Genomic DNA, 57671 nt, shown 5'->3' with positions numbered 1-57671 from the left:
TAATCCGTGGCCGCTTTGTCGCAGCCTGTGCAATTCAGTGCTCTTACGCCATTTGAATGATGCGCCGGCCGGAGCCTCCGCTAAAAATCCGTTAAACCAAGAGAGCCGCGCGGGAGCGAAATCTGATTTCGTGGCGGCGATAAGGCGTGAGGGGCATCACGTGTCGATCGATCAGCACCGGGCTAGGACGGAGCGACACTCCTGTTCTGGTTGCGCCACCTCCTGGGTGTTCGGAAGACCCTCCGAATATTGGGCGGTTGACATGCACACCGCGGCGACCGGCGCGCAATCCGGTTAAAGCGGCGCACGCACGCAGCGTCTTCACCAAAAACCATTGGATTGCTGGCTTTCTGGGGGAATGCCGGAATGAGACCCTTTCTGGTCTGGGCTGCCCTTCTGCTCGGCCTGTGCCCGGCCCTGGCCGGACCTGAGAAGGCCTGCCTGCTCACGCCGAAGACAACCGTCGAGCTCGGCGCCGCCAGCGACGGTCTCCTCGACGCGATGCTGGTCGAGCGGGGAGAGATCATCAAGGCTGGCCAGACCGTCGCGCGGATCCGATCCTGGCTTGAGGAAGCCGCCCTCGTCTCCGCCGAGGCGCGCGCCGGCTTCGACGGCACGGTTGAGAAGCGCCGCGCCGAACTCGACGCATTGCAAGATAAGCTCGATCGCAAGAAGGGGCTCGCCGAGAAAGGCGTGATGGCTGCCGAGGCCTACGCGGATCTGCTGGTGCAGACCCGTGTGGCGGAGCAGGCCCTGCGGGAGGCTCGCTTCGACCGCACCTTCGCCGCGCTGGAGGCCCGGCGCGCCGGCGAGGCCGTACGCAACAAGCTCGTCGTCAGTCCAGTCGACGGGGTCGTCCTGCAGAAGCTGCGCTCGGCCGGCGAGTTCATCTCGGCGCAAGCTCCCGCCGTGCTGCGGGTCGCTCAGCTCGATCCCCTCCACGTCGAGGTGGCCATGCCCCTTGAGGCGTTCGGAACGATCGCCCTCGGCACGCCCGTCCTTGTCCGCGTCGAGGCGCTCCCGCTCGAACACCTCTCGGCGAAGGTCGTCATCATCGACCCTGCGATCGACGCGGCGAGCAAGACGTTCGGGGTGCGGCTCGAGCTGCCCAATCCCGGCAACCGCATCCCGTCGGGCCTACGCTGTCAGATCGACTGGCAGCCGAACTCCTAGCCGCGCCCGCTCTCCCCAACGAACAGCGCATCCGGGCTGCCGAGGGCAGCACCAGGGAACCACCTCATGCGGTCTGCTCTCGACGCCCTCCTGTCCCAGACCTCGTCGACCGCTCTGCTCAAGCGACTGACGAGCCGGGTCTCGCAGCGGAGCGCGCGGGCGCGCACCGCCGATCTCCCCGACCAGGAGGAGATCGAGATCGAGGCCATTGAGCCGCGCATCCTCCTCTCCGCCGACAGTCTCACCGGGAGCGAGTCTGCGGCTCTCCTGACAGGCCTGGCCGCGTTCCGGGATCTCAGCGCCCGGCTCGACCAGTCGAGCGCCCTGACCCATCAACTACCGATCGCCGGTCAGTCGCTCGCACAGCTCTCGCCGTTCCAAAACATCGTCGCCGACGACCTGCTCCGACCCGCATCCACCTACCTCAACGACACGAGCCTGACCCACTCGCTCGGCGGGCTCGCGCAAGCCCTGCAGGCGAGCCCGGACGTCGCCGGCTCCGTGACCACAAGCTCCAGCCCGGGCGAGGACCTCGTCACGCTCTCCCTGCAGCGCGCAACCACCGCGCAGACCCAGCTGTCGCTCGGACCAGCCGGCGCGAGCCTCGCCTTGAGTCTCGCCGGAACCCTGCCGCTCAGCGCGAGCGCGACCCTGTCGCTCACCTTCGGCCTCAACACCCAGACCGGCGAGTTCTTCATCCGGCCGGCGAGTCTCTCTGCGGAGGCTCACGTCGATGCGCATGATCTCAACGTCGGCGGCAGCTTCGGATTCGTCGACGTCACGGCCGCGGGCGCGGCGGCGAGCCTCGACGCGGCAGTGCACCTGCAGATCGGCGATGCCGGAAGCACGGGCGAGATCAAGCCGGCGAGCTTCACGGATCTCGCGCAGGGGGCGGCCGCGGCCGCGACCCTCTCGGGCGCTGCCAACCTGCACCTGCCGCTCACGAGCTCACTTCTGAGCGCGTCGCAGACGCTCGACCTGCATTGGGCCGGCGTCACGGGCGTCGAGCAGCCGACCGACAATCTGGCGGCCCTGCCGACCTATCAGGCCCTCAGCCAACTCAAGGCCTCCGACGTCGCGAGGTTTTTGGGCGAGACCGCGCAGTGGCTCGGCTCCCTGAACACCGGCAACCTCCTCGGCGGTGACCTGCCGATCTTCGGGAGCAGCCTCGGTAGCCTGACGGATGTGGGCGGAACTTTGCGCAAGCTGTTCGTCGAGCAGGTCGGATCCTACAACACGGTCGAGGGGCTCGTTTCCGCACTCGGCCAGGTTCCCGGACTCTCGAACGTCGGCGCAACGCTCTCGCCCTCCGCCAAGCCGGGCGTGCAGGAGCTCACGCTCACGGCCGATTACGCGGTGCAGAGAACCGGTGCGACCGCCCTGCACTGGGCCGACACCGATCTGCTCAATCTCGGTCTCGACGTCAGCACCGCCGAGACCAACCTGACGGCCGGGGGCGGATCCGCATCGGGGTGGTGCTCGATCCGGCGGGGCTCAGCTTCTTCATTCCGATCTCGAATTCGGACCCGGTGATCACCGCATCGGCCCTGGTGTCCGAGATCGATGCGGCGGCGCATATCGGGGTTCTCGACGCCGCGGTGTCGCACGGATCGGCCCAGGCCACCGCCTCGCTTACCCTGGCGAGCCCGGATGGGAGTGGCCGGATCACCGAGGCCCAACTCCTCGGCGCGATCACCAAGCCCGGTGATTACGCGCGGCTGAGCGGCTCCGCGAGCGTGACGCTGCCCTTGAGTTCGACCACGCTGAACGCGTCGCGGGTGCTGACGGCGAGCTGGTCGGATCTGGCGCAGCCGCAAGCGGTCTCGCTCAACCTGCCCGAGCTCGGCGATTTCGCGAAGTTCGGCTCGCTGTCGATGGAGGGCCTGCTCAAGGCTCTCCAGGCACTGCCGCAAGCTCTGCAGGGCCTGTTCGGTGCGGATGGGCTCGGCACGAGCCTGCCGCTCTTCGGCCGGGCCCTGCCGGATCTGGCGGGCTTGAGGGATCAGCTGAGCGCGGCCTTCTCGGGCCTTACCGACGGTCTCGCCACGCTGCCCGATGTCCTGGGTGCCCTCGCCAAGGTCGGCGTTCTCGGACCAGTCCAGGTCAGCGGCAACGACGTGCGCTTTGACCTGACGCTCAATCACGCGATCGACCAAGACCAAGCCTTCGCGCTCGACGAAGCGCTCGGCCCACTCTCACTCACCGCCGGCGGCACAGTGCGGGTGACCGGACGGGTGAGCACGAACCTCCACCTCGGCCTCTCGCTCGACCCTACCAAGGCCGATGATCAGCGCCTCTACCTCATCGCGGACGGCTCGAGCCTGATCGACGTCGCGCTCCAGGCAGCGACCAGCGCTCCCCTGGTGGCGACGGCCACGCTCGGCGTCGTGCGCGTCGGCGTTCAGGGAGGCACCTTGAGCCTCGGGGGACGCATCAATTCGGGTAACGGAACGAGTGTTGATCCAAACCAGCCGGCCCAGGTGCGGCTCACGTTGAAGTCGCCCAACAACAGCGGCCGGGTCACCCTGTGGGATCTTGTGCAGACGCCGAGCGCGGTCTTCACCCTCGCGACGAGCGGCGCGGCCAACGTGAATTTGCCCCTGCAGGGCTTCGGCAGCGGCGCGTCCCCGACTCCGGTGTCGTTGACCTGGTCCCTCGACGATCTGACGCAGGCGCCAGGGACGCAGTTCGACAGCGCCGCTCTCGCCAAGCTTGTGCCCGATCTCTCGAGCCTCGTCAGCACGAGCACGCTGTCGGCCGCCGCGCAGAAGGGATTGGAGGCCCTGCAGACGCAGTGGTTCTCGAGCCTTTGGGCCACGCTCCAGGCGAACCCGGTCCTGCACAGCGAGCTGCCACTGATCCACCAGTCGCTGGCCGATCTCCTCAATCTGAGCGACCCGCAGAGCGGCACCTTCCAGGAGCTGAGTGCGGCGATCTTCACCGCCATCCGCAATCCGGCCAACTCTCAGGACTCGTTCCTCGATCGCCTCCAGACCAACCTCGACGGGGTGCAGGGCCTCCGCGCGGTCGTCGACGCGGCCAAGACCTTCAGCGGCTTGGTCTCGGGCCAGGATCGGGCAGCGCAGAGCCAGCTCGGGCTCAATGCCACGAGCGACGTCGACATCTACAACCTGTCGATCGACGTCTCAAAAACGCTGGCGCAAGTCGGGCTGTCGCTGACAGAAGCCGACAGCCCCCTCGCGGCCACCCTCCAGCTCGCCGCCAGCGCCACGGCCGGGCTGAAGCTCGACCTGACGCTCGGGTTCAACCACGACCCCAGCCTGTCCTTCGAGCAGGCGACGCTTCTTCGCGTGAACGATCTCGCGGTCTCATTCCACCTCGGTCAGGTGCAGACCGCGAAGGCGACCGTGTCGGGCCCGCTTCCCGTCGACGGTCACCTCGCCGATGATCTCCGGTTCGCCGTGACGGCGAATGGCGCGCCGAGCTTCACCGTCGAAGTGAGGGCCTCGAGTTCGACGCAGAACACCTCCGCCCTCGATCTCGTCGGCGAAGTGAACGCGGCGCTTCAACCCCTCAATGCCAGCCTGAACAAAGCTGTTCCGGGCTCCGGCACCATCCTGGCCTCTCTCGACGCCAGTGGCCAGATGGTGCTGCAGATCATCGGCGCGCAGCCCACCCTGGTCGTGACGAGCGAGGCGCAGAGTTACGCGCGCGCAACGCTCGGGTTCGCGCCGAGCGCGACCGCGCAAGCGGTCAACCTGACGGCCAATATCGGCCTCCTCGACGCGGCAGCGACCGTGCAGAAGGCCGCCTACGACTTGAGCCTTGACGTGGCGGTCGGATCGGGCGGCCTGCAGAGCCTCGATCAGCTCCTCGGCACGAACTCGGGCCGCTTGATCACGGTCTCCGTGACGGACTCGCACCTCGATCTCGCGCTCAGCCTGCATGGGCAGATTCAGGGGCTCGATCAGGGCGAGGCCACGCTGTCGGTCACGGGCGATCCGCTGAGCCCGTCCTCGCTCGCCGTGGCGCTGACCGGCGAGCGCGCCCTCGACTTTGAGCGCTTCGCCGATCTGTCCGCCAATCAGCTCGTCGGCGCCCTGAGCCAGCTCGCGCAGTGGCTCGTCAAGGTGAGCGGCTCGGACGCCCTGAGCCAGAAGCTGCCGCTGACCTCGCTCACGGTCGGTCAGGTTCTGCAATTCGGAAGCAAGTTCGGTCAGGACATCAGCGGACACCTCCTCGAAGGGCAGACAGGGGGCGCCACCTTCGCGTCGTTGTCAGCCCTCAAACAGGCGCTGATCGCTCTGGCGAACAACCCGGGCGATCAAAATCCAGTCACGCTGAGCTATGATCAGGCCCGCGATCGGCTCGTGATCGGCTTGAGCCTTCACCAGGATCTCGGTGCCGTTCAGGCCGGGTTCGAGTACGCGGGCGCGATCGGGGGATTGTCGAGCCTCGGCGCCTCGGCGACCGGCAGTCTCTCGGTCAGCGCGTCGGACACGCTCAGCCTGACGCTCGGTGTCGACCTCGCGACCGTCGGCGCCTCGCTCGTCGGCAACCGGGCGGCGCCGAGCGATGGCCAGCTGAAGAGCGGGCGGGACGCGGCGTTCACGCTCATCGTCAACGGCAAGCAGGTGCCGGTGCGCCTGCCGGTTGCGGCCACGAGCTCCAACACCAGCACGGCCGATCTCGCGGCCGATCTCGGTGTGGCGGTCGCGAATGCCCTGCGGGCTGCCGGGCTCGACCCGTCCCTGCTCGTCGTCTCGGCGAGCTACACCGCGGTCGGGCCGGTCCTGCGGATCGATCAGGCGGCCGGCTCGCACGTGCCGCTGAGCCTGCTCACGGATTCCCTCGACCCGACCGTGACCGATCTGGGATTTGCTGCGGCGACCGGACGGGAGTTGATCTCGCTCACCCCCTCCGCGCAACCCCTGCCGGAGACGGGGCGCCTCGCAGGCGACCTCGTCTTCAACCTGTCGGCCAACGGCCTGTCGCCCCACACGATCCGGATCGCGCAGGCCGAAACGGCCGCCAATGGCTCCGCCTCTGATCTCGTTAAACAGGTGAACGCCGCCCTCGAGAGCCTGAACGTCGATCTCGACAAGGCGGGTTCGAGCCGCGTCCTCGCAAGCCTCGATTCGAGCGGCCGCCTGGTGCTCCGCGTCAGTGGCGTCCGCCCGGTCCTCACGCTCACGACGGACGCACAAGGCTACGCCCACACCGCCCTCGCCTTCTCCATGAGCGCCGAAAAGCGCGGCGGCACCGCTCTGCAAGAGGGGACCACGCCGGCTCTGAGTCGCATCTCGATCGAGGAGCTGAGCGTCGCCGCGCAGGTCGCGATCAGCGGCGCGCTTAACGGATCGGCGCAGTTCCAGCTCGTTCAGCTCGGAATCGCGAACGGGCAAGCCCAGGCGGACGCCACCCTCCACATCGGGCTCAGCCCGGGCAGCCATTCGCTCGGCGACCTCCTGAAACAGGGCACGAGCCTCGGCTCGGTGCTGACGCCCCTGCAACTCGACGGCGACGCGCACCTGTCGCTTCCGGTCAGCGTCTCGGGCCCGCTCGCCGGCGCGCTGAACCTGCCGGCGAACGCGACGATCACGGCCGAGGCGGCGTTCGCGCTCGCGGCGCAAGGCCCTCTCAGCATCGCCTGGACGCCAGATTTCTCGCGAGCCGGCAATCTCCTCGATTTCAGCAGCCTCAGCGCGGACGCGATCAAGAATGGTCTGATCGGCCTCGCGCAGCAGATCGAAGCTCTCTTCAGCGGGGGCGCGTTCACGCACAGCCTTCCGGGCGTCAACCTGAGCTTGGAGAGCCTGACGCATCTCGGGAGCAGCCTCGCAGCCTCGATCAAGGCGCTCGGACAGACGATCGGGGACGGCCTGAACACCCTGAAGACGTCGCTCACCGAGTTTGAGGCCCAGCTCGCCAAGCAGGTGCAGGCGATCCTCCAGAAGGGCCTGTCGGCGAGCGGCGAAATTGCACCGAACGTGACCGTTACGGCGACGCTCGATCAAGGCGGCACCAACCTGCAATTTGCCGTCGAGATCACGCCGAGCTTCGCCGCGACCCAGTTGCCCCTCAACCTGGACCTGACGGCGCTGAGTCTCGCGAACGCGATCCCGGGCGTGGGCAACCTCCTGGATTTGTCGGGCCAGGGCGACCTCACGTTCACGCCGACCGCGAAGCTCCACCTCGGCTTCGGCTTCAACCTCGCGGATGATCGCGCCTACCTCGACGGATCCACGAAGTTCGAACTCGGCGCGCGGATCGACAGCGGGGCGGGCCTCAACGTCACGCTGGCGCTCGGGCCGATCGCCTTCGCCGTCAAGAACGGTTCGGCGACCCTCACCAATCAGGCGGGGACGGACGCTGCAGCCATCAGCGTCACGATGCTCGACGCAGGGAGGAAGTATTACCTCTCCGATCTCGCCGCACTGTCGAACGCTTTCCAAATCAACATCGACGGCGTCGCGAAAGTCGTTCTACCCGTCTACTACAACGACGCTCTCCAAGACACGCTCACCGTCAGCGCCGACATCGCGAAGCTGTTCTCAGGCTTGGCGAATGCGGCGAGCATAACGCAGAGCGACCCAAACTTCAGCTTCGGCTCGATCTTCGATTCGGGCGATATCCTGAGCAGTCTCACGACGAACCTCGATGGCCTGCTCGCCGCGCTGCAGAGGACGCTCTCGGGCCGCTTGGCCGATGTTCGCCTGCCCATCATCGGGACGAACCTCGCGGGCGTGGCCGATTTCATCGGCAAGCTGCGCGTCATCAAGGACGCCCTCACGGCCGAAACCCTTCTGTCCACGCTCGCGGCGCTGCCGGGTGCGGCGACCGACGCTCAGGGGGAGCCGAAGGTCACCCTCCGCTACGCGGTCGAGGGTGACACAGCCGAGGGTGACACAGCGCTGCGGACCTTCGATCCCAACAACGCCGAGGGCAAGACCTTCGCCCAGACGATCGCCGGTCAGAAACTCGCCAACATCAAAATCGACCTTCATCTCGGCAATACGGAGCACTATACATCCGGCGTCGGCTTCGATCTTGGCCTGCCGGGTCTTCAGCTCGGGATCACCGACGGCAGCAGCCTCGACACGGCCGTGGCCTGGGCCCTCAACCTCTCCTTCGGCGCCGACCGGTCGGGCTTCTACGTCGACACCAGCACGGCCGATGAACTCGCCCTCTCGGTCTCGGTCGCGCCCTCCGCCGACTTCCAGGCGTTCGGCGAGATCGGCATCCTTCAGGCGCTCATCACCAATCATATCGATCAACAGGATCCCACGCGGCGCACAGCCCTGACCGGAGCCCTCGCGATCGATCTCGTGGGCTCTCAGGCCGACAGCATCGGGACCGTTCTCGGCAATCTCTCGCAGGCGTCCCTCAGGGCGGACCTGCAAGTCGCGGCGGACCTCGACCTCAACCTCGGCGTCAATTTCAAGAAGGATGCCGCCGGTCACTATACGGGCACCAGCGATTTCCCCTCGCTGCACGGCGAACTCGTCCTCGACCCGTGGCACGTCCTGCAGGTCGGTTCCCTACCGAGCGCCGCCGAAGCGGCCCCGAACGTCGCGCTGCGCGATTTCACGTTCGAGTTCGGGGATTTCGTCACCAATATCCTGAAGCCCGCGGTCGACAAGCTCGATGCGGTCATCGAACCGATCATGCCCGTGATCGATGTTCTGACGACGCGCGTTCCCGGCATCTCGGACGTGCTCGGGCACGATGTCACGGTCCTCGACCTCGCGGCGCAACTGGGTGCCGTCAGCCCGGGCGCGGCGCAGTTCATCGACAACATCGCCACCCTCGGCCATCTGATCCACGCGATCGACTCGATGGGCGGACTGGGGATCAAGATCGGCGATCTCAACTTCGGCAGTCTGGATCTACGCAACGCGGGCGCGCAAACCTCAACGGCCCTCGACTGGGGCATTCAGGGACCCACCACATCGATCGATGACCAGATCAGCGAAGGTGCCTCGGACCTCGAGCACGCATCCGAGGCTTCGGGCTTCTCCTTCCCGGTTCTGCAGAATCCCGCGAGCCTGTTCGGATTGCTGTTCGGGAAGGACGTCGATCTTATCAAGTATCAGAGTCCGGTTCTCTCGGCAAATCTTGACTACTCGATGACCTTCGGCCCGTTCGTGGTGGTGGTGGTGCCGGTCTTCTTCGAGCTGGGTGCGTATCTCAACGCGAGCGCGCAGATCGATCTCGGCTTCGACACGCACGGGATGATCCCTGACGCTGGCGGCCACTATAATATCCTCAACGGCCTCTACATCGACAATACTGTTCCGCAACTCCAGTTCTCGGGTGGCGTCTACGGCAAGGGCTATGCCGGTTTCGACATCACGCCCTTCGGTGCGCTGGCGGGTGGCCTGCAGGTCGGCCTCGATTTCACCGCCAACATGACGTTGGCCGATCCGACGCCCGAAGACCACAAGGTCCGTGGCTCGGATCTCGAGTACGCGATCACGAACGGCGGCGATTTCGGTCCGTTCAACACGAGCGGCATCGTCGAGGCCTATCTCGACGTGTTCTACAAGGCAGGCTTCTACCTGCCGCACTACTCGTTCCCGGCCTCAGTCAGCTGGAGCTTTGTCGGGATCAACGAGCGGCACCGCGTCCTGACGGAGGTGCTCGCGGACCTCTCGCAGAACCACAGCACGCCGCAACTCGCCACGCTCGGCGAGGACGGCGTTCTGCGGCTCAACATCGGTTCGCGGGCGGACCACCGCGGGGGGTCGGACGCGATCGCGCAGGCGGTCGACGAGGACTACACTATCCGCTCCCTCGGCGACGGCGTTGTGCAGGTCAGCGCGTTCGGACTGACGCAGAGATACGGAGGTCCCAAGAAGGATGGCAGCGCCCCCATCTACGTCAATTCGATCTGGGGGGACGCGGGGCCGGCAACGACCGCATCGTGGTCGAGGGAGCGCTCAGGCGCCACGACGGCGGTGACATGGAGGTCGAGCTCTACGGCGGCTCGGGGAACGACGTTCTGCAGGGCGGCAGCGGCAAGAGCACCCTCGTCGGCGGCAGCGGCAACGATCTTCTGACCGGCGGCAGCGGCGCGAACATCATCTACGGCAACGGCGCCGACACGGCCGCGGATTTCGCGCAGAAGACCCTCACCCTGGGCAACGGCGAGGAGACCGACCAGATCCAGGGCGGAGCGGGCCCGGACCTCATCTACGGGTCTGCCGGCGGCGGCCGAATCGTGGGCGGCGACGGGAACGACGTCATCTATGCGGGCCCGGGCGACAAGGCGGTTTACGGCGGAGCCGGCGACGACATTATCCACGGTGGTGCCGGCAAACAGATCCTCTACGGCGAGGCGGGCGATGACCGCCTCTACGCGGGCGGCGGCAACAACCTCCTGGTCGGGGGCGCCGGCTCGGACGTCGTCGTGGCTGGCGGGGATGCGGTGCGCAGCCTGTCCGCCGATCTGATCGAGACCTACGATGCGGTCGCAACACAGCTCTACGGCACCCCCGCCAGCCGGTCGGGGATCACGGCGGGCACCAACTTCATCTTCGGGGCCGACCTCAACGGCAGCCTCGTCAAGGTGAACGACCTCACGGTCGCGTTCCAGAGCGCGATTGCCGGGACGAAGGATGCGGCCGACGCCCTGCTCGGTGCGGGCACCGCGCCGGCCAATAGCAGCGACCACGACTTGATCTTCGGCGGCAGCGGGCGCGACTACGTCCTCCTCGAGGCCGGGCACAATCTCGCTCATGGCGGCGGCGGTGCCGACACGCTCGTCGCGGGGAGCGACGGCGATCAGCTCTGGGGCGAGGCGGGCGATGACATCATCCTCGGGGGCCTGGGCGACGACGTCATCTTCGGCGGTGACGGCAGTGACGTCATCCAGGGCGGGGCCGGGAACGACACCCTCGCGGGTGAGGCGGGGGCAGACACGATCAACGGTGGCGAGGGCATCGACACGATCGACGGCGGCGAGGGCGACGACGTCCTTCACGGCGGAGCCGGCGCCGACCTGATGCGGGGCGGGACCGGTGCCGACACCGTCTCGGGCGATGCGGGCGACGACACCCTCTACGGCGGCGACGGAGACGACGTCGTCAGCGGCGGTGTCGGCGACGACACGCTCTACGGCGACGCCGGCGACGACCGTCTCTACGGCGGTGCGGGTCGGGACAGGATCGACACCGGGTCGGGTGACGACGCTGCCTACGGACAGGAGGACAACGATGTCCTCTACGCGGGCTCGGGCCGCGTCACCCTCGCGGGGGGGGCAGGCGACGACGTCCTCTACGGCGGGTCCGGGATCGACCTCCTCGTCGGCGATTCAGGGCGTGACACGATTCATGGCGGTGGGGCCGGCTCGACGCTCGACGGCGGCGACGATAGCGACATCCTGCTCGGCGGTTCGGCGCAGGGCGAGACCTTCTACGGCGGCGCCGGCGATGATCTGATCGTCGGCACGGGCGGCGACGACATCATCGAAGGTGGCGCCGGCAATGACACCGTATTCTCGGGCGACGGCGACGACGTCGTCCGGGGCGGCGCGGGCGACGACACCATCCATATCGGCTCGGGGACCAGCACCGTGTTCGGCGGGGCGGGGCGCGATACGATCTACGCAGGCTCCGGCCATGACCTCATCTACGGGTCGGCACCGGACACGCTCGCCACCGACACCGCGCCCGACATCGTCTACGGCGGCGCGGGCAGCCACACCATCTTCGGCTCAGCGGGCGACGATCACCTCGAGGGCGGAGCCGGAACGAGCGAGATCCACGGTGGCGGCGGCAACGACCTCATCCTCGGCAACGGCGTCGGCGATCAGCTGTTCGGTGAGGAGGGCGATGACCTGCTCATCGCCTCGAACCGCGGCAGCAGCGTGCTCGCGGGTGGCGCCGGCAACGACCGCCTGATCAGCCAGGACGGCGCCGATCAGCTCTCGGGCGAGGCGGGCAACGACGTCATCGTGGGTGGGGCGGGCGCCGACACCCTCGCGGGCGGGGCCGGCAGCGACACGCTGGTCGGCGGGCTGGGGGCGGACACGATCTACGCCAACACGGCGTCCGATCGCGGCAGCGCGGGCGATTCCGATCTCATCTACGGCGATCTCGGCACCGGCGGCAGCACCGGCGCAGCGGACACGATCGTGGGCGGCGCGGGCGCCGACCGCATCTACGGCGAGGCGGGCGCCAACAGCATCGACCCCGGGACCTCACCCTACACACTCGTCGCCGCCGGGGGCAGCGCCGGCGCCGTGGAAGGCGCCGGGGGCGTGGGCCTGCCGCAGGTGCGCGCCGTCGATCCGGCTTCCGTCGCGAGCCTGCCCCAGGACGTCAGCCCGACCGGCCTCTGGGCGGCTTGGGCGGGGGCCGGCCAGCAGCTCGGCTCGATCCCGAGCACGCCGGTGCTCGCCGCGGACGCGGCCGGGACCCTCTACGCGGCCTGGATCGACAGCGGCAGCGGCTCGGACCGCGTCTACGCCGCCAAGTTCCAGAGCGGCCGCTGGAGCGAGCTCGGCGCCAGCGCGCACGGGGCCGGCCTGTCCGGCGTCACGGGCTCGGCCGCGGGGGTGTCCCTCGTCCTCGGCACGGACGGACAGCCGATCGTGGCCTGGATCCAGGCAAGCGCCGGATCGAAGAGCGTGCAGGCGGCCGCCTTCGACGGCGCGGGCAGCTGGCACGCCCTCGGCACGTCCCTGACCGCCGCGGGGATCAGCGGCACCGGCGCGATCGACGCCCTGACGCTCGTCGCGACGAGTTCCGGGCCGCTCGCGGTCTGGCGCGGCGAGAGTGGCGGGATTGAGCACCTCTACGCGCGCCGGTTTACGGGCACGAGCTGGGTCGAGCTGGTCGCGGGCTCGGCGACCGGGACCGGGCTGACCGGCACCGATTCGGTCGCCGACTTCGCGGTGACCGCCTCAGGCGCACAGGTGGCGCTCGCCTACGTGGCGCAGGGCGCGCCCGCCGCGATCAGAACGCTCCTCGTCGGATCCGGCGTCCAGACCCTGGCCTCCGTGACGAGCGCGCACGCGGTGCACGCCCCCACCCTGGCCTACGCGGGCGGGACGCTGCTCCTGGCCTACAGTGCCGATCTCAACCCGGAGGGCGACGGGCGCGGTCTGCGGGCCGCGGCCTACGCGAACGGGGCCTGGAGCGATCTCGGCACGCTGGAGTCGAGCCTCACCGTGGCAGCCCCGCAGCTCGCCGCGCAGGGCGGCAGCGCCGTTCTCACCTGGCAGGCCGAGGGCGGCCAAGATCAGTCGATCCTCCTCCAGACCGCGATCTGGAACGGGACCGGCTTCGTGCGGGGCACGCTCCCCGCCGCGACCGCTCCGGCCCTGCTCGACGGCTTATCCGCGACGGTTGGGGCCGATGGGCGCGTGTATCTCGGCTGGTCGGATGTCTCGGCCGGCCCGAGCCTGCACATCATCGGTAACGACCTTGCCGCACGCCCGACCTATCAGGTCGCGAGCGCGGGCGAACTCCAGGCCCTTCTGTCGGGCGGCAGCCTGACGGCGGGCAGCGTGATCTACGTGGCGCCCGGCTCGTACGCGGCCCCGATCACCGTCGCGGCCGCCGCGTCGGGCGTGACCATCATCGGCAGTCCCGGGGCGGTGTTCACCGGCGCCTGGACCATCGGCGCGGTCAGCGGTCTCACCCTGCAGAACCTGAACCTCGCTGCGGTGACGATCAGCGGTGCCGATCATCTCAGCCTGCGCGACAGCGCGGTCGGGGGCGGGCTGACGATCGCTGAGGCGTCCGCCCTGCTGCTCACCGGCAACACGATCACGAACGCTTCGGGCACGGCGATGCAGATCGTCTCGGCCTCGGACGGCACGATCAGCCACAACCGGATCTCGGGGCTGTCGGCCTCGACATCGCGGCAGCGTTCTCGGGGGCGATCCGCGCGAACACGCTCACCGGCTCGGGCCTCGGCCTGCGCTACGGCGCGGCCGCGAGCGTCGGCGACAACGAGATCTTCGGGAACACGACCGGGGTGCGGGTCATGGTCAGCGACCCGGCCGCCGCCCTCGGGGCTCAGGCCGGGACGCAGCCGAACCGCATCCACGACAACGCCCTCGGCGTGGATCTGCACGGCCTCATGCTGAACCAGAGCGTCACCGACAACGGGGTCGGCGTCTCGGGCGCCGGGACGCTCGGGGGCGTGAGCCTCGGGCAAGCGAACGAGATCCTGCGCAACGGCGTCGGTGTCCAGGCCTTCACGGGCGCGATCCAGTACAACCGCATCGGCTACAACGGCACCGGTGTCGCGGCGACGGCCGATCAGCCCGTCATCGGCAATTTGATCTACAAGAACACGCAGGTCGGCCTCGAGATCTCCGGTGTGTCGGGCGTGCGCGCGGCCGCCAACACGATCTACGCGCCCGAGGGTGACGCCGTGCGCGTCGAGAGCGGCGCCCGCGACGCCGAGATCCTGTCGAGCCTTCTCTGGGTGGGCACAGGCTACGACCTCTACGTCGCCGACGACAGCCAGATTGGGTTCTTCAGCGACTACAACACCCTGCACGCGGAGGCGGGTGGCCGTCTCGTGCACTGGGCGAAGGACTACACCGACATCCTCGACTGGCAGGTGGATCTCGCTCGGTTCGACCTGCACTCGGTCGGCCGCACGGCGATCAATCCCGAGCTCAGCGCAGCCCCCTTCGTCGACCGCGGGCAGGACGATTACCAGCTCGTCGGCCTGGTCGCGGGCCAGCGCACCAGCAATCTCAGCCTCGACGCGGGCAGTCCCTTCGCCCTGCGCGACACGGCGCAGAGCGCCGGCAATCTCCTCGCCAATCCGCGGTTCGACAGCGGCCTGTCGGGCTGGGTGGTCAGCGGCGGGGCGAGCGCGGTGACGACGAGCAGCCCGACGGTGCCGTCCTACCTGCAGGCGGCGCAGCTGCCCTCGAGCTTCGCCCGCCAGCAGATCGACCTGATCGCGGCCGGCCTCACGGCCGATCAGATCGACCGCATGGGCGGCGGCCAGCCGCTGCAGCTCCTCTTCGGCGGCCGCATCGCGTCGGACGGAACCGGTCAGGGCTCGCTCAATCTGAGTTTCTACGATCAGGGCGGCGCACTTCTGGCCACGCGCACCGTGGTGGCCGATGAGGCGGCCGGCCGCTGGCAGCTCGTGGGCGACCGGCTCGACATCCCGACCGGCGCGCGCACCGCTATCCTGACCTTCGAGGCGGATACCGCGAACGGCACCTTTACCAACAGCTTCGGCCTCACCGGGCCTTCGTGAGCGTCGTCTCGCACGACGCAACCTTCGCGGCCGGGGCCCTGCAGCAGGCCGTGGGCGTGGCGACCGCCGGGCCGCGCCTCGTCCTCAAGTCGCCCGACCTCTACGTGAACTGGGAGGATACGAAGCCGCACGAGATCCTGTGGCAGAGTGTCGGCAACGCCAGCGGCTCGGCGGTGCGGATCGACCTCTACCAGGACACGCCGCAGGGACCGGCTCTCCTCAAGACGATCACGACCCAGGCGCCCGACACCGGCCGCTTCATCTGGACACCGGCCGAGAGCGGCATCGGGTACGGCACCAAGGGCCTGCGCATCCAGCTGTCCCTCGTCTCGAACCCCGCGGTGGTGGATCGCAGCGTCGAGACCTTCGCGATCCCGGAGAACAGCAGCACCGTCTACGTCGACGCGGGGCCGGCCGGCAGCAACCGCCACACGGGCAAGAGCGCGGACGCGCCGCTGCCGAACCCGGTCACGGCCCTGCGGGAGTACGACCTCGGCGCCGGCGGGACGCTCAGCCTCGCGGCGGGGCAGTACGCGCTGAACGCGCCGCTGCGGATCTCGGGCTCGCAGAATCTCGGCGGGCTCGGGCAGGACCAGGGCTTCGCGATCGTGGGGCCGGTGGGCGGGGTCGCGGTGCTGGCGCCCGCCGCCGGCGCCCGGTTCGATCACCTCGTCGAGATCAACGACGCGAACTACGTCACGTTGAGCAATCTCAAGCTCAGCGGTGGCCTGGTGCGCCAGCTCTGGGTTCACGGTGGCTCGGACCATCTGACGCTGACGAATGTCACGGCCGTCGGCGGCTCGGACGCGGCGATCCGGATCGAGGCCCTCGGCACCGACAGCGGGATCACGCTGAGCGACATCGCGGTCTCGGGCAGCGCCGGCGACGGCCTCGCCGTGACCGGCCCGCTCGCCGTGCTCGCGAACCTGACGAGCCACGACAATGCCCATTATGGCCTGAACGCTACGAACACCGGTCAGACCCGCATCGACGGCGGCGAGGTGAGCCACAACGGCTTCGGCGGCGTCGTGCTCGGCAACAGCCAAGCCCTCGTCGGGGGCGGCGTCGCGGGGGCGGGTACCGGTCTCATCGTGCACGACAACGGCGGCCACGGTGTGACGCTCTCGGGCGGGGGCGCGCTCGCCAACAGCAGCGTCTACGGCAACGCCCAGACCGGCATCGTCCTGGGCAACGGCGACCTGGCCACGGGCAACGTGGTGTTCGGTAACGCGATCGGGATCTCCGGCGCCTTCGGCGCGATGGTCACGACGAACCGCGTCTACGCGAATGCGGGCCTCGGCATCGATCTCGTCGGCGGCTCGGCCGCCCAGAACGTCGTCTACGCGAATGTCGGCGGAATCCGGATCTTCCTCGGCTCCGGGACGCTCGCGAACAACCTCGTCTACGCGAACGCCGCCTACGGGATCGCGGCGCTCAACAGCGACGTCAGCCTCACCAACAACACGCTCTACCAGCTGACCGGCGCCGCGGTGCGGATCGAGAATTCGGCCGCGCGTCTCAAGAACAACATCGTCGTGGTCGAGGATGGCACCGGTCTCCTGATCGATGATCTCAGCCAGACCCAAGTCACCAGCGACTACAACCTCCTGTGGGTCACGCCGACGGGCACCGGCAGCGTCGGCACCTGGCAGGGCGCGGCCCGGACCGCTCTGGCGCAGTGGCAGAGCGCCACGCTCACCGATGCCCACAGCCTCTCGGAGGATCCGGCCTTCGTGTCGCCGGCGGGCAGCGACGGCGTCCTCGGCTACGTCTCGGCCAGCCAAGACGGGCGCGACGACGACTTCCACCTGCAGAGCCTGAGCGGCAGCCCGAAAGGATCCGGCCTCGCGCCCGTCTTCGACGCGCTCAGCCGCCGCCCCCTGTTCCGGTCTACGCCGGTCAGCGCGGACGCCGTGCAGTCGCCCGCGATCGACCGGGCGGATCCGACGGATCCGGTCGGCGCGGAGGCAGCACCGAATGGCGGTTTCCGGGATCTCGGCACCTTCGGCGGCACGGCGGAGGCCTCGCGCAGCGCGGCCACCTACGTCACGGTGACGGCGCCGGTCGCCGGCGCGCAGCTGCAGCTCGGGCGCACCGCGCAGATCACCTGGCAGTCGGCCGGGATCACGGGCAGCGTCGACATCAGCCTCACGACGGATCGGAGCACGTTCCAGACGATCGCGCAGGGCGTGGCCAACACCGGCACGTTCAGTTGGACGCTCGATCCGTCCGCACTGCAGCCGGGCAGCCAGTACTACATCCGCGTGAGCGCCTCCGACGGTTCGGTCTCGGGATTGAGCCAGCACGCCTTCGCGATCGTGCCGCGGATCACGGCCTACTACGTGAACGACGCCTCCTTGGCGGGTGACGAGTTCAGCACGGCGCTCGGGAGCGACGCCAACGATGGTCTCTCGGCGGATCATCCGATGGCGAGCCTGCAGGCATTGCTCAACGCCTACCATCCGGGCGCGGACGACGTGATCTACGTCGATGCCGGCACCTACAACCTGACCACCAACATCGTGGTCGATGCCCGCGACGCGACCAGCGCCGGCCACGGCCTGCGCATCCAGGGCACCAGCAATGGTTCGACCGTGCTCGACCGCGGCATCACCAGCCCGGGCTCGGCCGTGTTCGACCTGCGCGACGCCGACAACCTGACCCTGGCCAACCTGGTGCTGAAGGGCGGCCAGACCGGCATCCTGGTCGAGGCCGGCTCCACCGGCTCAACCGGCCTGACGGTGCGCGACAGCCAGATCTCGGGCGTGAGCCAGACCGGCCTCGACGTCGAGAGCACGAGCGCGGCCGTGCTGGTGCAGAACGTCACGATCAGCGATCCGACCAACAACAACGGCAGCACCGGCGTGTTCAGCCGCAGCGCCAAGCTCGACCTCGACCAAGTCCGGGTGAAGAACTTCTACCTCGGCGTGAGCGCGCTGCAGGGCGGCCTGATCCGCAACTCGGAGGTCTCGGGCAGCACCTATGTCGGCATCCAGGCCACCAACGCCGAGCTGCGCGGCAACGACGTCCACAACAACGCGACCGGCCTCCAGGCCTTTGGCGGCCTGGTCAGCGCCAACAGCGTGCACGACAACGCCGGCGACGGCATCTTCGCGGGCGAGAAGACGACGGTCGCGGCCAACACGGTCTTTGCCAACGGCACCGGCATCGAGTTCGGCTACAACACCGGCGCGCAGGCGATCGGCAACCGGGTGTTTGGCAACACGACCGGCCTGGTGATCGGCAACGGCCTGGTCCTGGGCAACCAGATCTACTCGAACGCCACCGGCCTCAGCAGCGGCATCGTCGGCATCACCGCCGAGATCAAGAACAACACCATCTACGCCAACACCGACTACGGCCTCCGGCTGACCACCAACGGCAACAACAACAGCATCAGCCTGCACCTGGTCGAGAACACCTTCTACCAGACCACCGGCACCGCCATCGCCTTCGCGGGCCAGGGCTCGGGCGCAATCCTCGACAGCAACATCGTCTCGCTGGGCGCCAACACCACCTATCTGAGCCTCGCCGACACGGCCGGCGCCGGCCCGACGAGCGACAACAACCTGCTCGACCTGCGCGACGCCAGCGCGCGGATCGCCGCCTGGGGCGGCGTCAGCTACGCCAGCCTGCCCGCCTGGTACTTCGGCACCGGCCGCGACGGCCACTCGCTCGTGGGCGACCCGCTCTTCGTGGCGCCCGCCGGCGCGGACGGGCAGCTCGGCTACACGGCGGCCGGGGGCGATCACGGCGCGGACGACAACCTCCACCTGCAGGCGGCCTCGCCGGCGCGCGACGCCGGCAGCCTCGCCCTGCCGTATTTCGGCGAGAGCGCGAGCGGCAACCGCGCCGACATCGGCGCGGACGGCAACACCGGTGCGGCCATCGCCAGCCCGGCCCAGAGCGTGCAGCTGACCGGGCCGGCCCCGTTCGACAAGCTGATGGTCGGCCAGGCCGTGCAGATCGGCTGGCACACGACCGGCCTGCTGCCGAGCGAGCCCGTGGTGCTGCTGGCCGCCGGCAGCGCGGATCCGCTCCTGACCGCCAGCCAGGGTCGCTGGGTCGGCGACGCCGCCTACCGGACGGGCAGCTCCTTCGCGGCCTCCGCCTACACGCTCACGGACCCGGTCGATCTGACGAACCCGAACACGGGCCCGGCCGCGCTCTACCAGCACGCCCTGCAGTCCAACTCGGCCACCGCGGGCGACAGCTTCGGCTACAGCCTGGCCGTGCCGGACGGCAGCTACACGCTGCGCCTGCACTTCGTGGAGCCCTACCTCTACATGCAGGCGGGCCAGCGCAGCTTCGACATCCTGGTCAACGGCGTGGTGGTGGTCAGCCACTTCGACGTGGTCCAGCAGGCGGGCGGCCCGCTCAAGGCGATCACCCTCGACCTGCCGGTCACGCTCGCTCAGGGCGAGGGCCTGCAGGTCAGCTTCCGCAACGCGCAAGGTCAGGCCATCGTCTCGGGCCTCGAGCTGGTGCGGGCGAACGCGGCCGGCCTGTCCGCGCCGAGCCTGCGCCTCGACGTCTCGCGCGACGGCGGCGCGACCTGGTCGACCCTGGCCTCGGGCCTGAGTGCGGGGCGCTACGGCGACGGCAGCTACAGCTGGACGCCGGACGCCTCCTACACCGACCAGAGCGTGCAGCTGCGCCTGACTGCGGTCGAGGCGGGGGTGAGCGCGCAGACGAGCCCGGTCCGGATCGCCAATGCCGGCCACGTCTACTACGTGAACGACGCCTCGACGGCGGGCGACCAGTACGCCACCGCAATCGGCAACGACCTGAACACGGGCAAGTCCGCCGACAGCCCGATGGCGAGCCTGCAGGCATTGCTCAACGCCTACCATCCGGGCGCGGACGACGTGATCTACGTCGATGCCGGCACCTACAACCTGACCACCAACATCGTGGTCGATGCCCGCGACGCGACCAGCGCCGGCCACGGCCTGCGCATCCAGGGCACCAGCAATGGTTCGACCGTGCTCGACCGCGGCATCACCAGCCCGGGCTCGGCCGTGTTCGACCTGCGCGACGCCGACAACCTGACCCTGGCCAACCTGGTGCTGAAGGGCGGCCAGACCGGCATCCTGGTCGAGGCCGGCTCCACCGGCTCAACCGGCCTGACGGTGCGCGACAGCCAGATCTCGGGCGTGAGCCAGACCGGCCTCGACGTCGAGAGCACGAGCGCGGCCGTGCTGGTGCAGAACGTCACGATCAGCGATCCGACCAACAACAACGGCAGCACCGGCGTGTTCAGCCGCAGCGCCAAGCTCGACCTCGACCAAGTCCGGGTGAAGAACTTCTACCTCGGCGTGAGCGCGCTGCAGGGCGGCCTGATCCGCAACTCGGAGGTCTCGGGCAGCACCTATGTCGGCATCCAGGCCACCAACGCCGAGCTGCGCGGCAACGACGTCCACAACAACGCGACCGGCCTCCAGGCCTTTGGCGGCCTGGTCAGCGCCAACAGCGTGCACGACAACGCCGGCGACGGCATCTTCGCGGGCGAGAAGACGACGGTCGCGGCCAACACGGTCTTTGCCAACGGCACCGGCATCGAGTTCGGCTACAACACCGGCGCGCAGGCGATCGGCAACCGGGTGTTTGGCAACACGACCGGCCTGGTGATCGGCAACGGCCTGGTCCTGGGCAACCAGATCTACTCGAACGCCACCGGCCTCAGCAGCGGCATCGTCGGCATCACCGCCGAGATCAAGAACAACACCATCTACGCCAACACCGACTACGGCCTCCGGCTGACCACCAACGGCAACAACAACAGCATCAGCCTGCACCTGGTCGAGAACACCTTCTACCAGACCACCGGCACCGCCATCGCCTTCGCGGGCCAGGGCTCGGGCGCAATCCTCGACAGCAACATCGTCTCGCTGGGCGCCAACACCACCTATCTGAGCCTCGCCGACACGGCCGGCGCCGGCCCGACGAGCGACAACAACCTGCTCGACCTGCGCGACGCCAGCGCGCGGATCGCCGCCTGGGGCGGCGTCAGCTACGCCAGCCTGCCCGCCTGGTACTTCGGCACCGGCCGCGACGGCCACTCGCTCGTGGGCGACCCGCTCTTCGTGGCGCCCGCCGGCGCGGACGGGCAGCTCGGCTACACGGCGGCCGGGGGCGATCACGGCGCGGACGACAACCTCCACCTGCAGGCGGCCTCGCCGGCGCGCGACGCCGGCAGCCTCGCCCTGCCGTATTTCGGCGAGAGCGCGAGCGGCAACCGCGCCGACATCGGCGCGGACGGCAACACCGGTGCGGCCATCGCCAGCCCGGCCCAGAGCGTGCAGCTGACCGGGCCGGCCCCGTTCGACAAGCTGATGGTCGGCCAGGCCGTGCAGATCGGCTGGCACACGACCGGCCTGCTGCCGAGCGAGCCCGTGGTGCTGCTGGCCGCCGGCAGCGCGGATCCGCTCCTGACCGCCAGCCAGGGTCGCTGGGTCGGCGACGCCGCCTACCGGACGGGCAGCTCCTTCGCGGCCTCCGCCTACACGCTCACGGACCCGGTCGATCTGACGAACCCGAACACGGGCCCGGCCGCGCTCTACCAGCACGCCCTGCAGTCCAACTCGGCCACCGCGGGCGACAGCTTCGGCTACAGCCTGGCCGTGCCGGACGGCAGCTACACGCTGCGCCTGCACTTCGTGGAGCCCTACCTCTACATGCAGGCGGGCCAGCGCAGCTTCGACATCCTGGTCAACGGCGTGGTGGTGGTCAGCCACTTCGACGTGGTCCAGCAGGCGGGCGGCCCGCTCAAGGCGATCACCCTCGACCTGCCGGTCACGCTCGCTCAGGGCGAGGGCCTGCAGGTCAGCTTCCGCAACGCGCAAGGTCAGGCCATCGTCTCGGGCCTCGAGCTGGTGCGGGCGAACGCGGCCGGCCTGTCCGCGCCGAGCCTGCGCCTCGACGTCTCGCGCGACGGCGGCGCGACCTGGTCGACCCTGGCCTCGGGCCTGAGTGCGGGGCGCTACGGCGACGGCAGCTACAGCTGGACGCCGGACGCCTCCTACACCGACCAGAGCGTGCAGCTGCGCCTGACTGCGGTCGAGGCGGGGGTGAGCGCGCAGACGAGCCCGGTCCGGATCGCCAATGCCGGCCACGTCTACTACGTGAACGACGCCTCGACGGCGGGCGACCAGTACGCCACCGCAATCGGCAACGACCTGAACACGGGCAAGTCCGCCGACAGCCCGATGGCGAGCCTGCAGGCATTGCTCAACGCCTACCATCCGGGCGCGGACGACGTGATCTACGTCGATGCCGGCACCTACAACCTGACCACCAACATCGTGGTCGATGCCCGCGACGCGACCAGCGCCGGCCACGGCCTGCGCATCCAGGGCACCAGCAATGGTTCGACCGTGCTCGACCGCGGCATCACCAGCCCGGGCTCGGCCGTGTTCGACCTGCGCGACGCCGACAACCTGACCCTGGCCAACCTGGTGCTGAAGGGCGGCCAGACCGGCATCCTGGTCGAGGCCGGCTCCACCGGCTCAACCGGCCTGACGGTGCGCGACAGCCAGATCTCGGGCGTGAGCCAGACCGGCCTCGACGTCGAGAGCACGAGCGCGGCCGTGCTGGTGCAGAACGTCACGATCAGCGATCCGACCAACAACAACGGCAGCACCGGCGTGTTCAGCCGCAGCGCCAAGCTCGACCTCGACCAAGTCCGGGTGAAGAACTTCTACCTCGGCGTGAGCGCGCTGCAGGGCGGCCTGATCCGCAACTCGGAGGTCTCGGGCAGCACCTATGTCGGCATCCAGGCCACCAACGCCGAGCTGCGCGGCAACGACGTCCACAACAACGCGACCGGCCTCCAGGCCTTTGGCGGCCTGGTCAGCGCCAACAGCGTGCACGACAACGCCGGCGACGGCATCTTCGCGGGCGAGAAGACGACGGTCGCGGCCAACACGGTCTTTGCCAACGGCACCGGCATCGAGTTCGGCTACAACACCGGCGCGCAGGCGATCGGCAACCGGGTGTTTGGCAACACGACCGGCCTGGTGATCGGCAACGGCCTGGTCCTGGGCAACCAGATCTACTCGAACGCCACCGGCCTCAGCAGCGGCATCGTCGGCATCACCGCCGAGATCAAGAACAACACCATCTACGCCAATTCGAACTTCGGGCTGAATATCGCGCGGAGCGACAGCCTCAGCCTCGTCAACAACACCTTCTACCAGTCGGTCGGCGTGTCGGTGCATTTCGGCGCGTCCGTCCAGAACGTCACGATCGCCAACAACATCTTCGCGGCCGATCTCGGCCGTATCCTCTCGCTCGACGCCGCTTCCGCGGCCGGGATCCAGAGCGACTACAACCTCTTCTACCGGGGGCCGAATACCGCGGCCGCCATCGGCGAGCTCGCGGGCCAGTCCGACGGCGACCTGCAGGCGTGGCAGGGCGCGACCGGCCTCGACGCGCACTCGCTCAGCGCCGATCCGCTCTTCACCGACATCAACGGCGCCGACAACGTGCTGGGCGGTCTCGACGGCGCCCTCGGCGGGGGCGCGGACGACGATTTCAGCCTGCGCGCGCGCGCGTCCGGGATCGATGCCGGCAACCCCGACCTGGCGCCCGCCACGGACTTCTACGGCCAGGGACGGCACGACGATCCGGACACGGCCAACGCGCCGTTCGGATCCGGGTTCAGCATCGCGGATATCGGCGCGATCGAGTTCGCGGGCGCCTCGAGCGACGCGGCGGCGCCCACCATCACGGCGACGAGCCTGCCGGCGAACGGCGGCACGACGGCGGCCGCCTTCTCGTCGATCGTGCTGAGCGCGAGCGAGGCCCTCGACATCGCGAGCGCGCGCAGCCCGGCGAATTTCAGCCTGGTGGGTGCGGGACGCGACGGCGTGTTCGACACGAGCGACGACGTCGCGATCGCACTCGCGCCGAGCTACAGCGCGGGCTCGCAGCAGATCACGCTCAGCCTCCTGACCGGCCCGCTCGCGGACGGCAGCTACCGGCTCAGCATCTCCGGGACGCGCGCCCTGCGGGACACCGCCGGCAACGTGCTCGACGGCAACGCCGACGGCCAGGGCGGCGACAATTTCGTGACGACCTTCACGGTCGATCGCCGCGCCAACCGCGCGCCGGTCGCCGGCAACCCGGTCGTCGCGACGACGGCCCTCGCGCCCGTCAGCATTGCCCTGCCGGCGAGCGACGCGGACGGTGATCCGCTGAGCTATCGCATCGTACAGGGCCCGGCTCACGGCACGCTGGGGGCGATCGATCCCGCGACCGGCACGGTGCAGTACCTATCCGGCCTCCACTTCGCCGGGCAGGACAGCTTCGTGTTCGAGGTGAGTGACGGCAAGCTCGGCGTCAGCCAGGGCGTGGTGACCATCACGGTACGCAATGCGCCGCCGACGATCTCTGGCACGCAGGCGAACCAGGCCGACGCCGGCGCAGGAGCGATCAGCCCCTTCACGCAAGCGGTGATCGCCGACGACGACGCGCCCGCACAGACACTCACCCTGACCGTGCGCCTCGATCAGCCGGGCGCGGGTGTCCTGTCGAACCTCGGCGCTGGCACCTGGGATGCGCAGGCCGGCGTCTACACTCTCTCCGGCTCCGCCGCTGACCTGACGGCCGCTCTGCGGGCTCTCGTGTTCACGCCCGCGCAGCCCGACACCTCCGCGCCGGTGACCAGCTCGTTCACGATCAGCGTGGATGACGGTGTGGCGTCGCCGGTGATCGACGCCCAGACGAGCGTCGTCGTGAGCGTTGACCGGACGGCACCGGCCGCGCCGGTGATCACAACGAGCGTGGCGGGTGGGCAGACGAACGCCAGCGCGCTGACGGTCAGCGGCACGGCCGAGGCCGGCGCCACCGTGACGCTGTTCAACTCCGGTGTGGCACTCGCCGGCGCGGTGGTGGCGGATTCCGGCGGTGTGTGGAGCACGTCGATCAGCCTCACCGACGGAGCCGACTACAACCTCACCGCCAAGGCCACCGACGCGGCCGGCAACACCAGCGGCGCGTCCACAGCTCTCGTCTTCCGCGACGATCGCACGGCACCGACAGCCCCCGTCATCACCACGAGCGTGCCGGGTGGGCAGACGAATGCCAGCGCGCTGACGGTCAGCGGCACGGCCGAGGTTGGGTCCAGGATCACGCTGTTCAGCAACGGCGTCGCTCTCTCGGGCACCGTCGTGGCAGACAGCTCCGGCCTCTGGAGCAAGGTGATCAACCTGACGGACGGGTCCGACTACAGCCTCACGGCCAAGGCCGCCGACGCGGCCGGCAACACGAGCGTGGCCTCCAGCCCCCTCGCTATCCACGATGATCGTACTGCCCCCACCGCTCCGGTCATCACCACGATCGTGCCAGGTGGCCAGACGAACGCCGCGACTCTGACGGTCAGCGGTACGGCCGAGGCCGGCGCCACCGTGACGCTGTTCAACGGCAGTGTGGCGCTCGCCGGCACGGTGACCGCGGACGCGTCCGGCGCCTGGAGCAAGGCGGTGACGCTGAGCGATGGGTCCGATTACAGCCTCACCGCCAAGGCCACGGACGCGGCCGGCAACACCGGCACAGCCTCGGCCCCGCTCAGCTTCCACGTCGATCGCGTTGCCCCCACCGCTCCGGTCATCACCACGGGCGTTCCGGCCCAGACGAGCGCCAGCACGCTGACGGTCGGCGGCACGGCCGAGGCGGGCGCCACCGTCACGCTGTTCAACACCGGCGTCGCCCTCGGTGGCACCGTCGTGGCGGACGGCTCCGGCGTCTGGAGCACGGTGATCAGCCTGGCGGACGGGGCCGATTACAGCCTCACCGCCGCAACCACCGACGCGGCCGGCAACACGAGCGCGGTGTCCGGCGCCCTCACCTTCCACGCCGATCGGACCGCACCCGCGACGCCGATCATCGTCACGGCCGTGTCCGGCGGACAGACGAATGCATCCGTGCTGACGCTCAGCGGCACGGCCGAGGCCGGCGCGACGATCACGCTGTTCAACAACGGCGCGGCGCTCGCCGGTCCTATCGCGGCGAATGCCTCCGGCGTCTGGAGCGCGTCGGTGACGCTGACGGACGGCGCCGATTACAGCCTCACCGCCAAGGCCACGGACGCGGCCGGCAACACCAGTGCCGCCTCGGCCGCTCTCAGCTTCCACGCCGACCGTACGGCCCCAGCGGCCCCCGCGATCACCACGACGGTGACGGGTGGACAGACGAGCGTCCGCACGCTGACGATCAGCGGCTCGGCAGAGGCGGGATCCACGATCACGCTCCTCAACAACGGGGTGGCGCTCGCCGGGACGGTGGTCGCCGATGCCTCCGGCGCGTGGAGCCGAGTCGTCACCCTGGCCAGCGGCACCGACTACAGCCTGACCGCTCAGGCGACCGACGCGGCCGGCAACAGCAGTGCCGCCTCGCCCCCCCTCGCCTTCCATGTCACGGGCACGGCCCTCGCGACCCCAATCATCACCACGATCGTGCCGGGTGGCCAGACGAACGCCGCGACTCTGACGGTCAGCGGTACGGCAGAAGCCGGCAGCACGGTGACGCTCTTCAACAACGGTGTCGCCCTCGCCGGGACCGTCGTGGCGGATGGCTCGGGCCTCTGGAGCAAGCCGGTCACCCTGACGGACGGGGTCGATTACAGTCTCACGGCGGTTGCCGCGGACGCGGCCGGCAACAGCAGCGCTGTCTCGGCCGCGCTCGCCTTCCACGACGATCGCACAGCGCCCCTCGCGCCGGTGATCACCACGAGCCTGCCGGGTGAGACGAGCGCCAGCACGCTGACGGTGAGCGGCACGGCAGAGACGGGCAGCACGGTGACGCTGCTCAACAACGGCGTCGCGCTCGCGGGCTCGGTGGTGGCGGACGCGAACGGCGCGTGGAGCAAGCAGGTGGCGCTGACGGACGGGGCCGACTACAGCCTCACCGCCAAGGCCACCGACGCAGCCGGCAACCTCAGCCTCGCCACCGCGCCGCTGATCTTCCACGTCGACCGCACGGCACCCGCTGTGCCGGTCATCGCCACGCACGTGCCGGCCCAGACGAATGCGGCCGCCGTGACGATCAGCGGCACGGCCGAGGCCGGCACCACGATCACGCTGTTCAACAGCGGGACGGCCCTCGCCGGCCCGGTGGTGGCCGATGCGCTCGGTGCGTGGAGCAAGCAGATCAGCCTGGCGGACGGGGCCGATTACAGCCTCACCGCCACCGCGACGGACGCGGCGGGCAACACCAGCTCCGCCTCGGCCGCGCTCGCCTTCCACGTCGACCGGATCGCGCCGGCGACGCCCGCGATCACCACGACGGTGGCGGGTGGGCAGACGAACGCCAGCACGCTGACGATCAGCGGCACGGCGGAAGCCGGCAGCACGGTCACGCTTCTCAACAGCGGCGCATCGCTCCCCGGCACCGTCGTGGCGGACGCGTCCGGCCGTTGGAGCCAGGTGCTCAGCCTCGTCGACGGGACCGACTATAGCTTGACGGCGCGGGCCGCAGATGCAGCCGGCAACGTCAGCGCCGCCTCACCCGCTCTCAGCTTCCACGTCGACCGCACGGCCCCAGCGGCCCCGGTGATCACGACGAGCGTGCGCGGTGGGCAGACGAGTGCCAGCACGTTGACGATCAGCGGTACCGCGGAAGCGGGATCCACGATCACGCTGTTCAACGCTGGCACCGCCCTCCCCGGCACTGTCGTCGTGGGTTCGTCCGGCGCCTGGAGCAAGCCGGTCAGTTTGATCGACGGGGCCGACTACAGCCTCACCGCCAAGGCCACTGACACCGTCGGCAACACCAGCGCCGCCTCGCCCGCGCTCGCTTTCCACGTCGACCGGACAGCGCCGGCCGCTCCGGTGATCAGCACAAGCGTGCCGGGCGGCCAGACGAACGCCGCTACCCTGACGATCAGCGGCATGGCGGAAGCCGGCAGCACGGTCACGGTGCTCAACAACGGCGCGGCCCTCGCTGGCACCGTCGTGGCGGACGCTGGCGGCGCCTGGAGCAAGCCGGTCAGTTTGACCGACGGGGCCGACTACAGCCTCACCGCCACGGCCACCGACGCGGCCGGAAATGCGAGCGCGGCCTCCGCCGCACTCAGCTTCCATGCCGACCGCACAGCCCCGACGGCGCCGGTCATCACGACCAGCATGCCGGCTCAGACGAGTGCCAGCACGCTCACGGTGAGCGGACAGGCCGAGGCCGGCACGGTGGTGACGCTGTTCAACGCCGGTGTGGCCGTCGCGGGCACCGTCGTGGCGGACGCCGCGGGCATGTGGACCAAGCCATTCAGCCTGGTCGATGGCACCGACTACAGCCTCACCGCCAAAGCGGTCGACGCGGCCGGCAACAGCAGCGCCGCCTCCGCGCCGCTGGCCTTCCACGTCGATCAGACACCGCCCAGCCCGGAATTCGGCACGCTGACGCAGGACGTGCACAGCGGCGGCGGTGCGGTCTACGCCCTGTACTCGGGCCTGCTCGGCCGGGCTCCCGACACGCTTGGGCTCGAGTACTGGGCGGATCAGATCGCCAAGGGCGCCTCGCCCCGCGATCTCGGCCAGCTCCTGCTCTCCTCGCCGGAGGGACAGGCGCGAGCGGGCGCGCTCGGCAACCGCGACTTCGTCCAGCAGCTCTACCAGGCAACCCTGCACCGTCAGGCCGACAGCGCCGGTCTCGACTACTGGGCAGGCCAGCTCGACCGCGGCGCGACCCGCATCGACGTGGCCCTCGGCTTCGTCTTCTCGGACGAGCACGTGAGCAGCTTGAGGCCTGCCTTCGACGCTGGCCTCTTCGTGCCCGACAAGCAGGCCTCCGACGTGGCGCGGCTCTACTACACCATGCTCAACCGCGCGCCCGATGCCGGCGGCCTGCAGTTCTGGACGGACCAGCTCAAGCGTGGCGGCTCATTGAGTGACCTCGCGCGGGCCTTCCTCGGGACGCCAGAGAACGTGTCGAAGTACGGCAGCATGAGCAACAGCGACTACGTGGACGCCCTCTACGTGAACGCGTTGGGCCGCCACGCGGATGCAGGGGGACGTGCCTATTGGACCGACCTACTCAATCGCGGAACCTCGCGGGCGGATCTGGCTGTGCTGCTCACCGACAGCGCTGAGGCGCACAGTGTTCACCTCGGGCAGATCGAGCAGGGCGGGCAGCTGGTCTGAGCCGCCGACGCTCATCGACGGACGCACCGGACGACCGGTGCGTCCGCCTAACCCCCTCCTCGGGTGCCTCGTGGGCTCGCGGCCACGAGGCCGGCGGTTGCTGACAGCGATGCCTGGCGTTGTGGCCCAATGAACCTCTGGCTGAGGCCCTGTCCTGCGGATCAGGTCTCGCCGGGATGGCAGATCACATCATCGAAGCGGCGGGATGCGGACTTCCGCCGCGAGTACGCGCGGCGCTCGTAGCGCTCAAGCCGGCTCAACGCTTCAAGGGCTGCCGCCAGAGCCGCGCTGCGCCTGCTCCCGCTCACGGCCTGCGCTGCTTCGGGCAGGCCGCCGAGGGCCTCCAGTATCTCGCCCGTGATCTGTGACTTGAGGGCGAGGACGCGCTGAAGATGGATCTGCGCCTCCGCCACTTCATGGGCGGCAGTGATGGCGTCGGGTGTGCCCGCAGTGAACTCGAGAAGGACAGCCACGAGGCGCTTCACCTCACCTTGCGCCTCCAAGCCGAAGCTCGTGGCGGAAAGACCGTGCTTGCGCGCGTTCTGGCTTGAACGTGCCTTGCCAGAGTCGGTCCTCGGGCCCGTACTCGCCCTCGCGTTCCGCTGGTTGGCCTGCCGGGCACGATCACCGGGGAGTTCGGCTGCGCGCGAACACCCCGAGCGCTCCGCCTCTTCTCCGCTCCCGATCGACAGAGGATCCACGCCCAATTGGGTTCGTTTTGCCAAACGGTCCTTTGTGCTTGGTCCTCTTGGTTTACGGCGGCCCGACATGCCAGACCAAATCGAGAAGCCTGAGAGCGGAAACGAGCGAGGCGCGGCCAGGCTTTAGGAAATGGGTTCGTTCTGCCAAACGCTGGTCTCGATAAAGCCGCCGCGCCCGCTGAGGGCTCCAGAAGCGACCGCCTTCACCAGCGCCTGCGTCGCCTCCGAGGCGTCCCGCGGTACTTCGACCTCACTGCGCGAAAGTTGCATTGAATGCTGCGACCCACCCTGAGGGGATGCGCCAGTTTAGCTAGCGGTCCTCATCCCTGCCATTATTATGCCAAGGGGAGTTCGGATTTCCCAAGCCATTTTTAATCATAGCAATATTAGCTCGTCTCGTATCGCGAAATTTGCACAACCGTTTGATTTCGACGTTACACTCTTCTTCAGAATAGCCTGCTACGGTAAGCCATTCTTCCTTATCCCAAAATTTTTCTCAAGTTGTCGAATCTGATGCTCCACTCAAGGCACGCCGGGATACGAAGCACGAGGTGGCCATCACATCGAACTTCCAGCCCATCTTACGATCAGCATGGTCAATGGCCGACCCAAACGGAGAGGGGGCATTTCGGGGACGCCGATGATACGCAACGATCACCGCGAACGCAGTCGCGTTCCGCACGCAGTCTGCGGGCATTTCCAGGGCTCTGGCATCGCAGATCTCGACGCCGAGCGATGATGGGGAAGTAGAGGGTTGATTGTCAGATTTAGTTGATCGCGACGTGCACGACATCATGTTGCGCATGCTGACCTTTGTTGAGGAGGCGGGGCAGCTAGCCTTGTCGATGCGCGCAGCTGGGCTCCAGGTTGGTCACAAGGGTGATGGGTTGGGGCAGGCCCTGACCGAGGCTGACCTCGAGATCAGCCGCTTGGTGCGTGACCGGTTCGGGCAGCACACGATTGAGGAGGAAACGGCCGACCGATTGGGATGGGCGGAGGCGAGAACACGTCTGTCGAGACCGGGCTGGACCTTCGTCGCGGATCCGATCGACGGAACGAAGCCCTACGCTGGCGGTCTTCCTGGCTGGGGCACGATGATCGCCGCTTGTCGTTCCGGTTGGCCGGAAGCGAGCGTCTTGAGTTTGCCGGCATGGTGCGATGACCGGGCAGGTCCGGTCCAGCATCGATCTGCCGACGAGGAGCGCGGCCTCATCTTGGCAGCCCACGACGGAGTGACGTACTGGGCGCCAACCCTGGGTGGCCGGAGAACCCACGATCTGCAACCGCTGAACCGTTCCTCCGTGCGGACGTCTCATGTCGGCTGGCTCGCTCCGGCTGCACAGCGCTACACGCTGGACTATCAGCAAGGCTTCTTCCCCTGGAGCGAGAGCGGCGCCATCGCGGATGCGGCACTGGTCGCCACAGGCCGGCTCGACGCGACGCTGAGCAACCACAAACTCTGGGATCTCGCTCCGATCCTGCCGGTCCTCGGCGGCGTCGGCCATTCCCTCTATCACTGGCCGGATCTCGGCCCGCCGCCCGCGCAGATCATCGACATGTTCGATGCCGATTTTTCCGGGCACGATGACCTTTGGTTGCTCTGTCGCGACCGTGAACAGGCTGCAGCGCTGGCTGCGGCTATCATGCGGGCCTGAGCCGCTCAATCTCGGCAGGGTCATGAGCTAGCGCAGGCACCACGATGCGCGGTGATGCGGCCCCCAACGCCACGGCCACTGAGCGTGATCCACCATCACGCGCTTGAGGAGGCTCCATGAACGCGAAGGTCCTTTGGGCAATGGGAGCGATCGGGATCATGCTCCCGGTGTCGGCCCTGCTGGCGCAATCTCTCCCGGCCCAGCGCTCCGAGCCCCCATCAATCAATGACAACGCTGTCGCCGAGGCTATCCCGGCCCAGATCCGAACGGTGCTCGCCAATCTCGGGCGGCTGGCACCCTGGAGCAACACCGGGCGTGGGGCCGCACAGCTCACTATCGAGGCCAAGCTTCAGCAGCGCCTCAACATCCTCGACTACGGCGCGGTCTCGGACCCGTCGTGCAAAGTGGACAGCACCCTGGCGGTCCAGAATGCCGTCAATGCGGCAGCGGGCGCGAAACTCGAGATCCCGAGAGGCAGCTTCTGCATCAGCACCGTTACGGTCACCGCGGATGGGACCGATATCGAGGGCGCCCCGGGCGCGCGCCTTCTCCTGACGAGCGCTGCCGGCAACGGCCTCGTCATCGGCGACGGTGCTCGCATCGCGACGAACGTCAATCTGAGGAACTTCACGATCTGGACCAAGCGGGGCTGACGAAGACCGGCGGGCACGCGATCTACGCGCAGAGGGTGCGCAATCTCGGCCTTTGGTCCGTCAATGTCGGCTCAAAGGCCGAGCTGACAGCGGATCGTGGAAAGCCTCGGCTCTACAATGGCCTGGTCGTCCAAGGCTTCGACAACGTCGGCCTGCACGGCACGAACATCTCAGGCGCGGTCAACGATTGCTTTCAGCTCAGCGGCATGGACGCGGGCGCCTTCGGTTCGGAGATGACCTGGGACGGCGGTGGCCAGATCGTCCAATGTGGACATTTCGGAGTGCATCTTACTGGCGGCACGGGCGGCGTGAAGTTCATGTCCGGTGGGGTCTCGCTTGCCAGCTTCGGGGTCTGGTTCTCGACCGATCTCGATCGCGGCGCGATCAATCGGGAGACATACCTGGGCGCTGAGTTCTCGGTGGACAGCAACTCGAACAAGGGCGTCTTCGCGGATGCTAACACCCTGGGCTTCCTGTTCTGCGAAGGCTGCTGGTCGGCCTCGAACGGTTCCGCGGGCTTCGATATTCGGGCACAATCTCCGGGCTCGCTGGCCCGCTTTGTCGGCGCTCACAGCTACAACAACGGCGGCGACGGCCTCGTCAGCCTCGCTCACACCAAGGTCACAGGCGGCTCCTTCATCGAGAACGGCCGAACCACCTCCGGCAATGGGATCAACATCGCCGGCGGCTCCGCCGTCATCGATGGATCGCCCTTCCTTGCAAGGAACAAGGCCAGCAAGGGCGGCGGCTACGGGATCGCAGTTCATGGGGGCAGCGTGATCTTGGGCTCATACGACGCGAGCGCCAATGCGAGCGGCCCGCTCTATACCGGTGTGCCGCTCGGCAGGAGCACGATGGGCAGTCCTCAAGCGCCCGCCTTCCACGCCACGAACGACGCAGCGAGCGGCTGGAGTGTCGACGCGAGCACCGCCGGAACCCCAATCGCGCAAGGAGCAACCTTGGCCATCGCGCCAGGGTCTGGGAAAATCCTTCTCAGCGAGGATCGCACCGGGGCGACGGCGGAGTTTCTGCTCGGTGGGGGCCAAGTCGCCCTTGTGGGGCAGGCCGGCTCGACCTTCGTGGCCTCAGACAAACCACCGCCCGGTAAGATCGGCGTGTTCTGGAATGGCACCTCTTACAGCGTCGGCAACAACTCCGGCGCGCGCGTCACGCTCGGATTCGCCGGGGTGCGGGTACGAGCTAGCAACTGATGCAGCCATCCGGGTTCGCCGTTCAGGGTTAGGCGCTCAGAGCGGAAGCCAGCGGCGCGCCGCGGTCGCATCGGTCTGCATCACCGGCCAGATCTCCCCACAGAGAGAGTATCCAGGGCGCGCACAAGCGACCTGCAGCCCGACGTAGCCCTGCGTTGGTAGCGACCAAGTCGTTAGAGCCAACCGATTAGCTCGCAGACCCGTGTCGCGAGTTGCGACTCACAGCCGGCTTCCACCGCGGAATGAGGGTGTTTGAACAGAGTCCAGCAGCGATTGCAGTTCTGAACCAGAGAGCACCTCAGCAGTTTCCCTCCTGTTATATTGCGGCGAGGGACGCCTATGTCGGACCTGCACAACAGTGAACCGGCCGAGCCGCGTGAAACGGCGAGAAGCCCCTCTGCCCGAAGCGCGGAGCCAGATTTCCTGGACCGCGTCGCAAGCGAGACTGAAAGCACCTCTCCCAAACACATTCACCAACTTGCTGCCTACGGCTACGAAGCGACCGAGAGGCCAGTCGCGCGGCGCTCGGACAGCTTGCAGCAAATTGCCGCGGTTTCCTTGTCGCCTGGCCACTTAAGCGAGCGGGTACAGCTCGCCCACACCTCACCCCCAGGAGCCAATCAGCCGATCGGCAATGTGGAAACCGCTTCTGGTAGTGTCACGGCCGTGCGAAACGGCGCCACAGTGACCCTCCACGCGGGTGATCCCGTCTACAAAGGCGACCTTGTCCGGACCGAGAGTGGAGGCGCAGCAACACTAAACCTCCTGAACGGCGCTGCTCTTCATCTTGGTCATTCCGCAAACGTCGTTCTCAATGAGGCGCCGAGCGTATCTGTCACCGCTCCCATTCTGCCACAGTTCAATCCGCCACATGATTCCGACCAAACGGTAATAAGGCAGAGCACTCCAGGGCCCGATCAGACAACCGGCGGCCCGACTCATCACGCGGTTCAGTTCGCGCCCGGATCTTCAACACCTCCGAGCGTCCTCGCTCTCGGGTCACCGCCTTCGATTAATCCGGTGGCCCCGGGAAGGACGGTGCAAGCGGGCCAGCCGAATAGTGCCCCCGCCGGACTTCAACTTGGCTCGTCTCCAGTTGAGGCGCCAGTGGCCCCACAAACTTCGCCTTCGGCGTCCGCAGCCAACACTGCCGCCCCACCGCTTTCGACTGGCAGCTCGTCGGGATCTGTCGGTCACAGTCTGTCTAACTTCAACAGTAACAGTATTGGAAACGGATTCACTTCTGGAACTGGCAACACAATAGTCTTCAGCACGCTCATTGGTCGCAGCAATTCCGGTGATTCACCCGGCAACGCCGCCGAGACGCCCAGCAACGGCCTGAATGGAAGCGTCTCAGCGGGTCCTAGTCATTCCAGCACTGCACCCGGCAACGGCACCGGTCGAGGTGGAATTCCCAGCGGCCTCGCCCTGGATGGAAACATCTCAGCGGGTCCTGGCAACTCCGGCAACGCGCCTGGCCACGCCGGCGGGGTGCCCGGCAACGGTAGCAGCCTCTCCGGTGGTCCCAGCCTGAACGGAGGCGTCTCCGTTGGCCCCGGCAACTCTGGCAATGCGCCCGGCAACGCCACTGACGCGCCGGGCAACAGCCTCGGTCTGAATGGAGGCGTCTCGATTGGCCCTGGCAATTCCGGCAATGCACCCGGCCGCGCTGGCGAGGCGCCTGGAAACGGCCTCACCCTGAATGGGGGCATCTCAGCGGGTCCTGGCAACTCAGGCAATGCACCCGGCCACGCTGCTGACGCGCCCGGCGATGGAATCGCTCTGAGCGGAGGCGTCTCAGCTGGCCCCGGCAACTCAGGCAATGCGCCCGGCCACGCCGCGGACATCCCCGGCACTGGCAGTGGCCTCCCCGGTGGCCCCGGCCTGAACGGAGGCGTCTCAATCAGCTCCGGCAACTCTGGTAACGTCCCCGGCCAGGCTGCCGACGCGCCGGGCAACGGCAACGGTCTGAATGGAAGCGTCTCAGTTAGCCCTGGCAACTCCGGCAACGCTGCTGACACCCCCGGCAACGGCAGTGGCTTCCCCGGTGGTCTCGGCCTGAACGGGGGCGTCTCAATCAGCCCTGGCAACTCTGGTGACGCACCCGGCAACGCCACTGACGCCCCGGGCAACGGCCCCAGCGTGAGCGGAAGCGCCTCGGCTGGCCCCGGCAATTCCGGCAATGCGCCTGGCCGTGTCGCCGACGTACCTAGCAGCGTCAGCCTGAGTGGAACCGTCTCAGCGGGTCCTGGCAACTCTGGCAATGCACCCGGCCACGCTGCCGACACACCCGGCAGCGGCCTTAGCCTGAACGGAAATGTCTCAGCGGGCGCTAGTAATTCCGATAATGCACCCGGTCGCGCTGGCGAGGCGCCCGGCACAGGCATCGGTCTGAATGGAAGCGACTCAGCTGGTCCTGGCAACTCTGGTAATGCACCCGGCCACGCCGCCGACGCACCCGGCAACGGCATCGGTCTGAATGGAAGCGTCTCAGTTAGCCCTGGCAACTCCGGCAATGCGCCTGAGCACGCTACTGACACCTCCGGCAACGGCAACGGCCTCACCGGTGGTCTCGGCCTGAACGGAGGCGTCTCAATCGGCCCCGGCAACTCCGGAAACGCGCCCGAACACTCTGCCGACGCACCTGGCACCGGTATCGGCTTGAACGGAGGCGTCTCAGTTAGCCCTGGCAACTCCGGAAACGCGCCTGGCCACGCTGCCGGCACACCTGGCAGTGGCATCAGCCTGAATGGAAACCTCTCACCGGATCCCGGCAACTCTGGCGATGCACCCGGCCACACTGCTGACGCACTTGGCAGCGGCCTCAGCCTGAACGGAATTGTCTCAACGGGTCCTGGCAACTCTGGCAATGCACCCGGCCATGTCACCAACGTACTCGGCGATGGCGTCACCCTGAGCGGAAGCGTCTCGGCGAGCCCTGGCAATTCCGGCAATACGCCCGGCCACGCTGCTGACGCGCCCGGGAACAGCATCAGCCTGAATGGAAGCGTCTCAGCCGGCTCTGGCAATTCTGACAACGCGCCCAGCACCGCTGCCGGCGCACCTGGCGACAGCATCGCTCTTAGCAGAGGCGTCTCAGCTGGCCCCGGTAACTCCGCCGAGGCGCCTGGCCATGCTGCCGACGTACCAGCCGGTGGCCTCAGCCTAAACGCGGACGCCTCAGCGAGCGCTGGCAAACTCGGCAACGTGGCCGGAGACGTTGCCGACACACTCGGCAACAGCATCACTCTGAGCGGAGGCCTCTCAGCGGGCCCTGGCAACTCCGGCAACGCGCCTGGGCACGCTGCCGACACACCTGGCAATGGCACCGGTCTGAGCGGAAGCGTCTCCGGAGGTGCGGACCAGGGCCACAACGGCAATAAGCCAGGTAGTGTTCAGGATGTGGCTTCAAGCATCGTTGCTGGTACGAGCACGGCAGGCGGCGAGCCCCACGCTGCTGCGGTAGCAAGCGACACTCAAGGACAGATCAGCGCCAATACATCAAGTCGCGTTGTTGAGCCCACGACCCACAATGCCACTGAGACGACCGGAACCACAGGAAGCTCGAATGGGGTGCAAATTCAGGGCGAAACCCTCACTGCGGCGCCGGAGATCCTCAAAGATAAGATAGGACCAGCGGCTGTCGATGCTCAGCCCACAACAGCTACCGACAGCAAAGGCGAGGATCACGTCACAATAAACACACATGGCGATAGCACTTCAAAGCGTAGCGCATCCAGCGGTCCGATTGAGATCTCAAATTTACACCAAATATCTGCCGATAATCTTGACGCTTTTACCTTTCCGCCACAGCAGATCAGCGCGGACAAGGGCGCTGCGAGCCCCGGCTCAACGCAAAGCGGCAACTTGGGGTCTTTTCTCGCTACATATCTTGCTGACGGCAGCTCGCACCTCGTCGAGGAGCAAACCAACCCGGTTCACGGAGCCGATGCGCATCTTCAGAAACAGAGCACGATCACCGGAGGCGATCTACATAGCGGCGATATGCCGGACCCTATGGCAACCTATCTTCTTACGAGTTCAGCCGACCATGGCCACGTCAGTCACCCAGCATAGGCCGGCAGCAACACCTACAGCTAGCTTCCTCCGGCCGCGAGCTGGAAGGTGTCTCTCGCCCGGTACTTTGGCACCACGGCGGAATTCTTGATGGGCATGCAGGCGACGTATCATCTCGAGATAGCGCGAGATACAGCCGCGCCATTGGTCGAGAAGCAGGTTCAACCGCGAGCAGGGTGACGCGCGAGAGTCTGGTCGGGAAGTTCTGTAAGTCCCCTGACCACGCGACGGCTGAGCATGAATAGCCGGAGCGCTCGTGGATCACGTCAATGCCGCCACAACGGAGCTTCGTCGTCTCGGAGATTATGATGTTCGCTCGCGACCTTAGGGGCGGCATCTTCTTTGTTACCAGCACCTAAGCCCTTCCAAATGTTGATGATGAGGGCGTTTCGAGGGGTCTCGCCCTGGGCTTCGAGGTCCGCTTCACGCGCTTGAAAGTCCTCCGTACGGCCGGTGATGACACCCCGCGTCACCGAGCAACGCCTTCGGACGCGCCGCACGCATAATTTCGTTTCCGCCGGTCTGCCAAGTCGCCGCAGGCGAATTTGCAGAGATACCTCGAAAAGTTTCGAGCTAATACCTACTGCTCAGCCAGCGCAATACTATCCCTGCAACAGAACAAATGCGGCAAGAATTCTCTGCAGCCGCCATTCCGATTGGGAACGCTTTGCCGAGTGCCCGGATTGAGATGGCGATTAATCTGGGAGAACGCCCATGCGCACGACATTCACCGGCCTCGCGATGCTCACCCTGCTCAGTGCCGCTCCAGCTCTCGCGCAGACCAGCGTGACCGGCAAGCCTGCACCGGACGCCGGCACCAGCGAGAAATCCGGCGGCCAACAGGCCGTCACGCGCCCGAACACCGACAGACCGGACGCCAACAACCCGGCCACCACGGGCAAAGCGTCGAGCGCCAAGCTTGAGGAGGGCTCGAACAGCTTCACCGAGGCGCAGACCCGCAAGCGCCTTGAGGATGCGGGCTACAAGGAGGTCAAGGACCTCAAGAAGGACGACAAGGGCATTTGGCGCGGTGCGGCGATGCTCAACGGCAAGTCGGTGAACGTCGGCGTCGACTTCAAGGGCAACGTCGCGGCTCAGTAGGTGAACGTGACGAGACCAGTCCGCCGGAATAAGCACTCAGGAGGCCGCCATGGCTCAGCAAACCATCACCGCTCTCTTCGACCATTATGATGATGCGAGCGCCGCTGTCGCGAAGCTCGAAGCCGCGGGCATTCCGCACGCCGACGTCAGCATCGTCGCCAATAACGAGGGTGACCGCCACTCAGGGCTGATTGGGCGCGGGGACAGGGACCACCGCGAGGCAAAGCAGGGCGCTGAGACCGGCGCCGGAACCGGCGCAACGGTCGGTACGCTGGCCGGTGGTGCCCTGGGCCTGCTGACCGGGCTCGGCCTCATGGCCATCCCCGGAGTCGGACCTGTGGTGGCCGCCGGCTGGCTGGTGACCACTCTCACCGGAGCAGGCATCGGTGCGGCTGCCGGCGGTCTCATCGGCGGCCTGACCGGCGCTGGCGTGAATGAGGCGGACGCTCACACCTATTCTGAGGGTGTGCGTCGGGGCGGCACGCTTGTCACGGTCCGGAGCGATGAGGCTCGCGCTATCACGGTGATGGACATCCTGGAGCAGCACGGCTCCGTCGATGTGCATGAGCGGGCGCAGACCTGGCGTTCGGAGGGCTGGACCGCACCGACCGTGGCCGAGAGCAGCGGGCCCACAGGCTCAACTGCAGGGGCTGGCCTATCGCCTGCCGGGGCCGTGGAGGGACGCACGCGCGTCCGGTCCTATCCGACGATGCCTTAAGATCGGCTTCGGCTGATCCCCGCCGAGAACGTCGTCCAAAACAGCGGTCGGGAGCACGCTCGATGCTCCCGGCCTCTCCCGCTGGCCGGACCGGTTTGGGCGACAGGCGCCGCAGCCTACTTCCTGTTGGCTGATTTGACGGCCGCGCTGACCACATCCTTCGTGGACGGCGCTGCTGCAATCGTCTTCGGCACCGGCTTCTTCGGCTTCTTAGCTTCGCGGTTCCCGTGCTTCTTCTCCGAGGCCATGGGCTCCTCCTGACGTCGAGGCATCATTACTATAAGATTTTGGCCGAGCGCGGGGATCTCATTTGGCTCTTGTCGGAAACGATGCGCTGCGCATCGGCTACGGCCTGTGGTCGCTCGGGCCGCCTGATGTGGTGAGCGTCTTGCCTCTCCTTGACGGGGAGGAGCGATGCTGTCGGAGGCGCACAACGGGCCGAGTTGGAGCTGCTGGTAGAAGCCTTGCGGGCCGATTCGCCCAATGGCCTCTTGAACGCTCCCCGGCGCAGAATGGAGCCGTTCGATCAGAGCGCGTCGCTCCGTGCCCCTATATTCCGCCATAAGTCGGCATCCTGCCTTTGCTCCACACCCGCGCTCCGTTGCTCCGATTGGGATGCTTTTCGTTGTCATCGAGCGATACTCCTGCCGTGCGGAAGCTAACGTCTCGCGTTAGTATGAAGTATGATCGCGAGCTTCCGGAACGCTGCGGCCCGTTCCGCCTGGAAGCGTCGCTTCATCGAAGGTGTCCCGAACGACATCATGAAAGTGACGTTCCGCAAGCTGACGCAGCTTCATAACGCCCGAAGCTTGGATGACCTTCGGGCGCCGCCGGGCAATCGCCTCGAGGCCCTGTCTGGAGATCGAGCCGGTCAACACAGCTTGCGCGTCAACGATCAGTGGCGGCTGTGTTTCCGATGTCAGGATGGCGACGCCTTCGATGTTGAGCTGGTTGATTATCATTGAGAGGTGGCGTGATGGCAGATTTTGCTCCGACACATCCTGGCGAGGTACTGCGAGAGGATTTTCTCCTGCCGCTGGGCCTCAGCCAGTATGCTTTGGCCAAAGCTATCGCCGTGCCAGAGACTCGCATCAGCGAGATCATTCGAGGCAGGCGTTCGGTGTCGGCTGAGACGGCTCTGCGGCTCGCCCGCTATTTCGGCACGTCCCCGGAATTCTGGATGGGCATGCAGGCGACGTATGATCTCGAGATGGCGCGGGATGCTACCGCTCCGTTGATCGAGAAGCAGGTTCAACCGCGAGCCGCGTGACCGGCGGTCCGAGCCGCGCATCTTCTTCAGCCCCATGACCCCTCTATGGCTGAACGCGAGGACAGGGTGCGCTCGTCGGGTACGTCATTGCCGCCGCAGGGGAGTATCGCAGCGTCCGAGCTCGGCCTCACCGATCCGGGTTCTCCGCACACAGAGCGTGCAGTGCGCGCACAAGCGACCTGCAGCGCGACATGGCGCGGCGCTCGTAGCGATCGATCTGCCCAAGTTGATCGATCTTCGTCAGCAAGCCCGCGCGGGTGCTCCGGATCCTGACTAGGTCAAGCTGCGCCTCGGCCACGAGGCGGGCTGCGGCGCGTGCCGGCCCTCCCCTCCTCGCGGCCCGGCGGTCGTGCGAGCAACCTCATCGACTTGCGCGCCACACGCGTCCGCCGACCTTCTCTCCGAGCACCGCGTGGACTTGCGGCCGCGAGGCTAACCGTTGCTGACAGCGATGGCCATCGTCCTGGCTCGATGAACCTCGGGCCGAGGCACTGTCCCGCAGATCAGGTCTCGCCGTGATGGCCGATCACATCGTCGAAGCGGCGGAAGGCGGACTTCTGCCGCGAGTACGCGCGGCGCTCGTAGCGCTCCAGGCGGCTGAGCGCTTCAAGAGCTGCGGCCAGAGGCGCACCGCGCCTGCTCCCGCTTGCCGGCTGCGCTGGTTCGGGCAGGCCACCGAGGGCCTCCTGGATCTCGCCTGTGATCTGTGACTTGAGGGCGAGGACGCGCTGAAGATGGATCTGCGCCTCCGCCACTTCATGGGCGGCGGTGATTGCGTCGGGTGTGCCCGCAGTGAACTCGAGAAGGACAGCCACGAGGCGCTTCACCTCACCTTGCACCTCCAAGCCGAAGCTCGCGGCGGAAAGACCGTGCTTGCGCGCGTTCTGGCTTGAGCGCGCCTTTCCAGAGACGGACTTTGGGCCTGTGCTGGCTCTTGCATTCCGCTGGTTGGCCTGCCGGGCGCGATCGCTGGTCATTCCACCTCACGAGCGCGAAACCGGGATTGCAGATGCTGCCGACCCGTTCGGATCAACGTCGAGTATGTCCGTGGAACTCCGGAGCTGCCGGCCGAAAGCGGACCGCCTCCGCTCGATTTCGCGCAACGCCGTATCGCGGCGAGCGCTTGCACTCGTGATTTGGCGCTCGATGCGCTCGATGACGGACAGGGTGTTCGCAAACGCCTGAGCGGCCACATTCTCGGGCATGATCCCTCGCTCGCGCAGTTGCTGATCCACCCAGGTCCGCTCGTGCTCGGAACCGCGCATCCAGCCCGTAGCCATCTTACGCGGGGAGAGGGGATGATCTGGATCGGGATCAACCTGCTCTTCTTCGCGGATCATAGGAGCAATGAGCTCCTCCACCGTTTGCAGCCGAGCCTGATCCAGGATGCGTTGCTTGTACCCGCGGTAGCGCAGCGTCTCCCAGGTGAGATCGATAATGTCCTTCGTCCAGATGGCCTCAATGGGTTCGCGTGGTTTCACCTCATGCAAGACGCTTCGCATCAAGGCGTCGTACTGCTCGGCGCTCTCCCCAACCAGAAGCGGACGCTCATCGAACAGGAAGGCGAGGTGGGCGGGGACCGGTGGCAGGATTTCGCCAGCTCCTGCATCCGAAACGTTGCCGTTCGTCGCTGGCTGCTGGCTGGAAGACAGGTCTCTTGTGCGCTGGTTCATGGGAGCCGCCGTGCGTGGTTCCCCCAGACCTGTCACAAGCTCGACCGTTGCGAAAGGGTAAACTGCCCGTGCCTTCACAGCGGGCGCTAGGCAGGGTGCTGCTGCCGGATCTGGATCGCTGGTGAGACCGCGTTGAGGAAGTCCTTCGAACTGGCGCCGAGGACCATCTGCGCGGGGTACCACCGTACCGTTGACCTTCCGCTTCAGCGGAGTAGCGCGTGAGCCTGGCAACGGCTGAGCGCTGACCGCCGCGCCGATGTGGCGGAGCTTCTGCCGCTTGGCTTGAGCCGTGCGGGCGTGATCATCCCGGGTCTTCTCACGGCCGCAGGCCTCGTGGGCCGGCCCCATGTTGTCGAGCTCGTCCGCGCCGCCCAGCTCGAGCGCGCGGATGTGCTCGATGATCCAGCGCTCGCGGGCGCCGTCGATGCGCTCGCCACAGACGACGCACTTGCCGTTGGTGCGCTCCCAGGCTTGAAGCCGTCGGCGCGGGGAGAGGCAGCTGCGCGGGGTCGTGCCGATATCCTCAGGGGTGATGAGGGGCATGGCGCTTATCCGTGCGGGTCGAGCGGCCGGAGAGAGCCTTGAGGGCGCGGTGGGAGAGGTTCTCCCACTCGCAGAGGAGTTGCTCGTAGCGCTCGATGAGGGCGCGAAGCTCGATGACCTGATCCTCGGGCACGAGCTTGGCGCGAAGGCCTAGAGAGGCGACGGTCAGGCGTGCGGGATCGGCCGCGCGCGAGCGCGGTCTCTTGCTGGGCATGGGGTGCCTCGCTGGTTGTGGGGGAGAGGTGGTGAAGGGGTGCTGCCGGGCGCCTCAGCCGACCGCGGCCAACGGGCCTGGGCTCAACCCTGCGTAGAGCCCAAGGGCTGAGGTGCGGAGATGCGTGAGACGCTGAGAACCGGGAGCCGTGGGAAGGGCTCGGATAGGCCGTGTTGCTTGGGAGAAGGCATCAGTGACGGCTGCGGGCTGCGACCTGGCGCCGAATACCCTTCCCCTGCCGGTGAGCTCACCTGATCCGGGTTGATGTGCGAATTCGCTCGCTGCGCGCGTTCGACGGCGCGACGTGCTTGATGAACTGCGAACGCACGAGCTTCCTTCGCGACCTGCCAGGTTCCTTTAAGAGCGGCGGAAAGGCAGATGTTCCAGGGCTCTCCTGTGACGAAGCGACGAGCTCTCGCTGCTTCGATTGCGGCGCCCATGATGGCACTGCGGTCGTATTTCCCAGCGCTGTAGAGGGGCGTCACACGAGCAATCATGTTCGCGCGCTTGGCAGCGATCTTGGTGAAGCCCACTCGGCTAGCGTGCGCGCGCCGCTGCGCAGGGGAGAGCTGCACGCGGTCAGCGCGAAGCGCTTGCAGGGCGGCAGCCCAGGACAAAGAGCGGGTAGATGACATTTGGCACACACGCTTGCGAACACTGCACCATGTGCTAATTGCTTAGAACAGGGAGCAGGCGGAAGTCAACACCCTGTGCAGCTTTTCTAGCACGTGGTGTAGAGTGACGCCGGCACAGCTGAGAATGGCCCGAGCGGCCGCAAAGCTCGGAGTTCGCGAGGTCGCAGAACTTGCCGCTGTCGCGCCGTACACCGTGAGCCGCTTTGAGACCGAGCAAGGCGGTTTGCGGCTGGACACCGCACTCAAGCTGAGGTCCGCACTCGAACGATTAGGGGTCCGCTTCATCGAAGACGAGCAAGGCTGGGCAGGAGTATCTTACCGGAAGCCCGAGACCCGTTAGCTGAGCGTGGCCGTTGTTGCTCAGGTGGCGGCTCAGACATTTCGAGAGTGCGACATGCTCAGGTTCCTAGGCAAATGGTTCGCGCTCTCCGTCGTCTCCGGCCTTCTGCTGGGGCGGTTCATGAAGGCGGGCAAGGGATCACCGATCCCGGACGATGGACAACGCGATTTAATCGGCCGCCTTCGCCGCTCGTCCGTCAGTGAAGGCTGAGCTGCTCTGTGGACCTGAGACGAGCGACGAAGTGCGGGAAAGCTATGAGCTCCGGAGGGTAAGCCGGAACTCAGGCGAGTGGTCGGGCTGTGTGGTGATCACAGCTGCCGGCAGAACCGGCCGGTCATCTGCGAGGCTGATGCGGAACGTGCGCACGAGCTTGGCCAATGCGTGGGTGGCCTCGACGAGCGCGAAATGAGCGCCGATGCAGATCCGCGGCCCGACGCCGAACGGCAGGTAGGCATACCGAGGCACCGGCGGAGCGCCGGGCAGGAAGCGCGCAGGGTCAAAGACCTCCGGATCGCGCCAAAGCCGCTGATGCCGATGCAGCACCCAGGGCGCAACAGCCACGATATCGCCCGCAGCGATGGCTTCGCCCCCGACGCGGTCGGGAGCTCGGGCCTGGCGCACGATGACGTAAGCGGGAGGGTAGAGCCGCAGTGTCTCGTCGACCACCGCTCGTGTGAATGGAAGCCGGGGGTCTGGAGCTGAAGAATCGCTGTCTGGCGCTGCTCCGGCCGCCTCTTCGGCAACCTGCTCCTGGATGTCTGGAGCAAGCGCCAGAAGGTAGGTTGCCCAGAGGAGTGCAACGGCCGTGGTCTCGTGACCGGCGAGGATCATGGTCGCCACCTGATCGCGCAACTCGGCGGATGTGAAGCTCTGGCCCGTGTCCGGATCTCACACGGCCGTGAGGAGATCGAGCAAGTCGCGGGTGGATCCGCCCAAGCGGGCCTCGGCGCGGGCGGTGATGACCTCGTCGAGGAAGGCGTTCCAGCGCTTGCGGAAGCGGGCGCGCAGGAGGTCGTGGGGCGTGGGCCAGCGCTGCGGCAAGAGGAAGTCGAGGAGATGCGGGCGCGCGAGAACGTCCGCGTACTCGAGCACCATCTCCCGCAAGCGCTTGCCGTGCTGATGCATGCCGACGGAGAACATGGTCCGCCCGGCGATCTCGAGAGCGAGGTGCTGCAGGTTGGTGAACAGATCCACCGGCTCTCGTGCCGCGTGAGGCTTGAGCGCCTCGATCGCCTCATCCACGGCCGCGTGGATATGGGGCACGAGTGCTTCGACAGCCTTGGGCGTGAAGGCGGGCGCCAGGGCGCGTCGCTGCTGGCGCCACGCTGACCCCTCGCTGATGAAGAGCCCCTCCCCCAGCGTCGGACGTAGGACCCGGATCGTGGCCGCGGTGCGCTGATAGTTGTCGTGGTTGTCGACGAGCACGTGGCGGATGGCGTCTGGATCGTTCAGCACGAAGGTGTTGCGCCCGAGGAAGGGACGGTGCGTCACCATCTCGGAGTAGGTCCGCTTTGCCCAGACCTGGGTTGCATTGCCCCGCAGCGCTCTGAGCAGCTGGAGGATGCCAAGATCCTCAGCGGGAGGCTCGGCAAAGGGCGGGATCACGCGCTCGCGGCTTGCATAGGCTTGGCCAAGATCCATGGCGCACATGCTCCAAGGTCAGGCAGACGTCCCAGACCGTCGTCGATCCTACCGGCGGCGACAGGAGAAGCACTCCCTGTTCGTCAGCCGGCAGCGCACAGGGCGGGGCCGAGACAGCCAGCAGTGAGCGGCGCACCTATCGAGGTTCGCCGTTCAGGGTGAGCCCGCAGAGAACAACCCGGCGGCATGACACGGTCGCGTCGTTCGGCATCACGAGTCAGATCTCCACGGATACAGTCAGAGTTTAATCGAACACTAGAACTTTGCCGATCTGATAGCATAATTCCTGAAACGAGGATTTCCAAGTAAATTTCCGGCTTTCTTCAACAGAGGCCTCCGAAAGGGCGCGAGCATCTTCGTCAGATAACCGGCCTAGGAACTCAACTCGTTCGAATAGACTCTCTGCGGATAAGGGATCAAAATAAAGCGCAGCCCGCCCTCCGACCTCAGGGTGGCTTGAGCTGAAGGAGGCAATACAAGGCGTCCCAACCGACATGCTCTCAATAATTGGTAGGCCAAATCCCTCAAACATAGACCCATAGATGCTAAAATACGCAAGCCGCAGCAGCTTGTATTTAGTGTATTCGTCCACAAATCCGGTATAAATTATGCGGCCGCTTTCGAAGCCGCGCATCACTGTCGAAGGAACAGAAAGCTGATCTTCAAGCCATCCCGATCGCCCCGTGAAAACGAAGCGGTATTTCTCTAAAAGCTCAGGCCATCTGGTCAACATGTCGAATATTATCTGGTGATTTTTCCGAGGCTCGCGAGTGCCAAGAATGAGAATGTAGGGCTCGACGTAAGCAGAACCAAGCTCCGCCATGAATTTGACAGCGAATTCTTCCGGCCAACTAACAGCATTGTATACAACACCTAGCCGATCTTCCTCAGTTCCAAAGTAGTACTTGATATCGTCTAAAGTTGACCGCGACACCGCCAAAGTTAGATCATTCGTTCTGATCTCTTCAGCAAGGTACTCAAGATGATATTTTATGTTGTGAATCGTGTGATAAAAGGGAGTGATGTGCGTTGATAAGTCATGAACGAAACTGATCTCCTTGTCGAATATCCCCGGCTCGTGTTTGACCGAAGGGTAAAGCCCGACATTGATGCCTTCACGCGAAAAAACATCGAGCGGAGAGAATTGCGCTCGCCTGAACTCAAGCGCACGCGACAAAAATGAACCGGTCCTGCGCGTCAATGTCTCAGCAATTGCATCGCGCGGGATGATAACGTCATCAAAGAAAAACTGAAATCTGTCGCTGCCTATAGAGCAGATTTCCTGCGCGTAGGCCGCTGCTACTGCGGGAATTCCTGTCCATTGGCTGAGAAGAATTGGCGAGATTTCATAGTAGATCGTGACGTCCCCTGCCTCGAGAGTGTCCATGAGCTTGGAACATGCTGACGGACGCTTCACAATAACTCTCCGAACGTCTGGAGCAGATCATCACATGTGAGACCTTGGCGATCCTCCAGAGCGCGCACAGATGATCCACCGCGGTGCGCGCGCGCAATGGCGGATGCCAAGACCTCCATGTGCTGGATCTTCGATACGGTTGGCACTCGCACAACGCGCTGGCCGGCTCCATCCTCAATTTCTCGGTACCGCGGCATGGCGTCTTGCGCGCGCTGTTCCCCCGATTCAGGCTGGGCTTCACCTAGACGGATGACCTGAATACCGAGTTTCCGGAGTCGCACCTCCGTCCATCCGCGCTCTGGATCGCCGTCGTCCACGATGGCGACCGGGAACATGACGGCCAGGGCAGAGCGGGGCACCGGTCCTTTGACCTTGGCGATCCAGAGTTGGGAGCGGCAGATCTGATCACCGCGCCGCTCCGCTAGAGTGGCGATCTCTCGAACGAAGCGCGTCCAGTCCGCCGAGCGATGCGCCCCGTTGAAGGGAAATACCGTAATGTTCAGTCCGGCCTCAGACGGACCAAGGTACTTCACGTAAGTCCTTAGCAGATCTGGGACTAGGCTTGCTGCGTCGGCCAGATTGTACGGTATCGCAATGGATGCTTCGATACTTGTTTTATCCTGACGCCGCCCCTGAACAAAATTCGGTGGCTCACTGAGCGGAGATCCTTCAGATCCAGTAGTGAAGGAAATGTTAGATGCAAACTCCGAAAAGGACTGTAGCTCAAGCTTACCTTCGGTCAAACACATCTGGGCTGCTGACCGCAGATCGTTCCTATCAACCCGCTTCCCCGACGGCCAGTGATTTATGTCATCCACCATGAATTCTGTAGGCAGCTCGCCGACCGGAGGGATTTCTGGGCCCAAGCAGAAAAGCTTCTCTTGACCACGCTCGTATCGGAGGACCTTCTGAACCGAGGCTGGCAAGACTCGGCCCGTTGCGAAGAGGTTCCCGGAAACGCGAACCTCGTCCCGGCGAGTGTGCCCTGCTTGCACGTAGAAGTTCCGGGCGAACTTGAGCACCCGGACATCGGCCGCGGGACCGAATCGCACATGTGTCAGTTTATGTAAAATGTCCGATGTCCCCGCCCGGAGGACGTGGGCGATGTGCTCGAAGCTAGTCGCGTGGCTGAAGATTTCTGGATGCGGCAGGAATGCCGAAACGATCTTCGCGCGTTCCAATGCGCCCGCGAACACGCTCAACTGGGCGTCTCCCCCAAACATGATCTGGTCGGGACGGAAAGCATGTAACCCGAGAGCAGCACCGCCGTAGCGCCCGAGTTCGTTCGGGACGCTGAACACGAGCCGCGGCAGCGTGGCGGTCATGAGCTCTTGACGTTCTCGGGCATCGGAATCGCGTGTGAGGGGAAAGGCATTTTTAACCCGGTTCCATCTTCAAACCGTGACACGTCAAAACAGTGGTTGCCAGAGCCCGCATTCGCTTCCGGTGCAGTCAATGGCTGAGTGCAATCTGTAAGCTGGCGCTCGCCAGCCTGCCAAGCGCGTCCAGGCCTACGGACTGAGAGCCGAGCCATACTGTGGGGACGCGCCAATCCTGTCGATGCACACCGCACGCAACGTCGGTTTGATCAAGTAGCCGCAGAGTTGGGCGAAGGCACTCCTAAATAGTGAAGGCTTTCTTATGAAAACGGGTATTCGGGGCTATATGGGCCTGGCAGCGATTGCACGCCCTTCTCCAAAGCTTGCTTGCTGTCCAACATGGCCAAGAAAACGCGTTCAGGAGTTGCTGTCCGTGACTTAATTGCGTCGGCGAACCCCATCATCATTTCCGAACTTGGGAACTCGCCAAAGCAAAACTGAGCAATCCTCTCTACGAAAGTCTCCACACCAAGTGAGCTGCAGGCCTGTGTGACGTTGAAGTTAGACACGTGCGTTGCAATGTCCTCGCAGGTCCACCGTTGCTCTGGGGCGATAATATCCTCGACATGCAGAAGCAAAGGGTACGCTCGCGATTGAACTAATGGCAAGCCGGACATACGCGCTTCCGCCACTGGGCTCTCTGTCTCATCGTCTAGGAGGACCGCCAGTGTAGCGCCGCTGGCGGCGACCGCGGGCGCGCGCAGGAGAAAGCCGTAGTGACCGTGAGATATACCGCGCTCCAGAAGGTCCCGCCGAAAGCGATCCGCGATGACACGCTGGACCGTTCCGTCATTGAAGGCGATGCGCGCGATCGCAGGTTTGGCAAACGTCGATTTGCGGAACCAACCGCTCACGGTGCCATCGCTTGAGAATTGCTCAATCTGGCCTTGCAGCATCCGGTGCTCTCACGCGATCCCAGTCCACCCAAGCCACCATCTTCCAACTCCCCAAGCCGGGAGGTCAGATCGGATCATTGCCGCTACAACACCATTGTGTCTCCTCCAAGCGTAACCATCCCGCCCCGTCTCGCAGTGGATAAGGACGACCACGCACCTTGAGCACCGGAGTGATGCGTCAAGGTACGGCAGCCGTCATACGGGCACCACGAGAGATCACCTCACGCGCAACAGTCTTTCTGGCGCTCGAGCGATGCAACACGCGGAGAGGGCTGCTGAGGCCACAGCCTCAATGTGCATGTCACAGATATTGCCGGACTGCCTCGCTTCGTGACGGAGGTGCCTGCGCCTGTGGCAGTGACTTGCGCCAGGGCTCCCTTCATTTTCGGAAAGCCCCGGGCGTTTCGATCTTTCGGAAAGCGGAGATCAAGCAGCGCGGAGCCGCCATCCACGAGGAAGCCGGCTGTCTCTCAACAGCCGGCTACAGCGCCCTGCGTCAGCGTCCGTACACGTCCTCGACGCGGATGATGTCGTCCTCGCCGGTGTAGGATCCGACCTGGACCTCGATCAGCTCCAGCGGGATCTTGCCCGGGTTCGACAGGCGGTGCATCGAGCCGATCGGCAGGTAGATCGCCTCGTTCTCGTGGACCAGCACGACCCGCTCGTTCAGCGTCACCTCGGCCGTGCCCTTCACCACCACCCAGTGCTCCGCCCGGTGATAGTGCTTCTGCAAGGAGAGGCGCCCGCCCGGCGTCACCATGATCCGCTTCACCTGGAAACGCTCGCCGATGTCGATGCGCTGGTACCAGCCCCAGGGCCGGTACATCCGCCGGTGCGCGTCCGCCTCCGGGTAGGCCTTCGCGCGCAGCCGCTCCACCAGCGTCTTCACCTCGCCCGAGCGCGCCTTCGAGCTCACCAGCACCGCGTCGGGGGTCGAGACCACCACGACGTCCTCGAGCCCCACCACCGCGGTGACCTGCTCGCCCTCGCTGTGGACCAAGCTGCCGCGGGTCTCGATCAGCTCGACGCGGCCGCGCACCGCGTTCCCGCTCTCGTCCTGCGCCAGCACGCTCCAGACCGCGTCCCAGGTGCCGACATCCGACCACGCGAAGGAGACCGGCAGCACGCCCGCGTGGCGCGTCCGCTCCATCACCGCGTAGTCGATCGAGGTCTTGGGGGCCTGCGCGAAGGCGTCCGCGTCGAGGCGCACGAAGTCGAGGTCCCGCGCCGCGTTCTCCAGGGCGGCCCGGGCGGCCGAGAGCACGGCGGGCGCGTGCGCCTCCAGCTCGTCGAGCATCACGTCGGCGCGGAACAGGAAGTAGCCCGAATTCCAGACCGCGCCCTCCGCGATCAGGCGCTCGGCGCCGTGCCGGTCCGGCTTCTCGACGAAGCGGGCGATCTTGTAGGTGCCGGGGGCGTCGGGGATGGCCTCGCCAGGGTGGATGTAGCCGTAGGCGGTCGCCGGCTGCGTCGGTTCGATGCCGAGCGTCATGATGTGGCCGGCGCGCGCGCCGACCGCGGCGGCCTCGACGGCGGCGACGAACGCCCGGGTGTCGCCAATGACGTGGTCGGCGGCCAGGATCAGGACGACGGCCTGCGGGTCGGTGCGGGCGGCATGGAGCGTTGCAACGGCGACCGCGGCGGCGGAATCGCGCCGCTCGGGCTCGAGCAGGATGTCGGCGGGGATGCGGGCCTCGGCGAGCTGCTCGGCGACGATGAAGCGGGCGTCTGTGTGGGTGAGCACGCTGAGGCGGCCGAACGTGGTCTCGTCGGTGACCCGCCGGGCCGTGTCCTGGAAGGTGGAGGAATGCTCGCTGACGAGGCGCGAGAACTGCTTCGGCATGCTCTCGCGGGAGGCGGGCCACAGCCGCGTGCCCGAGCCGCCGCACAGGATCACTGGTCGAATCATATCTCAGGAAACTCCACTTTCTTCCGGAATTATATCTTTAAATCCACTCGTTATAGGAAGGGGTAAGTGCCGTCGTATGGGCAAGGCAAATCACAAGCACCTCTCTTCATCATCTCCAGCGTCTAATCATATAATATCATCAAAACGAGTTTTTATCGATCCGATACAGTGCGAGCGAACCGTGCCAATCAACCTCGACCACTATATAGATAAAATTATCAGAGCTACATACAGACGAGTACCCAAAAAATGATTGACCCGATTTGTACCCGTTGCTTGCCAGCTCAAGGGCATCGACCCATGTTCTTCCCCTGTCATAACTAGTTTCGAGTATGCCGTTTCGACGCAGATGAGATTTACCATCTGCAGCCGAGCTTGCACAGTAAAGCCAAACCTCACCACGTCGTCCAATTGTGGTTCCAAAACAGCTATTGTTGCAAGTCTCAATTTTCTTCGGCACCCCCTGGAAAGCCTCCCAGGACCCGTCAATACTCGCAGCTCGGTAAATAGTCCTACTTCCAGCGCACTCGTTGTTTCTTCCTATTGAGTACCACCATCCATCCTCAGATCTGATGATACGATGCTCTGTCTCTCCCGCTATCGTTTGAACAACAGCGGGAAGTTGACGGCCAATTTTCCACTCAGATTGGCCAACTTTGTACAAAGGCCACTGACGAAACCCGGCATTGCGCAAAAAACCGTAAATTGGAAAAACTAAAGTGTCAGTTTTTGTGTCGAAAAAACCAGTCCCGGCAGATACATTATTCGTGTCGATCTCGTTGAAAATGGGGAGAAGTTTATAATTGCTCCATTTTAGAAAAGAACTGTCTTTTGCCGAAGTTGCCCATGCGATGGGGGCCCGGTTGCTGCCTCCAGCCCAAATAGGATTTCGGCCTTTTTTCAGACCAAAGTCAGAATTAGCAATCATGTGCAGGGTTCCGGCACCATCGGCAGCGATGCACATGTCATTAAATCCAATCGGCTCGCGCGGATCAAGATGTCCATCAAGCGCGTAAGCTGTATCTGAAAATGTCTCACCTTGGTCTAGAGATACACTTACTCCAATCCGGTAATCATCACCTTTATTCAAATCGGGTTGACCGTCGTCAGCGAGGCGCACTTCCGACGCGATGACGAGGTATGCATCATCGCGGGTTACATAGATAGCCGGAATTCGTCTTCGATCCCTTCCAGGCATGTTCGTGCCCGACAAGATTTCCCTGAAGGTTACATCCATGTCTACCGCGCCATCACTTCTACGAAGGTTAAAGCTCGATCGATTATACCCATACACACTCCGCGACGATAAATGACCGAGGCCAGTAGCATCGACGGCCCGCCCCTTTTGTGCGGGTGAAACAGCAGCACTTGCTAACATTTGCCAGCACTGATTGGGTCTGAGCTTTCCTCCGAGTCTTTAATGGTCTCATATAGGACGGATATATAGAGCGTTAGGCAACCCACTCTGTCACGAGAAGTTCTCTGGAAACGGGTCGGCCGGCGGCCGAGCGGCCACCTCAAAGCATTTCGATTTAACACCTGGAGGGACCAAGGCACCAGCGAGCTTGGCGGTGAGCGACGTTTTTGGGGGCGCTCCGTTGGCCAACCGGCGCACCCGTGCCAGCATCGCAAAAGCAAGCATTACCAGGCTGACATGCCGGTGCCAGCCGTGCTACGAGCGGCTCATGTTGTGGGCCAGCCTGAGTTCCGTCTTGGCGGTCTCGAACGCGTCCTCAATGGCCCAACGCCACCCCTCGACGGCCACCAGCGTGTGTAGGGGTGTGCCGGCCGGGCACCAAGTGGTGAAGTAGGAGAAGTTCCCGTCCGACAGGCTGTGCCGCACCAGCAGGCCGCGCGTCCACACGCCTGAGCAAGCGCGGCGTCGAGCGCGTCCGTTGGCCGCTGTCGCTCTCGCCGCCTGTGTCCTCGCTTGGACCTGAACGAGTCCCCTACTAGGGCCCCGACACTCGCGCCCAGAGAGTTTTGAACCATCCGTCATCAGCGGAAGTGCCCACGAAGCGTTCCAGGGCGGATCGCGCCTCTTCGCGTCGGCCGAAATATAGCAACGCGTCCGCCGCATGGCATGCAAACCGGGAATTGTCAGGCTCGTAGGAAGCGACTTGAAGCACGAAGGGTAAGGCGTCCTCCATGCCCTCATTGTCCCGAAGAGCAAAGTAGACAGCAATCAAATCTTCAGCTGAAGCCTCCCGCTTCAGCTTGTCCATGTTTGAACGAACGATTCGAAATAAGCTGCGTTGCTTGTGTTTACGCCCGAGCGATCTTGCAGCTTGGGCAATCATGGCGGCACTAGGGCTACTTCGCCGATACTGCCGATACAAATCTTGCGCGAGACGGACGCTCGAATCGTCAAACGTCAGCAGCCCTTTTGCAAGATATGAAAGTACCCCGGCTCCTTTTAAAGATGCGGCTACTGCGTGGCCGGCAAACCAGAACGGTAGCACATTAAACGTCTTACAACGATCTCTAAACTCCAACATCCTACGAATGTGGAATAGATCAATATCCGAAGGGTCGAATGTTACATAGTATTCAGTATCGCGGGAGAAAAAATTTCGAGCAGGAGGAACGACCGCACCAATCTCTTGCGCTTGCCATGCCCAGCGTGTCTCGAAAGGCGCCTCGGACGGTGTAATCGTATCTTGGGGGGCGAAGGCAACTGCACGCTTAGCTTCTAACCGAGCAGCAAATCGGAGGGCACCGTAGCCGCCCATCGAGAAGCCATAAGTAACGATCTCACGCCCAACGAGATTCTCCTTGAGGTTAGAGATTGCTTCATCAATGCAAGCCACCGTCCACCAGTGATCTTTGTCGCCGTGTTCAACGACTGAAAAGCCAACACCGAGCTTTTCTAGAAATCCTTTGGCGGTGATCTCCTGCCGAGTCGCACCTCCGAAGGCGTTGGAGAAGGCGACTATGTGGTGCCTGCTATTATCGTGCGGAAAATGGTAGACAGCAAAATCATCTGTCTGCGTTAAGATTTTCACCCCCTCCTCCCCTATTAGCGGACCTTAGTATTCACACCGAAGGCACGCGTCATAGGCGAGAAGGTGGGATGTGTCACCCATCTGAGCATGCAGACGATGCGTTCCGCGTCCAGCGCCGAAGATGCTGCGGTCCAAGCTACTCCTGCGCAGCAGGATTGAGCTGCCGCATTAGTAATCCGTTGAATAACCCGTACCCTTCCGCCGTGAAATGAATCTTATCCTCTTTATAGTTTGAGCAGTAATTCTGTCGGCCGCAGGTTAGAGCGTCATCAAGGTTGATGACAGCCACTTGTTGATCCGCAGCGAGGGTCTGACGGACAAGGGCATTGATCGCTTTACGATCTTCGTCTCTGAATGCGAAGTCCGCACCCCGCGGGGGAATCTCAACTACAATGATCTGAGCAGAAGACCACGCCGCTTTAATCTTTGCGACAATAGCCAGCAAGCCCTCAGCGATTGAACATGGCGGATCGCCGGCTCCGAGATTATTTGTTCCCGCAAGAACCAACACTTTTTCAGGCGAAGCTTGTATGAGGTTCAGATCAGCCAAGCGCCAGAGCACGTTCTGCGTTCGATCAGCGCTAACCCCAAGGTTCTGGACGTTAGATAGCTGCGCAGTGTCCCACTGCTGGATGAGTGAGTCTCCTATTAAAATCGTACTGTACGCCGTCAGCGGTTGTGCTTTTATCTGATAGTGCCGCTTGAGGGCCCATCCAGACTGTGGTTGAACCGGCGTCGTTGTTACCTGCAAGTCTAATCTGTCACAGCATAGTCCATACGTTGAGATGGATGTCTGCAATGCTAAACAGACAGCAGTCCCCAGCAATCTTTTCAATTTCATTTGTCATCTCATCGCATGCCTAGTACCACAGCGCGGGACCGAACATTTTAATCGCGCCCAGTGGCGTTCGACCCGGTTACGGTTGGTGTAGATCCACTCCAGACAGGCAACAGGAGCCTCATGCCGCTGTGGCGGGATCGCCGGCCGGGCGCCCATGCCCCAGACATGCTCGCGAAAGCGATTGCCAGTGTAACCCCGGTCGCCCACCACCCACTTGGGCACGCCCGGCAGCTGATCGAGCAGCGGGATGGCCTGAGGCAGCTCATGCGCCTGACCGGGCGCGATCCGGAATGCGATGGCGCGACCAGCGCCATCAGCGATCACGCAAGCTTTGGTGCCATAGCCGCCACGAGAGCGGCCAAGCGCCTCACGATGATCTCGCTCAGCTTGAGATCCCCCCTTCGCGCAGCCCCCGCCGCCTTCTGGTGAGCGCGCACGCTGGTGCCGTCGAGAAACACCATGCCGAGCTGCACGCCGCGCTCCTGAACGAGGCTGAGGAGCCGCTCCCAGACACCAGCGCGCGCCCACCGGATGAAGATCTGGGCGGCACGCCACCAGGGTCCGAGTTCGGCTGGCACGGCGCGCCACTTGGCGCCGTTCTGATGCCGCCAGAGGATGGCCGAGACGGTGCGGCGCAGATCCTGAGGCGGCATCTTGCTCTTCGGTTGGCAAGCTTCCACCGGCAGCTCCAACTCGGCCCATTGTGCGTCCGACAGCATCGCTCCTCCTCGCTCAGGAGAGGCGAAACGCTCACCGCATCAGCTGGTACAAGCGATCACAGGCCGTAGAGCCTATTCATACGCCACATGCAACCTCCCAAACGCCGCCGGGCAGCGGCAGATCATCACGCGTGCAGCCATGTCATGGAACTATTCGATCACCTCTAAGAGCCTGTTTGAGGCCGTCAGCCGGTCGTCCCCATCTGTCTCGCGTTGGACACGAATTCCGCCTGGCGGGGCGGAGCGGAGAGCAGATGTGGACGGACCGGCATCGGACGCGTCATGAGACGCGCCTGAAGGACATGGTGCTGCAGGCGGGCCTGGACGAGGTCGCCTGCTTTCTGGAACAGGCGGATCCACCGGGCCGTCCGGATGCAACGCCCGCGCGCCGGGTGCTGGCGGCGATTGCTTGGCACCTGCGGGTTGGCGGCGCGTGGCGGGCGTTGCCGGCAGGCTTTCCGCCCCGGCGCACCGTCTACGGCTGGTTCCGGCGCTGGATCGAGAAGGGCCTGTTCGCGAGCCTGATGCGAGCTCTGGCCCGCCGCCAGCGTCGCCGCTGCGGCCGCGGGCCGATGCCGCGGCTGGCGGTCATCGACACCCAGAGCGTCAAGTGCCTGGGCGTGCGTGGTCCACGCGGTTACGACGGGGCCAAGAAGCTGGTCGGGCGCAAGCGCGTGGCCATGGTCGATGCCGAGGGTCACCTTCTGGCGCTCGCGGTCGTGCCCGCCAACGTGCGGGATCGCGACACGCTGGCCGCCCTTGATGAGGGCAAGGCGCAATGGCCGAGCCTGCGCCAGGCCATCCTGGATGGCGCCTTCACGGCCGAGCGCTGCCAGCAGTGGTGCCATCTGCACGGCATGCGCCATCGCGTCGTCGAGAAGCGGCCCGATCAGAACAGCTTCGTCGTGCTGGAGCGCCGCTGGCTCGTGGAGCGCAGCTTCGGCTGGCTCAGCCACTGGGGCGGCTTGCTGCGCGAGCGCGCCGGTCGTCTCGACGTGGCCACTGGACGCCTCGCTTGCGTCGCCAGCCTCATGGCCGCAAACGCCCTCTACAATCCAGCCTGAAAGCAGTGCTCAAACAGGCTCTTAGAGCTGTTGCCGTTCAGACTGGGTCGTAGGCATCGTAACCTGCGGCGGCGAGATAGTTTCGGCACGCGTCGGGTTTGAAGCAAGTGAAGGCCTCCCGGATCGCAGCCCACAGGTCCGAGACGGTTCGGGCCGCCGCCGTGCGCAGCAACGCCTTCAGCTTCGCGAAGGCGTTCTCGATTGATGATGTGGATGGCTCCTGCTCCCGGCGTCGCACGGGGCCATAATCGGGATGTTGTGGTCCTGAGCGGAGGAGCCACCCATGCCCGAGCTTGCTACAGTTGACATCGACCTCGCGAAGAGCGTCTTCCAGATCCATGGTGTCGACGAGAACGGTAAGGTTCTCGTGCGCCGCCAGCTCCGCCGTGGCCAGGTGCTCACATTTTTCGAGGAGCAGCCGCGATGCCTGATCGGCATGGAGGCTTGTGCGGGTGCTCACGATTGGGGCCGCAAACTTCAGGCGCTGGGGCACGATGTC

At 65.7% G+C, this 57671-nt stretch carries 27 protein-coding genes and 5 pseudogenes (1 of these 32 cut by a window edge); 16 read left to right on the top strand and 16 right to left on the bottom strand.

Annotated features, from left to right (window positions below):
- Nucleotides 1–366: 366 nt before the first annotated feature.
- From DK389_RS16205 to DK389_RS16140, 6 genes are all read left to right on the top strand, one after another.
- The gene (locus DK389_RS16205) at nucleotides 367–1173 is read left to right on the top strand and encodes an efflux RND transporter periplasmic adaptor subunit (RefSeq protein WP_109891083.1); all 807 of its coding nucleotides are present in this window, start codon (nucleotides 367–369) and stop codon (nucleotides 1171–1173) included.
- A gap of 66 nt (nucleotides 1174–1239) precedes the next feature.
- Nucleotides 1240–2706 carry an LEPR-XLL domain-containing protein gene (locus DK389_RS16200; RefSeq protein WP_109891081.1) on the top strand — a complete coding sequence of 489 codons (1467 nt, stop codon included), beginning with the start codon at nucleotides 1240–1242 and terminating at the stop codon, nucleotides 2704–2706.
- On the top strand, nucleotides 2646–10196 hold the full coding sequence (locus DK389_RS16195; protein ID WP_109891079.1) for a hypothetical protein: 7551 nt from the start codon (nucleotides 2646–2648) through the stop codon (nucleotides 10194–10196). Before DK389_RS16200 ends, DK389_RS16195 begins: the two co-directional genes overlap by 61 nt.
- The gene (locus DK389_RS32485; protein WP_162560682.1) at nucleotides 10100–14233 is read left to right on the top strand and encodes a hypothetical protein; all 4134 of its coding nucleotides are present in this window, start codon (nucleotides 10100–10102) and stop codon (nucleotides 14231–14233) included. The genes DK389_RS16195 and DK389_RS32485 overlap by 97 nt, the downstream gene beginning before the upstream one ends.
- Nucleotides 14131–15372, top strand: a complete 1242-nt coding sequence (locus DK389_RS16145) for a hypothetical protein (protein WP_109891077.1) — start codon at nucleotides 14131–14133, stop codon at nucleotides 15370–15372. The genes DK389_RS32485 and DK389_RS16145 overlap by 103 nt, the downstream gene beginning before the upstream one ends.
- Nucleotides 15369–29510, top strand: a complete 14142-nt coding sequence (locus DK389_RS16140; RefSeq protein ID WP_109891075.1) for an Ig-like domain-containing protein — start codon at nucleotides 15369–15371, stop codon at nucleotides 29508–29510. Before DK389_RS16145 ends, DK389_RS16140 begins: the two co-directional genes overlap by 4 nt.
- A 161-nt stretch (nucleotides 29511–29671) precedes the next feature.
- On the opposite strand, the gene DK389_RS32480 is transcribed toward DK389_RS16140, so the two are convergent.
- Complete coding sequence (locus DK389_RS32480; RefSeq protein ID WP_162560681.1) at nucleotides 29672–30013, bottom strand: hypothetical protein; 342 nt, start codon at nucleotides 30011–30013, stop codon at nucleotides 29672–29674.
- Nucleotides 30014–30993: 980 nt separating this feature from the next.
- On the opposite strand from DK389_RS32480, the gene DK389_RS16130 reads away from it, so the two are divergent.
- The 6 genes from DK389_RS16130 to DK389_RS16110 all read left to right on the top strand — a co-directional run bounded on the left by DK389_RS16130 (nucleotide 30994) and on the right by DK389_RS16110 (nucleotide 39626).
- Nucleotides 30994–31866, top strand: coding sequence for an inositol monophosphatase family protein (locus tag DK389_RS16130; RefSeq protein ID WP_236960088.1), 873 nt, complete (start codon nucleotides 30994–30996; stop codon nucleotides 31864–31866).
- 116 nt (nucleotides 31867–31982) lie between these two features.
- A complete protein-coding gene (locus DK389_RS16125) occupies nucleotides 31983–32519 on the top strand; it encodes a hypothetical protein (RefSeq protein WP_109891071.1) in 537 nt (178 codons plus the stop codon).
- Between the two features lie 35 nt (nucleotides 32520–32554).
- The gene (locus DK389_RS16120; RefSeq protein WP_109891069.1) at nucleotides 32555–33730 is read left to right on the top strand and encodes a hypothetical protein; all 1176 of its coding nucleotides are present in this window, start codon (nucleotides 32555–32557) and stop codon (nucleotides 33728–33730) included.
- Between the two features lie 3402 nt (nucleotides 33731–37132).
- A complete protein-coding gene (locus DK389_RS32475; RefSeq protein ID WP_162560680.1) occupies nucleotides 37133–37807 on the top strand; it encodes a hypothetical protein in 675 nt (224 codons plus the stop codon).
- Between the two features lie 714 nt (nucleotides 37808–38521).
- Nucleotides 38522–38908, top strand: a complete 387-nt coding sequence (locus DK389_RS16115; protein ID WP_109891067.1) for a hypothetical protein — start codon at nucleotides 38522–38524, stop codon at nucleotides 38906–38908.
- 49 nt (nucleotides 38909–38957) lie between these two features.
- Nucleotides 38958–39626: a hypothetical protein gene (locus tag DK389_RS16110; protein WP_236960086.1), complete on the top strand. Its 669-nt coding sequence runs from the start codon at nucleotides 38958–38960 to the stop codon at nucleotides 39624–39626.
- Nucleotides 39627–39742: 116 nt separating this feature from the next.
- Here the strand turns inward: DK389_RS16110 and DK389_RS34980 are convergent, their stop codons facing one another.
- Nucleotides 39743–39874 carry a hypothetical protein gene (locus DK389_RS34980; RefSeq protein ID WP_257791893.1) on the bottom strand — a complete coding sequence of 44 codons (132 nt, stop codon included), beginning with the start codon at nucleotides 39872–39874 and terminating at the stop codon, nucleotides 39743–39745.
- Between the two features lie 435 nt (nucleotides 39875–40309).
- Here DK389_RS34980 and DK389_RS16105 point away from each other — a divergent pair, with 435 nt between their 5' ends.
- Together DK389_RS16105 and DK389_RS16100 are read left to right on the top strand one after the other, a co-directional pair.
- The gene (locus DK389_RS16105; protein ID WP_109891065.1) at nucleotides 40310–40591 is read left to right on the top strand and encodes a type II toxin-antitoxin system RelE/ParE family toxin; all 282 of its coding nucleotides are present in this window, start codon (nucleotides 40310–40312) and stop codon (nucleotides 40589–40591) included.
- Nucleotides 40592–40602: 11 nt separating this feature from the next.
- Nucleotides 40603–40896 carry a HigA family addiction module antitoxin gene (locus DK389_RS16100; RefSeq protein ID WP_109891063.1) on the top strand — a complete coding sequence of 98 codons (294 nt, stop codon included), beginning with the start codon at nucleotides 40603–40605 and terminating at the stop codon, nucleotides 40894–40896.
- A 503-nt stretch (nucleotides 40897–41399) separates the two neighbouring features.
- Here DK389_RS16100 and DK389_RS16095 read toward each other — a convergent pair.
- From DK389_RS16095 to DK389_RS16035, 13 genes and pseudogenes are all read right to left on the bottom strand, one after another.
- A complete protein-coding gene (locus DK389_RS16095; RefSeq protein ID WP_162560679.1) occupies nucleotides 41400–41873 on the bottom strand; it encodes a hypothetical protein in 474 nt (157 codons plus the stop codon).
- 6 nt (nucleotides 41874–41879) lie between these two features.
- Complete coding sequence (locus DK389_RS16090; RefSeq protein WP_109891059.1) at nucleotides 41880–43112, bottom strand: HNH endonuclease; 1233 nt, start codon at nucleotides 43110–43112, stop codon at nucleotides 41880–41882.
- Nucleotides 43093–43326: a hypothetical protein gene (locus DK389_RS16085; RefSeq protein ID WP_109891057.1), complete on the bottom strand. Its 234-nt coding sequence runs from the start codon at nucleotides 43324–43326 to the stop codon at nucleotides 43093–43095. The genes DK389_RS16090 and DK389_RS16085 overlap by 20 nt, the downstream gene beginning before the upstream one ends.
- 1227 nt (nucleotides 43327–44553) lie before the next feature.
- Nucleotides 44554–45951, bottom strand: a pseudogene (locus DK389_RS16070) (cytochrome P450).
- A gap of 235 nt (nucleotides 45952–46186) precedes the next feature.
- On the bottom strand, nucleotides 46187–47329 hold the full coding sequence (locus DK389_RS16065; protein WP_109891053.1) for a glycosyltransferase family 4 protein: 1143 nt from the start codon (nucleotides 47327–47329) through the stop codon (nucleotides 46187–46189).
- A 26-nt stretch (nucleotides 47330–47355) separates the two neighbouring features.
- The gene (locus DK389_RS16060) at nucleotides 47356–48684 is read right to left on the bottom strand and encodes a hypothetical protein (protein WP_109891051.1); all 1329 of its coding nucleotides are present in this window, start codon (nucleotides 48682–48684) and stop codon (nucleotides 47356–47358) included.
- Between the two features lie 314 nt (nucleotides 48685–48998).
- Nucleotides 48999–49634, bottom strand: coding sequence for a hypothetical protein (locus DK389_RS16055; protein WP_109891049.1), 636 nt, complete (start codon nucleotides 49632–49634; stop codon nucleotides 48999–49001).
- 496 nt (nucleotides 49635–50130) lie between these two features.
- On the bottom strand, nucleotides 50131–51543 hold the full coding sequence (locus tag DK389_RS16050; RefSeq protein WP_109891047.1) for a mannose-1-phosphate guanylyltransferase/mannose-6-phosphate isomerase: 1413 nt from the start codon (nucleotides 51541–51543) through the stop codon (nucleotides 50131–50133).
- A 139-nt stretch (nucleotides 51544–51682) separates the two neighbouring features.
- Entirely contained in the window at nucleotides 51683–52780 is a 1098-nt protein-coding gene (locus tag DK389_RS32470; RefSeq protein WP_162560678.1) for a sialidase family protein, read from the bottom strand.
- Between the two features lie 231 nt (nucleotides 52781–53011).
- Nucleotides 53012–53413: pseudogene (locus tag DK389_RS16045) on the bottom strand (hypothetical protein); the annotation flags it as partial.
- Nucleotides 53414–53495: 82 nt separating this feature from the next.
- Nucleotides 53496–54548, bottom strand: a complete 1053-nt coding sequence (locus DK389_RS32465; protein ID WP_162560677.1) for an alpha/beta hydrolase — start codon at nucleotides 54546–54548, stop codon at nucleotides 53496–53498.
- A gap of 136 nt (nucleotides 54549–54684) precedes the next feature.
- Nucleotides 54685–55389: a GDSL-type esterase/lipase family protein gene (locus DK389_RS35660; RefSeq protein ID WP_109891045.1), complete on the bottom strand. Its 705-nt coding sequence runs from the start codon at nucleotides 55387–55389 to the stop codon at nucleotides 54685–54687.
- 45 nt (nucleotides 55390–55434) lie between these two features.
- Nucleotides 55435–56108: pseudogene (locus DK389_RS16035) on the bottom strand (IS5 family transposase); the annotation flags it as partial.
- Nucleotides 56109–56362: 254 nt separating this feature from the next.
- Here DK389_RS16035 and DK389_RS16030 point away from each other — a divergent pair.
- Nucleotides 56363–57172: an IS5 family transposase gene (locus DK389_RS16030; protein WP_109891041.1), complete on the top strand. Its 810-nt coding sequence runs from the start codon at nucleotides 56363–56365 to the stop codon at nucleotides 57170–57172.
- A gap of 37 nt (nucleotides 57173–57209) precedes the next feature.
- Here the strand turns inward: DK389_RS16030 and DK389_RS16025 are convergent.
- A pseudogene (locus DK389_RS16025) lies at nucleotides 57210–57374 on the bottom strand (IS630 family transposase); the annotation flags it as partial.
- 81 nt (nucleotides 57375–57455) lie between these two features.
- Here DK389_RS16025 and DK389_RS16020 point away from each other — a divergent pair.
- A pseudogene (locus DK389_RS16020) lies at nucleotides 57456–57671 on the top strand (IS110 family RNA-guided transposase); it runs 877 nt beyond the window's last position.

The organism is Methylobacterium durans (assembly GCF_003173715.1).
Lineage (GTDB): Bacteria > Pseudomonadota > Alphaproteobacteria > Rhizobiales > Beijerinckiaceae > Methylobacterium > Methylobacterium durans.
Note: the sequence above shows the minus strand (reverse complement) of the source record. Positions and strands in the feature narration are given on the sequence as shown.

Bases quoted from the DNA above. Each gene is read 5' to 3' on its own strand.
- DK389_RS16205 (WP_109891083.1), top strand. From the start codon at position 367: ATGAGACCCTTTCTGGTCTGGGCTGCCCTTCTGCTCGGCCTGTGCCCG.
- DK389_RS16200 (WP_109891081.1), top strand. From the start codon at position 1,240: ATGCGGTCTGCTCTCGACGCCCTCCTGTCCCAGACCTCGTCGACCGCT.
- DK389_RS32485 (WP_162560682.1), top strand. From the start codon at position 10,100: ATGGAGGTCGAGCTCTACGGCGGCTCGGGGAACGACGTTCTGCAGGGC.
- DK389_RS16145 (WP_109891077.1), top strand. From the start codon at position 14,131: ATGGTCAGCGACCCGGCCGCCGCCCTCGGGGCTCAGGCCGGGACGCAG.
- DK389_RS16125 (WP_109891071.1), top strand. From the start codon at position 31,983: ATGAACGCGAAGGTCCTTTGGGCAATGGGAGCGATCGGGATCATGCTC.
- DK389_RS16115 (WP_109891067.1), top strand. From the start codon at position 38,522: ATGCGCACGACATTCACCGGCCTCGCGATGCTCACCCTGCTCAGTGCC.
- DK389_RS16110 (WP_236960086.1), top strand. From the start codon at position 38,958: ATGGCTCAGCAAACCATCACCGCTCTCTTCGACCATTATGATGATGCG.
- DK389_RS34980 (WP_257791893.1), bottom strand. From the start codon at position 39,874: ATGGCCTCGGAGAAGAAGCACGGGAACCGCGAAGCTAAGAAGCCGAAG.
- DK389_RS16105 (WP_109891065.1), top strand. From the start codon at position 40,310: ATGATCGCGAGCTTCCGGAACGCTGCGGCCCGTTCCGCCTGGAAGCGT.
- DK389_RS16100 (WP_109891063.1), top strand. From the start codon at position 40,603: ATGGCAGATTTTGCTCCGACACATCCTGGCGAGGTACTGCGAGAGGAT.
- DK389_RS16095 (WP_162560679.1), bottom strand. From the start codon at position 41,873: ATGACCAGCGATCGCGCCCGGCAGGCCAACCAGCGGAATGCAAGAGCC.
- DK389_RS16090 (WP_109891059.1), bottom strand. From the start codon at position 43,112: ATGCCCCTCATCACCCCTGAGGATATCGGCACGACCCCGCGCAGCTGC.
- DK389_RS16085 (WP_109891057.1), bottom strand. From the start codon at position 43,326: ATGCCCAGCAAGAGACCGCGCTCGCGCGCGGCCGATCCCGCACGCCTG.
- DK389_RS16065 (WP_109891053.1), bottom strand. From the start codon at position 47,329: ATGGACACTCTCGAGGCAGGGGACGTCACGATCTACTATGAAATCTCG.
- DK389_RS16060 (WP_109891051.1), bottom strand. From the start codon at position 48,684: ATGACCGCCACGCTGCCGCGGCTCGTGTTCAGCGTCCCGAACGAACTC.
- DK389_RS16055 (WP_109891049.1), bottom strand. From the start codon at position 49,634: ATGCTGCAAGGCCAGATTGAGCAATTCTCAAGCGATGGCACCGTGAGC.
- DK389_RS16050 (WP_109891047.1), bottom strand. From the start codon at position 51,543: ATGATTCGACCAGTGATCCTGTGCGGCGGCTCGGGCACGCGGCTGTGG.
- DK389_RS32470 (WP_162560678.1), bottom strand. From the start codon at position 52,780: ATGGATGTAACCTTCAGGGAAATCTTGTCGGGCACGAACATGCCTGGA.
- DK389_RS35660 (WP_109891045.1), bottom strand. From the start codon at position 55,389: ATGAAATTGAAAAGATTGCTGGGGACTGCTGTCTGTTTAGCATTGCAG.
- DK389_RS16030 (WP_109891041.1), top strand. From the start codon at position 56,363: ATGTGGACGGACCGGCATCGGACGCGTCATGAGACGCGCCTGAAGGAC.